General features: G+C 69.3%; 55 protein-coding genes and 1 tRNA gene (2 of these 56 running past the window's edge). 28 read left to right on the forward strand and 28 right to left on the reverse strand.

The features are described 5' to 3' along the window. The 5 genes from EPO51_RS09935 to EPO51_RS09955 all read right to left on the reverse strand — a co-directional run. On the reverse strand, positions 1–637 hold the 5' end (the start) of the coding sequence (locus EPO51_RS09935; RefSeq protein WP_293349442.1) for a sensor histidine kinase. It extends 788 nt beyond the left edge of the window; 637 of the gene's 1,425 nt are visible here — the first part of the coding sequence; it begins with the start codon at positions 635–637; the stop codon falls past the left edge of the window. Further along, positions 634–1,365, reverse strand: a complete 732-nt coding sequence (locus EPO51_RS09940; protein ID WP_293349445.1) for a response regulator — start codon at positions 1,363–1,365, stop codon at positions 634–636. Before EPO51_RS09940 ends, EPO51_RS09935 begins: the two co-directional genes overlap by 4 nt. Positions 1,366–1,434: 69 nt before the next feature. Then, positions 1,435–1,986: a Spy/CpxP family protein refolding chaperone gene (locus EPO51_RS09945; protein ID WP_293349448.1), complete on the reverse strand. Its 552-nt coding sequence runs from the start codon at positions 1,984–1,986 to the stop codon at positions 1,435–1,437. A 126-nt stretch (positions 1,987–2,112) separates the two neighbouring features. Next, the gene (locus tag EPO51_RS09950) at positions 2,113–2,400 is read right to left on the reverse strand and encodes a hypothetical protein (protein ID WP_293349451.1); all 288 of its coding nucleotides are present in this window, start codon (positions 2,398–2,400) and stop codon (positions 2,113–2,115) included. A gap of 78 nt (positions 2,401–2,478) precedes the next feature. Continuing rightward, a complete protein-coding gene (locus EPO51_RS09955; RefSeq protein WP_293349454.1) occupies positions 2,479–2,814 on the reverse strand; it encodes a winged helix-turn-helix transcriptional regulator in 336 nt (111 codons plus the stop codon). 68 nt (positions 2,815–2,882) lie between these two features. On the opposite strand from EPO51_RS09955, the gene EPO51_RS09960 reads away from it, so the two are divergent. Beyond that, a complete protein-coding gene (locus EPO51_RS09960; protein ID WP_293349457.1) occupies positions 2,883–3,422 on the forward strand; it encodes a carboxymuconolactone decarboxylase family protein in 540 nt (179 codons plus the stop codon). Here EPO51_RS09960 and EPO51_RS09965 read toward each other — a convergent pair. Genes EPO51_RS09965 through EPO51_RS09975 form a run of 3 tightly spaced genes read right to left on the reverse strand, consistent with a single transcriptional unit; the run spans position 3,419 to position 5,092 of the window. Next, entirely contained in the window at positions 3,419–3,982 is a 564-nt protein-coding gene (locus tag EPO51_RS09965; protein ID WP_293349460.1) for a demethoxyubiquinone hydroxylase family protein, read from the reverse strand. The two genes, EPO51_RS09960 and EPO51_RS09965, sit on opposite strands and share 4 nt — an antisense overlap. Further along, positions 3,979–4,485: a disulfide bond formation protein B gene (locus EPO51_RS09970; protein WP_293349462.1), complete on the reverse strand. Its 507-nt coding sequence runs from the start codon at positions 4,483–4,485 to the stop codon at positions 3,979–3,981. Before EPO51_RS09970 ends, EPO51_RS09965 begins: the two co-directional genes overlap by 4 nt. Positions 4,486–4,513: 28 nt before the next feature. Continuing rightward, positions 4,514–5,092 (reverse strand): YqaA family protein, encoded by a 579-nt coding sequence (locus EPO51_RS09975; protein WP_293349465.1) that lies wholly within the window; start codon positions 5,090–5,092, stop codon positions 4,514–4,516. A 117-nt stretch (positions 5,093–5,209) separates the two neighbouring features. Between EPO51_RS09975 and hppD the strand changes: the two genes are divergently transcribed. Genes hppD through EPO51_RS10005 form a run of 6 tightly spaced genes read left to right on the forward strand, consistent with a single transcriptional unit; the run spans position 5,210 to position 10,199 of the window. Beyond that, positions 5,210–6,307 carry a 4-hydroxyphenylpyruvate dioxygenase gene (hppD, locus tag EPO51_RS09980; RefSeq protein WP_293349468.1) on the forward strand — a complete coding sequence of 366 codons (1,098 nt, stop codon included), beginning with the start codon at positions 5,210–5,212 and terminating at the stop codon, positions 6,305–6,307. 3 nt (positions 6,308–6,310) lie between these two features. Then, positions 6,311–7,306: an isoaspartyl peptidase/L-asparaginase family protein gene (locus EPO51_RS09985; RefSeq protein WP_293349471.1), complete on the forward strand. Its 996-nt coding sequence runs from the start codon at positions 6,311–6,313 to the stop codon at positions 7,304–7,306. 1 nt (position 7,307) lies between these two features. Then, positions 7,308–8,441 carry a homogentisate 1,2-dioxygenase gene (locus tag EPO51_RS09990; RefSeq protein ID WP_293349474.1) on the forward strand — a complete coding sequence of 378 codons (1,134 nt, stop codon included), beginning with the start codon at positions 7,308–7,310 and terminating at the stop codon, positions 8,439–8,441. Then, positions 8,438–8,713 carry a hypothetical protein gene (locus EPO51_RS09995; RefSeq protein WP_293349477.1) on the forward strand — a complete coding sequence of 92 codons (276 nt, stop codon included), beginning with the start codon at positions 8,438–8,440 and terminating at the stop codon, positions 8,711–8,713. The genes EPO51_RS09990 and EPO51_RS09995 overlap by 4 nt, the downstream gene beginning before the upstream one ends. Beyond that, a complete protein-coding gene (locus tag EPO51_RS10000) occupies positions 8,710–9,714 on the forward strand; it encodes a fumarylacetoacetate hydrolase family protein (RefSeq protein ID WP_293349480.1) in 1,005 nt (334 codons plus the stop codon). The genes EPO51_RS09995 and EPO51_RS10000 overlap by 4 nt, the downstream gene beginning before the upstream one ends. Next, positions 9,711–10,199, forward strand: a complete 489-nt coding sequence (locus EPO51_RS10005; protein WP_293349483.1) for a MarR family winged helix-turn-helix transcriptional regulator — start codon at positions 9,711–9,713, stop codon at positions 10,197–10,199. Before EPO51_RS10000 ends, EPO51_RS10005 begins: the two co-directional genes overlap by 4 nt. Positions 10,200–10,209: 10 nt before the next feature. Here EPO51_RS10005 and EPO51_RS10010 read toward each other — a convergent pair whose 3' ends face one another. From EPO51_RS10010 to EPO51_RS10025, 4 genes are all read right to left on the reverse strand, one after another. Further along, positions 10,210–12,417 carry a hybrid sensor histidine kinase/response regulator gene (locus EPO51_RS10010; protein ID WP_293349486.1) on the reverse strand — a complete coding sequence of 736 codons (2,208 nt, stop codon included), beginning with the start codon at positions 12,415–12,417 and terminating at the stop codon, positions 10,210–10,212. A 233-nt stretch (positions 12,418–12,650) separates the two neighbouring features. Further along, entirely contained in the window at positions 12,651–12,971 is a 321-nt protein-coding gene (locus EPO51_RS10015) for a hypothetical protein (RefSeq protein WP_293349489.1), read from the reverse strand. A 92-nt stretch (positions 12,972–13,063) separates the two neighbouring features. Then, positions 13,064–14,938 (reverse strand): ferrous iron transporter B, encoded by a 1,875-nt coding sequence (gene feoB, locus EPO51_RS10020; RefSeq protein WP_293349492.1) that lies wholly within the window; start codon positions 14,936–14,938, stop codon positions 13,064–13,066. Next, positions 14,935–15,243 (reverse strand): FeoA family protein, encoded by a 309-nt coding sequence (locus EPO51_RS10025; RefSeq protein ID WP_293349495.1) that lies wholly within the window; start codon positions 15,241–15,243, stop codon positions 14,935–14,937. The genes feoB and EPO51_RS10025 overlap by 4 nt, the downstream gene beginning before the upstream one ends. A gap of 212 nt (positions 15,244–15,455) precedes the next feature. Here EPO51_RS10025 and EPO51_RS10030 point away from each other — a divergent pair. Continuing rightward, a tRNA-Leu gene (locus EPO51_RS10030) sits at positions 15,456–15,540 on the forward strand. 287 nt (positions 15,541–15,827) lie between these two features. On the opposite strand, the gene EPO51_RS10035 is transcribed toward EPO51_RS10030, so the two are convergent. From EPO51_RS10035 to EPO51_RS10055, 5 genes are all read right to left on the reverse strand, one after another. Continuing rightward, a complete protein-coding gene (locus EPO51_RS10035) occupies positions 15,828–16,100 on the reverse strand; it encodes a hypothetical protein (RefSeq protein WP_293349498.1) in 273 nt (90 codons plus the stop codon). 29 nt (positions 16,101–16,129) lie between these two features. Then, entirely contained in the window at positions 16,130–16,705 is a 576-nt protein-coding gene (locus EPO51_RS10040; protein WP_293349501.1) for a DUF427 domain-containing protein, read from the reverse strand. Positions 16,706–16,840: 135 nt separating this feature from the next. Continuing rightward, complete coding sequence (locus EPO51_RS10045) at positions 16,841–17,611, reverse strand: sensor histidine kinase (protein WP_293349504.1); 771 nt, start codon at positions 17,609–17,611, stop codon at positions 16,841–16,843. A 150-nt stretch (positions 17,612–17,761) separates the two neighbouring features. Continuing rightward, entirely contained in the window at positions 17,762–18,709 is a 948-nt protein-coding gene (locus tag EPO51_RS10050; RefSeq protein ID WP_293349507.1) for an alpha/beta fold hydrolase, read from the reverse strand. A gap of 404 nt (positions 18,710–19,113) precedes the next feature. Then, the gene (locus EPO51_RS10055; protein WP_293349511.1) at positions 19,114–19,773 is read right to left on the reverse strand and encodes an HD domain-containing protein; all 660 of its coding nucleotides are present in this window, start codon (positions 19,771–19,773) and stop codon (positions 19,114–19,116) included. A 390-nt stretch (positions 19,774–20,163) separates the two neighbouring features. Here EPO51_RS10055 and EPO51_RS10060 point away from each other — a divergent pair, with 390 nt between their 5' ends. Next, a complete protein-coding gene (locus tag EPO51_RS10060) occupies positions 20,164–20,910 on the forward strand; it encodes an SDR family NAD(P)-dependent oxidoreductase (RefSeq protein ID WP_465246601.1) in 747 nt (248 codons plus the stop codon). A 217-nt stretch (positions 20,911–21,127) separates the two neighbouring features. On the opposite strand, the gene EPO51_RS10065 is transcribed toward EPO51_RS10060, so the two are convergent. Both EPO51_RS10065 and EPO51_RS10070 read right to left on the reverse strand, forming a co-directional pair. Beyond that, a complete protein-coding gene (locus EPO51_RS10065) occupies positions 21,128–21,529 on the reverse strand; it encodes a hypothetical protein (protein ID WP_293349516.1) in 402 nt (133 codons plus the stop codon). 149 nt (positions 21,530–21,678) lie between these two features. Beyond that, entirely contained in the window at positions 21,679–22,137 is a 459-nt protein-coding gene (locus EPO51_RS10070; protein WP_293349518.1) for a carboxymuconolactone decarboxylase family protein, read from the reverse strand. A gap of 317 nt (positions 22,138–22,454) precedes the next feature. On the opposite strand from EPO51_RS10070, the gene EPO51_RS10075 reads away from it, so the two are divergent. From EPO51_RS10075 to EPO51_RS10095, 5 genes are all read left to right on the forward strand, one after another. Beyond that, the gene (locus tag EPO51_RS10075; protein WP_293349521.1) at positions 22,455–23,210 is read left to right on the forward strand and encodes an SDR family oxidoreductase; all 756 of its coding nucleotides are present in this window, start codon (positions 22,455–22,457) and stop codon (positions 23,208–23,210) included. A gap of 186 nt (positions 23,211–23,396) precedes the next feature. Next, complete coding sequence (locus EPO51_RS10080; RefSeq protein WP_293349524.1) at positions 23,397–27,215, forward strand: PAS domain-containing protein; 3,819 nt, start codon at positions 23,397–23,399, stop codon at positions 27,213–27,215. Beyond that, on the forward strand, positions 27,212–27,856 hold the full coding sequence (locus EPO51_RS10085; RefSeq protein ID WP_293349527.1) for a response regulator transcription factor: 645 nt from the start codon (positions 27,212–27,214) through the stop codon (positions 27,854–27,856). Before EPO51_RS10080 ends, EPO51_RS10085 begins: the two co-directional genes overlap by 4 nt. Then, positions 27,853–28,224 (forward strand): response regulator transcription factor, encoded by a 372-nt coding sequence (locus EPO51_RS10090; RefSeq protein ID WP_293349530.1) that lies wholly within the window; start codon positions 27,853–27,855, stop codon positions 28,222–28,224. The genes EPO51_RS10085 and EPO51_RS10090 overlap by 4 nt, the downstream gene beginning before the upstream one ends. Before the next feature lie 92 nt (positions 28,225–28,316). Beyond that, positions 28,317–28,931, forward strand: a complete 615-nt coding sequence (locus EPO51_RS10095; RefSeq protein WP_293349532.1) for a response regulator transcription factor — start codon at positions 28,317–28,319, stop codon at positions 28,929–28,931. Positions 28,932–29,512: 581 nt separating this feature from the next. On the opposite strand, the gene EPO51_RS10100 is transcribed toward EPO51_RS10095, so the two are convergent. The 3 genes from EPO51_RS10100 to EPO51_RS10110 all read right to left on the reverse strand — a co-directional run bounded on the left by EPO51_RS10100 (position 29,513) and on the right by EPO51_RS10110 (position 32,152). Next, positions 29,513–30,427 carry an MBL fold metallo-hydrolase gene (locus EPO51_RS10100; RefSeq protein WP_293349535.1) on the reverse strand — a complete coding sequence of 305 codons (915 nt, stop codon included), beginning with the start codon at positions 30,425–30,427 and terminating at the stop codon, positions 29,513–29,515. 229 nt (positions 30,428–30,656) lie between these two features. After that, positions 30,657–31,256 carry a TMEM175 family protein gene (locus EPO51_RS10105; protein WP_293349538.1) on the reverse strand — a complete coding sequence of 200 codons (600 nt, stop codon included), beginning with the start codon at positions 31,254–31,256 and terminating at the stop codon, positions 30,657–30,659. Then, entirely contained in the window at positions 31,253–32,152 is a 900-nt protein-coding gene (locus EPO51_RS10110) for a hypothetical protein (RefSeq protein ID WP_293349541.1), read from the reverse strand. Before EPO51_RS10110 ends, EPO51_RS10105 begins: the two co-directional genes overlap by 4 nt. 558 nt (positions 32,153–32,710) lie before the next feature. On the opposite strand from EPO51_RS10110, the gene EPO51_RS10115 reads away from it, so the two are divergent. Both EPO51_RS10115 and EPO51_RS10120 read left to right on the forward strand, forming a co-directional pair. Then, complete coding sequence (locus tag EPO51_RS10115) at positions 32,711–33,496, forward strand: alpha/beta fold hydrolase (RefSeq protein ID WP_293349544.1); 786 nt, start codon at positions 32,711–32,713, stop codon at positions 33,494–33,496. Between the two features lie 57 nt (positions 33,497–33,553). Continuing rightward, positions 33,554–34,321, forward strand: a complete 768-nt coding sequence (locus EPO51_RS10120) for an SDR family oxidoreductase (RefSeq protein WP_293349547.1) — start codon at positions 33,554–33,556, stop codon at positions 34,319–34,321. 3 nt (positions 34,322–34,324) lie between these two features. On the opposite strand, the gene iolG is transcribed toward EPO51_RS10120, so the two are convergent. Next, positions 34,325–35,314, reverse strand: coding sequence for an inositol 2-dehydrogenase (gene iolG / locus EPO51_RS10125; RefSeq protein ID WP_293349550.1), 990 nt, complete (start codon positions 35,312–35,314; stop codon positions 34,325–34,327). A 135-nt stretch (positions 35,315–35,449) separates the two neighbouring features. Between iolG and EPO51_RS10130 the strand changes: the two genes are divergently transcribed. The 8 genes from EPO51_RS10130 to EPO51_RS10165 all read left to right on the forward strand — a co-directional run bounded on the left by EPO51_RS10130 (position 35,450) and on the right by EPO51_RS10165 (position 44,832). Further along, on the forward strand, positions 35,450–36,325 hold the full coding sequence (locus tag EPO51_RS10130) for a MurR/RpiR family transcriptional regulator (protein WP_293349553.1): 876 nt from the start codon (positions 35,450–35,452) through the stop codon (positions 36,323–36,325). 103 nt (positions 36,326–36,428) lie between these two features. Next, positions 36,429–38,354 carry a bifunctional 5-dehydro-2-deoxygluconokinase/5-dehydro-2-deoxyphosphogluconate aldolase gene (locus EPO51_RS10135; protein ID WP_293349556.1) on the forward strand — a complete coding sequence of 642 codons (1,926 nt, stop codon included), beginning with the start codon at positions 36,429–36,431 and terminating at the stop codon, positions 38,352–38,354. Then, positions 38,351–40,201, forward strand: coding sequence for a 3D-(3,5/4)-trihydroxycyclohexane-1,2-dione acylhydrolase (decyclizing) (gene iolD / locus EPO51_RS10140; RefSeq protein WP_293349559.1), 1,851 nt, complete (start codon positions 38,351–38,353; stop codon positions 40,199–40,201). The genes EPO51_RS10135 and iolD overlap by 4 nt, the downstream gene beginning before the upstream one ends. 2 nt (positions 40,202–40,203) lie before the next feature. Then, entirely contained in the window at positions 40,204–41,103 is a 900-nt protein-coding gene (gene iolE, locus EPO51_RS10145) for a myo-inosose-2 dehydratase (RefSeq protein ID WP_293349562.1), read from the forward strand. Next, positions 41,103–41,909 (forward strand): 5-deoxy-glucuronate isomerase, encoded by an 807-nt coding sequence (gene iolB, locus EPO51_RS10150; protein WP_293349565.1) that lies wholly within the window; start codon positions 41,103–41,105, stop codon positions 41,907–41,909. The genes iolE and iolB overlap by 1 nt, the downstream gene beginning before the upstream one ends. Before the next feature lie 123 nt (positions 41,910–42,032). Further along, positions 42,033–43,049: an ABC transporter permease gene (locus EPO51_RS10155; protein WP_293349568.1), complete on the forward strand. Its 1,017-nt coding sequence runs from the start codon at positions 42,033–42,035 to the stop codon at positions 43,047–43,049. Next, on the forward strand, positions 43,046–43,852 hold the full coding sequence (locus EPO51_RS10160) for an ATP-binding cassette domain-containing protein (RefSeq protein ID WP_293349571.1): 807 nt from the start codon (positions 43,046–43,048) through the stop codon (positions 43,850–43,852). Before EPO51_RS10155 ends, EPO51_RS10160 begins: the two co-directional genes overlap by 4 nt. 5 nt (positions 43,853–43,857) lie before the next feature. Continuing rightward, the gene (locus EPO51_RS10165; RefSeq protein ID WP_293349574.1) at positions 43,858–44,832 is read left to right on the forward strand and encodes a sugar ABC transporter substrate-binding protein; all 975 of its coding nucleotides are present in this window, start codon (positions 43,858–43,860) and stop codon (positions 44,830–44,832) included. A gap of 80 nt (positions 44,833–44,912) precedes the next feature. Here EPO51_RS10165 and EPO51_RS10170 read toward each other — a convergent pair whose 3' ends face one another. After that, positions 44,913–45,119 (reverse strand): FAD-dependent oxidoreductase, encoded by a 207-nt coding sequence (locus EPO51_RS10170; RefSeq protein ID WP_293349577.1) that lies wholly within the window; start codon positions 45,117–45,119, stop codon positions 44,913–44,915. Between the two features lie 33 nt (positions 45,120–45,152). Next, positions 45,153–46,433 carry an aminotransferase class III-fold pyridoxal phosphate-dependent enzyme gene (locus EPO51_RS10175; RefSeq protein ID WP_293349580.1) on the reverse strand — a complete coding sequence of 427 codons (1,281 nt, stop codon included), beginning with the start codon at positions 46,431–46,433 and terminating at the stop codon, positions 45,153–45,155. 78 nt (positions 46,434–46,511) lie between these two features. On the opposite strand from EPO51_RS10175, the gene EPO51_RS10180 reads away from it, so the two are divergent. Genes EPO51_RS10180 through EPO51_RS10190 form a run of 3 tightly spaced genes read left to right on the forward strand, consistent with a single transcriptional unit; the run spans position 46,512 to position 49,275 of the window. Then, positions 46,512–47,456: a carbohydrate kinase family protein gene (locus EPO51_RS10180; RefSeq protein WP_293349583.1), complete on the forward strand. Its 945-nt coding sequence runs from the start codon at positions 46,512–46,514 to the stop codon at positions 47,454–47,456. After that, positions 47,456–48,109 (forward strand): class II aldolase/adducin family protein, encoded by a 654-nt coding sequence (locus tag EPO51_RS10185; protein ID WP_293349586.1) that lies wholly within the window; start codon positions 47,456–47,458, stop codon positions 48,107–48,109. The genes EPO51_RS10180 and EPO51_RS10185 overlap by 1 nt, the downstream gene beginning before the upstream one ends. Next, entirely contained in the window at positions 48,106–49,275 is a 1,170-nt protein-coding gene (locus EPO51_RS10190; protein WP_293349589.1) for an MFS transporter, read from the forward strand. Before EPO51_RS10185 ends, EPO51_RS10190 begins: the two co-directional genes overlap by 4 nt. On the opposite strand, the gene EPO51_RS10195 is transcribed toward EPO51_RS10190, so the two are convergent. After that, entirely contained in the window at positions 49,214–49,909 is a 696-nt protein-coding gene (locus EPO51_RS10195; protein WP_293349592.1) for a TetR/AcrR family transcriptional regulator, read from the reverse strand. The genes EPO51_RS10190 and EPO51_RS10195 overlap by 62 nt on opposite strands. A 117-nt stretch (positions 49,910–50,026) precedes the next feature. Next, on the reverse strand, positions 50,027–52,267 hold the full coding sequence (locus tag EPO51_RS10200; RefSeq protein WP_293349595.1) for a TonB-dependent receptor: 2,241 nt from the start codon (positions 52,265–52,267) through the stop codon (positions 50,027–50,029). A 230-nt stretch (positions 52,268–52,497) separates the two neighbouring features. Here EPO51_RS10200 and EPO51_RS10205 point away from each other — a divergent pair, with 230 nt between their 5' ends. Continuing rightward, on the forward strand, positions 52,498–54,042 hold the full coding sequence (locus tag EPO51_RS10205) for a N,N-dimethylformamidase beta subunit family domain-containing protein (protein WP_293349598.1): 1,545 nt from the start codon (positions 52,498–52,500) through the stop codon (positions 54,040–54,042). A gap of 25 nt (positions 54,043–54,067) precedes the next feature. Here the strand turns inward: EPO51_RS10205 and EPO51_RS10210 are convergent, their stop codons facing one another. After that, positions 54,068–54,346 carry the 3' portion of a class III extradiol dioxygenase subunit beta gene (locus EPO51_RS10210; RefSeq protein ID WP_293349601.1) on the reverse strand. Its footprint extends 561 nt past the window's final position, so the window shows 279 of its 840 coding nt (coding positions 562–840); the start codon falls outside the window, past its right edge; it ends in the stop codon at positions 54,068–54,070.

Below are 54,346 nucleotides of genomic sequence, written 5' to 3' on the forward strand. Positions count from 1 at the left end.
CGGCAGGCGCCACCACCGCGAAGCTGGCCAGCAGCAGCAGGAAGGTGCGCTTCTGCCAGTCGGTGGGGAATGGCTCGGGGCTGGAACGGACGACCACCCACTGGCCGTCGTCGCGGCGCACCGCGGCGGCGAAATCGCCCAGCACCATCTCGCGCGGCCCGCCGCGGAAGCGGAATTCGGGCGGCGTCCCCGGCGGCCCGGGGGGAAGGGGCCCTGGCGGCTTGCCGTCACGTGGGCGGCGATGCTCGTAGATGAGCCGCCGGGCGCCCGCGCGATGGAACATTCGATCGAACAGCGAAGGCGGGATGGGAAAGAACCGTACGTCCTCGCGCGGGCGGCCCAGGGTGACGGCGAGGGCCTCCACGTGCCCGTCGGACCGGCGTAGTTCGCGTTCGCCCGCGGGCTCGGTCGGCGGTTCCGCAGCGACGGTTCGCAGCATCGGCCGTCCGAAGCGCGCGGTCAGCGGCCCGCCCTGCAGGGCTCCCGCAATCTCGGTCAGCCGATAGAGCGGCGGCTGCGGCGGGGGCAGCAGCGTGACCGCGGCGAACACGATCAGGTGGGTCGCGAACAGGCAGGCGACGATCAGGACGACGAGCTGCAGTCCGATCGAGGCGCGAAGCCGCGCCGCCGGCTTCATGGCCGGGTGACCGCCACGTCGAACATGTAGCCGGCGCCCCGCACGGTCTTGATGATCTCGGTGTCGCTGCAGGCATGCAGCTTGCGGCGCAGACGGCTGATCTGCACGTCCACGGCGCGATCGAAGACGTCGGCGTCGTTGCCGCGCGCGATGTCCAGGAGCTGGTCGCGCGACAGGATGCGCTGCGGATGGTCCAGGAACGCGGACAGCAGCGAGAACTCGCCCGAGGTCAGCAGGATCGTCGCGCCGTTGGGGGCGCGGAGCTGGCGGCGCAGCGCGTCCACCACGAAGCCCTGGAACTGGTAGGCCTTGCCCTTGCGAGGCGCGCCGCCGCGCGCCTCCTCAAGCCGGCGGAAGACGGCCCGGACCCGGGCCAGCAGCTCCCGCGGGCTGCAGGGTTTGGGCAGGTAGTCGTCGGCGCCCAACTCCAGGCCCAGCACCCGGTCGATCTCCTCGCCCATGGCGCTGACCATGATGATCGCCGGGCCGCCGTCGGCCGAGAGGCGGCGGCAGATCGACAGCCCGTCCTCGCCCGGCAGCATCAGGTCCAGGACCACGAGGTCGATCGGGGCCTGGGCCAGCATGCGGTCCATGGCGCGCGCGTCCGCGGCGGCGTGCACCTGATAGCCGTGGTCGGCCAGGTAGGCTGTCACCTGCTCGCGCAGCTGGGTGTCGTCCTCCACCACGAGGATGTGGCGCGCGGGCAGCACCGAAGGTTGGGCCATCATGACGGCTCCTCTGGCCTCGAACTGTGGCGCCGTCATCGCGACTTCGCCACAATCCGCGGCGGCGGCCGATCAGCGCGGCGGTTCATGGCCGGGCATCGGACCGTCCGGACCGTCCGGGCCGCCGCGCCGCATCATCATCATCCGCGGTCCCCCGCCGTGGCCGCCGTGCATCATGGGGCCGCCCGGACCCTCGTGCGGCCCCCTCAGGCGCTGGAGGGCGTCGAACACCTTCTGCTGCTCCGGCGACAGCGCGCCATAGAACTTGGCCAGGGCGTCGCGCATGCGCTGATGCTGGGCGGTCATCTGCGCCTCGTGCTTCGACATTTCCTCCAGGCGTTGCGGCGTCGTCAGTGTACCGGGTTCGCGGGGGCCCTTCATCTCGTGGAACTGCGGCTTGTGGGCCTCGACGAAGGCCGCGAGCGCCGGCTCCTGGTCGGGCCGCAGGCGCAGGATGGTCTTCAGATCCTCGAGGTGCTGCTTCTGCATAGCCTCGTGGCGGGTCTTCATCTCGGCGCTGGGCTGGCCGTGCGGGTCCGGCCGCGGACCGGCGGGTTGTGCGTGGGCGAGCGTGGCGAGCGCCAGGGCCGCGGGGGCCAGCACCAGGATCAGGCGGTGTGTCATCGGGTGTTCTTCCTCTTCCCTGAGGTAGAGCACTTTCGCATGGGCGTCGCCGTCGCTGATGGCGTGGGGGGCGACGCCTCTGAAATGTTCGAGAAACGCTGGGCCTGACCCGGCTGTGGGCGGTCCCTACCTGAAGACGTGGATGCCGCCGGCGCCGCCGCCCGGCGCCTCGGCGAGGCCGCGGATCTCCAACTGGGCGCGCCGCGCCCCGCAGGCGCAGCGGAGGCGGTGCTCCAGGTCCTGGAGCGTCTGGCGGCTGAGCCCCTGGGCCAGCCAGGGGCGCGGATCCACCGTCGCCTCGCGTCCGCAGGCGCATCGCGCCCACAGGCTGGAGCGCGCCGCCGTGGCCCAGCCCAGCCGCGCCTCGCCCACGGCCCACTCCCGAACCAGGTGCCTGCTGCTTCCGTCCGCCATGATGCGACTCCTTGTTGTGAACAAAAGCAGAACTTTGCGGACGTGACGACTCCATTCCGGCTGTTTTTTTGAGTCGCCTCAACCCGCCGGAGTTGTGTCGTCCACAGCTCCGGCCCAGCGCTCGGCGAAACCGTAGAGCGGCATGAACGCTTCCAGGAACTCGCGGCCCTGCGCGGTGAGGCCATAGCCCTGTCCGGGGGTGTGGTCGACGAGGGCCGCTGCGCGCAGTTCACCCAGGCGGGCCTGCAGGACGGTGGGCGAGACTTCGTCGCAGGCCGCGCGCAACGCCCGCGCGGTCAGTGGCTCGCCGCGCAGCTCCCACACCACGCGCAGGGTCCAGCGCCGCCCGATCAGGTCGAGCAGCGCCATGATGGGCCGGCCCGTGCGCGAGCCGCGGACGCGCCGGTCAGCCACGGGGATTGACGCGTGTTACGGAAAGTGTAGCGTGCATGTTATCGAAATCGTAGCAAGGAGCCGACCCCATGCCAAGGATCGCGCCGCTGGAGCCGCCCTATGCCGCGGACGTCCAATCCAGCTTCGACGCCATCATGCAGGGCGCCCCGCCCCTGATGCTGTTCCGCACCCTCGCGACGTCGGAGCGGGCCTGGCGGAAATTCCGCGCCGGCGGGTTGCTCGACGCGGGCCCGCTCAGTCTGCGTGAGCGCGAGCTGGTCATCGACCGGACCTGCGCCTTGGCCGGCAACGAGTATGAATGGGGCGTCCACGTCGCCATCTTCGCCGCCCCAGCGAAGCTGACGCCGGAGGAAGTCGCCGCCACCGCGGCGGAGGGATCGGCCGCCCCGCTATGGAGCGATGCGGAACGGACCCTGCTGCAGGCGGCCGAGACGCTGCACCAGCGCGCCGCCCTCAGCGACGCCGAATTTTCGGCGCTGCGTAAGCACTACGACGAGGCCCAGGTGCTGGAGATGCTGCTGCTCTGCGGCTTCTACCGCATGGTCTCGTACGTGGTGGGCGGTCTGGATCTGCCGCTGGAAGCGGGCGCGGCCCGGTTCGCCGCCTAGAGCTTCTCGCTGATCTTGATGGCGGCGCGGCAGCCGGCGCTGATCACCGCCGAGAGCAGGCCATAGCCCGGCGCCTCGCGTGCGCCGCCGGCGATCGCCGAGTCACGATGGGCCAGTTCCTCGTCGCGGAACTTGCTGAGCTCGGCCGCCAGCTCAGGATTGCGCGCGCTCAGCTCGGCGATCTGGTCGGCATAGTGGCCCTCGATCACCGTCTCGACGGCCTCGGTGCAGGCATGCGCCGCCTTCTCTCCCATGAGCGCGGTGCCGGCGCCCAAGGCGAAGCCGGCCAGCCGCCAGACGGGCGCCAGCGCGGTCGGCCGAACGCGGCGCTCGGTCAGCAGCTTGTCGAACCGCGCCAGGTGGACGGCCTCCTGGGCCTCCATCTCGGCGAAGTGACCGGCCAGCCGGGACTGCCCGGGCGACGCCCCCATCACAGCGCGCTGGCCGCGATAGATCTGCACGGCGGCCAGTTCGCCGGCGTGGTCGACCCGCAGGATCTCGGCGAGGCGGGCGGCCTGAGCGCCGCGGCCGGGCCGGGGCGGGATGGGCTTTTCGGTCATCGCTTGGTCCGCTCGCGCAGGGCGGCCAGGACGCTCATTCCCGCGAGGCCCAGGGAGAGCAGCGCGTTCCAGCCGGCCATCGACAGGCCCGCGAACACCCAGGGGGCCTCGTCGCAGGCGGGCGGCTTCACCTTGGCCCCCTCGAGGAAGGCGGAGAGGTCGGCCGCGTTCACGGCTCCGCCGCCCGAGGCGCAGGCCTGCGGCCCGGGCCAGAACTTCCACTCGGCGCCGGCGTGATAGACGGCGAGGCCGCAGCTCACCAGGAAAGCCGCCGCCAGCACCCAGCAGGTGGCTTCGCGCCAGCGGGGTCCGCCCGGCATGCGCACCAGCATCATGAACGCCAGTCCGGTCCCCAGAACCGCCCAGTAGACCTCGCGCTGGCGCAGGCAGAGCGTACAGGGGGCGTAGCCGCCAAAGGTCTCGAAGGCGTGCGCGGTCGCCAGCATCGCGGCGGCGACCAGCACCGCGCAGAGCCGCCAGCGGTCGAGAAAGGGTTTCAACATCGGCCGGGATATGACCCCAAAGCGGCGCCTATAAAAAGACCTTCAGCGCGACGATACCGCCGATCAGCAGGACCAGCAGCAGGATCGAATAGAGGTTCAGGCGCCGTTCGAACTCCTTCAGCATGACCGGGCCCGCATATTTCAGGATCGCCGCGACCGCGAAGAAGCGGAAGCCCCGGGTCAGGATCGAGGCCCAGACGAAGGTGAAAAGGTCGAATCGCGCCAGGCCGGCGGTGATGGTCACCAGCTTGTAGGGGATCGGCGTGGCGCCCTTGATCAGGATCACCCACAGGCCCCACTGGTCGAACCACTTCTGGAACTCGGCCTGGCCCTCGGGGTGGCCGAAGATCCGCAGGATCGTCTGGCCCACCGGTTCCAGCCACACGCCGATCGCATAGCCCAACAGGCCGCCCAGCACCGAGGCGACCGTGCAGATGCCGGCATAGAGGAAAGCCTTGTCGCGGCGCGCCAGCACCATGGGGGCGAGCATCACGTCGGGCGGGATCGGGAAGAACGAGCTTTCGGCGAACGAGATCGCGGCCAGGGACGCGGGCGCGTGACGCGAGCCGGCGAGCCGCATCACCCATTCGTACATCTTTCGGAACATTCGCGATCCCGGCGGCGATTTGGACGTTCCAGCTAGCAGGGGTCGCGCGTCGTGTCTTGGCGCTTCCGCAAACTGGTTTCAGATGATACTAATTGCCGCCGACAGGAGGCCCAGCCCATGAACGTCCAGACCCCCGCCCAGAACCGCGACCTCTTCGAGAATCCCCTCGGCACCGACGGCTTCGAATTCGTCGAGTTCACGTCGCCGGAGCCGGAACGGCTCAAGGACCTGTTCGAGAAAATGGGCTTCACGGCGGTGAGCAAGCACCGCTCGAAGAACGTGCTGCGCTTCCGCCAGGGCGACATCAACTTCATCCTGAACATGGAGCCTCAGGGCCAGGCGGCGGAGTTCCGCCAGGCCCATGGTCCGTCGGCGAACGCCATGGCCTTCCGGGTCCGCGACGCCGCCAAGGCCTTCAAGCTGGCGGTCGAGCGCGGCGCCACGCCGGTGCAGGGGCCAGTCGGTCCGATGGAGCTGAACATCCCGGCCATCCAAGGGATCGGAGGCTCGAACCTCTACCTGGTCGACCGCTACGGCGCGCAGGAGATCTACGACGTCGACTTCCTGCCCATCGAGGGCGCGGCCGAGCAGGTGGACAAGAACGCCGTCGGCCTGACCTATCTCGACCACCTGACCCACAACGTCCATCGCGGCCAGATGAACCATTGGGCGGAGTTCTACGAGCGCATCTTCAACTTCCGCGAAATCCGCTACTTCGACATCGAGGGCAAGCAGACGGCACTGATCTCCAAGGCCATGACCAGCCCGGACGGCAAGATCCGCATCCCGCTGAACGAAAGCCAGGACGAGCACTCGCAGATCGAGGAATTCCTGAAGGATTACAAGGGCGAGGGCATCCAGCACATCGCGCTGGGGACCGGCGACATCTATGAGTCCGTCGAAACGATGCGCGATCGCGGCGTCCGCTTCCAGGACACCATCGACACCTATTTCGAGGGCATCGACGCCCGCGTCCCAGGCCACGGGGAGAACGTCCAGCGCCTGCACGCCGACAAGATCCTGATCGACGGCGCGCCGACCGAGGGCCAGGGCCTGCTGCTGCAGATCTTCACCGAGAACATGATCGGCCCGATCTTCTTCGAGCTGATCCAGCGCAAGGGCAACGAGGGATTCGGCGAAGGCAACTTCAAGGCCTTGTTCGAGTCCATCGAGCTTGATCAGATCAAGCGGGGCGTGCTGCCCGCGAAGGACTGATCCATGGCCGACCAGATCCGCCCGAAGTGGGCCCTCGTGGCGCACGGCGGCGCGGGCGCCATCTCGCGCGGCCAGCTCAGCCCGGAGCAGGAGGTGGCCTACCGCGACGCGATGGCCGTCGCGGCCGACGCCGGCGCGGCTGTGCTGCGCGCCGGCGGCTCGGCGATGGACGCCGTGGAGGCTGCGATCCACCTCCTGGAGGACGACCCGCTGTTCAACGCGGGCCGGGGCGCCGCCTTCACGGCCGAGGGCCGCAACGAACTGGACGCCTCGATCATGGACGGGGCCACGCTCGGCGCCGGGGCCGTGGCGGGCGTGACCACCACGCGCCATCCGATCTCGGCAGCGCGCGCGGTGATCGAGGGCTCGACGCATGTGATGCTGGGCGGCGAGGGCGCCGACGCCTTCGCCCGCAGCCAGGGCCTGGAGCAGGTGGATCCCAGCTACTTCTTCACCGAACGCCGGTGGCTGGCCCTCGAGAAGGGTTTGGCAAGACTGGGCCTGCCGATCCCCGCGCGGCCGACCGGCGCGCCGCAGGACCTGTCCGGCAAAGCGGCCCTGGTCCACGAGGAGGGCAAGTACGGCACCGTGGGCGTCGTCGCCCTCGACGCACACGGCGATGTCGCGGCCGGCACCTCGACCGGCGGCAGCTCGGCCAAGCGCTGGGGCCGGGTCGGCGACAGTCCCATCATCGGCGCCGGGACCTATGCCTCGAACAAGGGCTGCGCGGTGTCCTGCACCGGGGCCGGCGAGTACTTCATCCGGCTGGGCGTCGCGCACGAGATCTGCGCCCTGGTCCGGCACAAGGGCCTGTCGCTGCAGGCGGCGGCGGACCAGGTCATCCAGGGCGAACTGACGGCGCTGGGCGGCGACGGCGGCGTCATCTGCGTGGCCCCCGACGGCCAGATGGCCTGGAGCTTCAACACCCCGGGCATGTACCGCGCCCGCATCGCCGACGGCGAACCGCTGGTCGTCGGCGTCTACAAGGACGAGACTTGAAATGGCCAAGGGTGACTGGATTCCGATCCGCGGGGCGCAGGGAGTCCATTCCCGCCAGGCCCACGCCGACCTTCCGGAGGGCGCCTACGAGCGCGAGATGTCGAAGGAGGGCTTCTTCGGTCCCGCAGCCTTCCTCTACCACCCGCGCCCGCCCACCGGCTGGACCTCGTTCGAGGGGCCGCTTCGCCCGCGGGCCTTCGATCTCGCCCGGCTGAACGCCGCCGAGCCTTCGCCCTGGGCCGCCGGCGTGGTGCTGCACAATGCGGCCACCGAGGTGCGCTTCTGGAAGCTGGCGCAGGCCATGCCCGCCCTGGCGCGCAACGCGGACGGCGACCAGCTGCTCTTCGTCCACCAGGGCGAGGGAGATCTCTTCAGCGACTTCGGCCGGATCGCCTACCGCGCCGGCGACTACCTCTACCTGCCGCGCGGGGCCATGTGGCGGCTGACGCCCCGCCAGGCGACGGCGATCCTGATGATCCAGGCCACCAACACCCACTACAAGCTGCCCGACCGTGGTCTGATGGGGCCGCACGCCCTGTTCGACCCCGCCATTCTGGACACGCCGGTGATGGACGAGGCCTTCCGCGCCCACCAGGCCGAGCCGGGAGATGTGCGGGTCGAGGTCAAGAAGCGCGGCGCCGTCTCGACGGTGACCTATCCCTACAATCCGCTGGACGCCATCGGCTGGCACGGCGAGCTCGCGCCGGTGCGGCTGAACGTGGCCGACATCCGTCCGGTGGTCAGCCACCGCTACCACCTGCCGCCGTCGGTCCACTCAACCTTCGTCTCGGACCGGTTCGTGGTCTGCACGTTCGCGCCCAGGCCTTTCGAGACCGATCCGGGCGCGCTGAAGATTCCATTCTTCCACAACAACGACGACTACGACGAGGTGCTGTTCTACCACGCGGGCGATTTCTTCAGCCGCGACCACATCGAAGCGGGCATGATGACCTTTCACCCGTCGGGCTTCACCCACGGCCCGCATCCGAAGGCGCTGAAGAACATGCTCACCCAGCCCAAGCCGGCCACCGACGAGTACGCCGTGATGATCGACACCCGCGACCCCCTGGACGTGGGCGAGGCCGCCGCCTCGGTCGAGAACCCGGCCTACGTCGACAGCTGGAAGGGCGCGTGAGCCTCCAGGACGACCTGACCGCGGCGGCCGAGGACGAGCTCGACCGGGCCATGACCCTGGGCTGGCCGCAGCTCTCGAAGCACACGCCCTGGGGCGACACCTTCGAAGGCTTTACGCCGGAGGGACGCGAAGTCTGTTTCGACCGCGCCTACATGTGGGAAGGTGACACCGGCGGCGACATCCGGGTGGAGGTCACCGTCTACGAAGCGCGCTCCTATGAAGACGGGGTGCGACTGACAAGAATCATCGCGAAGGACGGGAGTGACGGATGAAGCTGGCTTCGTTGAAGGGGGGCCGGGACGGTCGCCTGGTGGTCGTCTCGAACGACCTCGCCTGGTACTCGCCGGCCGATCGCATCGCCCTCACCCTGCAGGCGGCGCTGGACGACTGGGATCGCTGCGAGCCCGAACTTCGCGGCCTGGCCGAGAGCCTCGAGCACGGCTCGGTGCCCCAGGCCCGGTTCCACGAGCACGATGCGATGAGCCCGCTGCCGCGCGCCTACCAGTGGGCCGATGGCTCCGCCTATGTGAACCACGTCGCCCTGGTCCGACAGGCGCGCGCCGCCGACATGCCCGAGAGCTTCTGGACCGACCCCTTGATCTACCAGGGCGGCTCGGACGGCTTCCTGGGGCCCCGCGACCCGATCCCGCTGAAGGACGAGGCGTGGGGCTGCGACATGGAAGGCGAGATCGCCGTGGTCACCGGCGACGTGCCGCTGGGCGCCAGCCGCGAGGAGGCGCTGAAGGCGATCCGCCTGGTCATGCTGTGCAACGACGTCAGCCTGCGCAACCTGATCCCGGCCGAACTGGCCAAGAACTTCGGCTTCTTCCAGTCCAAGCCCGCCTCGGCGTTCTCGCCGGTCGCGGTGACGCCCGACGCCCTGCCGAATTTCAAGGACGGCAAGCTGCACGGCAAGCTGGAGGTCGAGCTGAACGGCAAGCCGCTGGGCGAGGCCGACGCCGGCGTGGACATGACCTTCGACTTCGGGACCCTGATCGCGCACGCGGCGAAGACCCGTGCGCTGTCGGCGGGAACCATCATCGGCTCCGGCACGGTCTCGAACCGCGGGCCGGACGGCGGGCCCGGCAAGCCCATCGATCAGGGCGGCGTCGGCTATTCCTGCCTGGCCGAGGTGAGGACGGTGGAGACGATCCTGGACGGCAAGCCGTCGACCCCGTTCCTGAAGGCGGGGGATACGGTCCGCATCCAGATGGTCGATGAGAAGCGCCATTCGATCTTCGGCGCCATCGAGCAGGAGGTCGCCGCCGGATGAGCGCCGACGCGGGCGAGGCCGGCCTGAGGCTCGACAGTTATCTGCCCTACCGCCTCTCGGTGGCGTCCAACGCCGTCTCCGGCCTGATCGCCCGCGCCTACGAGGACCGCTTCGGCCTGACGGTGCCGCAGTGGCGGCTGCTGTGCGTCCTGGCCGAAGACGGCAAGTTGAGTCAGGTGCAGATCGTCGCCCGCACGGTGATGGACAAGGTGACGGTCAGCCGGGCGGCGCAGGGGCTGACGAAGCGCCGGCTGGTCGGCCGCTCGCAGAACAAGGCCGACGGGCGGTCCCACGTGCTGGCGCTGACGCCCGAGGGTCGTGGCCTGCACGCCGAGATCGCGCCGCTGGCGCTGGCCTACGAGGCCGCGCTGATCGCCGGACTGGCGCCGGACGAGGTGACGCTGCTGAAGCGCCTGCTGGGACGGCTGCAGTCCGCCGCCGGCCAGCTGGCCGGGGAAGCCCTCCCTTCGCCCAGCCTGCGTTAGCGCGCGGCGTTCAGGCGGCGGCCGCGGCTTCGGCCTTGGCCAGCGCGAATTCGACGCCGGCGGTAAGGCTTTCGGGCGTGATGGGCTTGGCGATGAGGTGATCGGCGCCGGCCGCCGTCGCCTGGTCCCGGTGCTCGCACATGGCGTTGGCGGTCAGCATGGCGATAGGCGTCGGCGTGGCGCCGAGCTCGCGTTCGCGCCGGCGGATTTCGCGCGTCGCCGTCAGGCCGTCCATGACCGGCATCTGCATGTCCATGAGGATCAGGTCGAAGAGGTTCGGCTGGAAGATCTCCACCGCCTCCCGGCCGTTGCTCACGATGGTCAGGTCGACGCCGGATGGCTCGAGGATCAGCTGCACCACGCGCTGGTTGGTGGGGTGGTCTTCCGCCAGCAGGACGCGCAGCTGCCCCATGGAGGCGGCGTCGGCGGACGGCTCGGCGAGTCGCGGGTCGGCCCGCCGCGCATCGTATTCGGCGAGCGGCGTCGTACGGGTCAGGGGGATCTCGACCGTGAAGGTGGAGCCGGTCCCGGGCTCGGACGTTGCGGCGATCTCGCCCTGCATGAGCTCCACCAGCGTCTTGCAGATCGACAGGCCCAGGCCGGTCCCGCCGAACTGACGGGAGATCGAGCCATCAGCCTGGGTGAAGCGGGTGAACAGACGCTTGGCGGCCTCGGGGTCGAAGCCGATCCCCGAGTCGACGACCTTGATCTCGAGCACGCTGGGTTCGTCCAGCCGTTCCGGTTCGCGCGAATTGACCAGGATGCGCACCTCTCCGGAGGCGGTGAACTTGATGGCGTTCGAGGCGAGGTTCGAGACGATCTGGCGAATCCGGATCGCATCGCCGGAGAAGACGCCCCGCGCGGTGTCGGCGTAGACGACGCGGAAGCCGACGCCCTTTTCGTCGGCGCGGGCGCGCATCAGTTCCGCGGCGGTCTCGATCGTGTCGTGCAGGTCGAAGGGTGCGACCAGCAACTCGAACTGCCCGGCCTCGATCTTGGCCTGGTCGAGGATGTCGGACAGCAGGCGGTCCAGCGTCTGGCCGGAGGACTGGATCAGCGCGACCATCTCGCGTTCCTCGACCGCCAGCGGCCGGCGCGCCAGCGCTCCCGCGGTGCCGATCACCCCGTTCAACGGCGTGCGGATCTCGTGGCTCATGTTGGCGAGGAAGACGCCCTTGGCGTGGTTGGCCCCTTCGGCGACGTCACGAGCGGTCTCGAGCTGCTGCTCCAGCGCCTTGCGCGCGGTCAGGTCCATCATGGTGCCGACGATCCGCCCGGGCTTGCCGTCCGCCGTGCGCTCGACCAGCCGTCCGCGGGCGAGCACCCACTTGTACTGCCCGTCCTTGCAGCGCATCCGATGCTCGGAGGTGGTGTGCGGGGTCTCTCCCCGGAAATGGGCGGCATAGTCCGCCTGCAGGGCGGCCACGTCGTCGGGGTGGATTGACGAGCGCCAGTCCTCGGTCAGTTCTGATGGCGCTTCGCCAGGCGCATAGCCCAGGATCGCCAGCCAGGTGGCGCTCACGTGATTGGCGCGGCCCTCCAGGGAGATGTCGAACAGCCCGTCGCCCGAGGCTTCGATGGCCACCGCGAGCTTGCTTTCGACATCGGACAGGGCGAGCTGGCGATCGGCCAGGGTCCGTAGCAGCGTCTGGTGGTCCAGGGCGAACCCGCGCGCGGATATCAGCCCCGCCATGATGAGCGTGCTGATCACCGCGGACTGCAACTGCAGGCCCGAGGCCAGGAAGGGGCCGATCAGCGCCGCGGCGATGCCGGGGCCCAGCACGGCCAGCAGGAGCCGACGGTTGGCGCCGAAGTAGATGAAGTTGCTCATGAACGAGCCGGCGAGCCAGGTGGTGGCGATGGCGACGCCGATCGCCGAACCGCTGGCCAGGCCCAGAAGCGCGATCACCTGGTACAGGCACGACCCGACGAAATTCACCGCCGCATAGGTCTGTTCGGCGCGCGCCGCCGATTGCTTCAGGACGACGCGGTCGAAGACCACGCGCACGCCCAGTTCCCAGACGAAGATCAGCGTGATCCAGACCGCGGGAAAGATCCATGGCTGGATCAGGAGCGAGATGACCGCATAGAGGCTCGCGTAGACCAGCCGGTCGCGGGTGCTCATCAGGGCCAGCTCGACGCTGGTCGCGACGCTGAAGGCCGCGGCCGGCGGCGGCCTCGGGGCGCCTTGCTCGGCCGTCGCGGTCCCGGCCTTCATCCCGAGGGGCCGGTTGCTGCAGGGACGTGGGGCATCGCTGGCTCTCTTTCGAACGAGCGAAGCCTGACGGTCATGGACTAACAGCCGGTTGGCGCCGGCGGCTCGCGTTGATTTGTCGCATGAATCGTCGGGAATCGTTGACGGCGCGGGCCGTCGCGGCTCATGGCGAGCGCAGATCCGGCCCGCCGGTCACGGCGCCCTCCAGGCTGTCGCTCGAATCCGGGATGAGGCCCTCAGGCCGCCATGGCGTCGTTGCGGACGCTCCAGCGGTGCGACCCTTCCCCGAACGGCAGGTGGAAGCCGTAGGCGGCGCGCTTGCGCTCGTCGCGCCAGAACGCCTCGAACGACACGATGACCTGCTGCTGCAGCTCCTCGGGGATGTGGTGGACGTTGTGACCCAGGTTCCGGGCCACTTGCTCGATCACAATCGATCGGTGCGCTTCGCCGCCGAGCGAAAGGAGGGCCTCACGGACGCGCTTGCACAGGGTTTCCTTGACCCGCACCGGCTTTTTGCCGTTCGGAGCGTCGTGGGCGGTTTCGTGCTGGTTCTGCATGACGAGGCGAGCCTGCGCTCCTCTCGTTTATCGATGAGTTAAAGCGCACGGAAAAAGACCAGTTAACGCAACCGACGCGCGAAAACCTCTGGCTAACCTCCGCCCAGCGCCACCGCCGAATGGTAGACCACCAAGGAGGCGAGGTAGGCGAGGGTGGTCATGTAGGCGAACATGACGCCCGTCCAGGCCCAGGAGTTGGTCTCGCGCTTCACCACCCCCAGGGTCGCCGCGCACTGGGGCGCGAAGACGTACCAGGCCAGGAACGAAAGCCCGGTGGCCAGGCTCCAGTGCTGGGCCAGGCGGGCGCCCAGGGCGCCGACGTTGGCCTCGGCGTCGCCCACGGCATAGACCGTGCCCAGGGCGGCCACCGCTACTTCGCGTGCGGCGAAACCCGGGATCAGGGCCACCACCATCTGCCAGTTGAAGCCGATGGGGGCGAAGATCGGCTGGATCGCCTGGCCGATCATGCCGGCGAAGCTGTAGTCGATGGCGGGTTCGGTGGCGCCGGGGGGCGGGCCGGGGAAGGTGGACAGCACCCACACCGCCACCATGAGCGGCAGGATGATGCGGCCGGCGCGGTTCAGGAAGATCTGGGCCCGGAGCAGCAGGTTGCGGAAGACGTTCTCGAAGCTGGGCAGCTTGTAGGTGGGCAGCTCCATCAGGAACGGTTCGACCGCGCCGCGCCAGAACACCTTGCGGATCACGAACGACACGGCCAGCGCGCTGATGATCCCGGCGGCGTAGAGCCCGAACATCACCAGGCCCTGCAGGTTGAGGCCCGGACCCACGATCCGGTTCGGGATGAAGGCCGAGATGATCAGGGTGTAGACCGGGATCCGCGCCGAGCAGGTCATCAGCGGCGCCACCAGAATGGTGGTCATGCGGTCGCGCTTCTGGTCGATCACCCGGGCGGCCATGATCCCCGGGATGGCGCAGGCGAACGACGACAGGAGCGGGATGAAGGCCCGGCCGTGTAGGCCGGCGCCGCCCATGATCTTGTCCATCAGGAACGCGGCCCGGGCCATGTAGCCGAAGTCTTCCAGGAGGATGATGAAGAAGAACAGGATCAGGATCTGCGGCAGGAAGACCAGCACCGAACCCACGCCGGCGATCACCCCGTCGGCGATGAAGTCCTTGATCAGTCCGTTCGGCAGGACCTGGCCGACCATGGCGCCCAGCCAGGCGAAGCCGGCGTCGATGCCGTCCATCAGGGGCGCGGCCCAGGCGAAGACGGCCTGGAACATCACGAACAGCAAGGTGAGCAGGATCGCAAGGCCCGCCACCGGGTGCAGCAGCACCGCGTCGACCTTGCCGGTGAAGGTGTCGGGGTGCTCGGGAGGCCGGACGTAGGCCTTCAGGATGCGCTGGGCCTCCCGGTGGGCGCCGCGGATCTCGGCGGCCGAGGGCTCGTGCCAGACGTTGGCGGTCGAGAGCGCGCCCGAGGCGATCAACTCGTCCACCTTGGCGGTGAGTTCCTGGATGCCGCGCTTGCGGGTGGCGACGGTGGTGACGATCGGGCAGCCCAGCTCGCGCTGCAGGCCCTCCAAGTCGATCCGCAGGCCCTGGCGCTGGGCGATGTCGTACATGTTGAGCGCCAGCACCATCGGCCGGCCGACAGCCTTCAACTCCAGGATCAGGCGCAGCACGAGGCGCAGGTTCGTGGCGTCGGCGACGGCCACGACCACGTCCGGCTCGACCTCGCCGGCCAGGCGGCCCAGCACGGCGTCGCGGGTCACCGCTTCGTCCGGACTGCGCGCGCGCAGGGAATAGGTGCCGGGCAGGTCCAGGATCGAGAGGCTGCGTCCGCCCGGTGTGGTCAGGAAGCCTTCCTTCCGCTCGACGGTGACGCCGGCGTAGTTGGCCACCTTCTGGCGAGCGCCCGTGAGCGCGTTGAAGAGGGCGGTCTTGCCCGTGTTGGGATTGCCGACCAGGGCGACGCGCGCCGGCCGAATCGCGGCCTCGCTCATTTCGCGTCCAACCGCACCCAGACGTCCTCCGCGTCGCGGCGGCGCAGCGCCACACGCATATCGTCGAGCCGCACGGCGATGGGGTCGGCGCCGAACAGGCCCTGGTGGATGATCTCGAAGGCGGCGCCCTCGACGAACCCGAATTCCAGCAGCCGGCGCTCCAGCTCGTGCACGTCCACGCCATGCCCGGTCGCGTGGTCGGCGCGTACGTCGACGATGACGCCGCGGTCCCCTGGCCGGACGTGGCTGAGGCGCGTCAGCCCGGCTTCGACAGCCACCGCCTGGTCCGCGAGCAACTCGTGCATGAACTAAGGGTCCCGACGTTCGCAGATATTGCGAACGATTATCAGGTACGACCTCGGCCGTCGCGGCGCAAGGTCCGCATTCGCCGCAGGCCGGTTGTTGCCCCGGGGCCCCGAGCCCTTATGGCCGGCAGCTGATGCGGGCATGGGGAAGCGCGAAAACGACCGCTTGAGGCGTTGGCGAGGCAGGTGACGGCCGCTATAAGGCCGCTCGGGCCCCTGTGGTGGAATTGGTAGACGCGCCGCACTCAAAATGCGGTACCGCGAGGTGTGTCGGTTCGAGTCCGACCGGGGGCACCAGGCCGTAGCCTTCGCGCGCAAGCGCTGCGGTGAGCGCGCTGACCAGTTCGCCCATCAGCTTCCACGTCTCCGGATCGACGGGTCGCTCACGAATGAACCTCGGACAGCCCGCGAGCTCCAGCGCCGCGGCGAGGCTGCCGAAGCGATGATAGAAGAGCGCGACGGAGGGCTTCTTCAGCGCCCGCAGGGCGGCGAAAGTGACCTCGCCATGGGCCGCGTGACCGATAGCTGATCGCGATGGCCTCGGCCCGGTTGATGGGCGAGTGGCCTGGCGCGGAGCACCTTGCTCAAGGCGCGAAGCCGCCCGCCATCCAGGCCTCGTAGGTTGCGAGCTGCGCGTCGGACCAGGGGTTCCCGGGCGGCATCCGGCCGGCCCGCAACTGCTGGAAGACGCGACGGGCGTTGGCGTGGTCGGGACGGCGCAGGTCGCCGGCCGGGTCGGTCATCCAGGCCGGGTCGCCCAGGCGCACGCCCATGGGATCCATGCAGGCAATGTCCTCAGGACGAAACAGCGGCGCGATGTCGGCCGCGAAGCTCGGGGTCGGGGTTTCGGACGGCATGTCGAAGGCTCCTGCGCGTGATCGGAGTTTCAGGCCTGGACCGGATCGCGGCCCGCGGCCTGCTCCGCGGCGATGTAGGCGGCGTACCAGCGAGGCCAGTCGGGATCGGTCGCTCCGGTGCGCGCTTCGTCGAGGTGGTGGGCCGCGGCGGCGCGTTGCAGCGCGGTCGCCAGGTCGTCGGCGCTCGCGAAGCTGATCGCGTTCGGCGTTTGGGATGGCGCGGGCGCCACGGCTTCCAGCTTCCAGTCCGCCGGCGTCTCGTCGTGGGCCGCGAGTTCGAAATGCACTGGGTGGAAGACAATGTGCCCGGCGATCAACGCGAACGGCGCGGGCGGGTCTTCGAACGACCAGGCGGCGTTCTCGACGACCGTCGCGTCCCGATAGATCGTGAAATGGGTGGAAACGCCCTTCGTCGGGGACAGGGCGTTGAGGCCGGTCCGCGCCAGGATCGTCATCTCCACGTCCTTGCGAGGGAAGTAGAGCGTCGGCTGTTCCCCGGCTTCCCGCACCAGCAGGGCCTGGTCGCTGTCGGCGACGTCGTGTCCCCCGAACAGCACGCGGATCCGACGGGGATCCAGGGTGATCTCAGGTCGTCCGGATGTCATTTTGTCCTCCTTCGGCCGCAACGGTGGGCGATCGACCGCGGTGATGATCCGGGAAGGGCCGGACGAGGGGTACTACGCCTGGGTCTAGGGTTGCGTAGCCCAAGGGCGGGGGCCGTTGCGGGGTCGCCAGACGCCTCATCTCCATCCGAACGGCCTGGCTGCGGCGGGCAAGGTGAGGGTCACGGTCGTGCCGAGGCCGGGCTGGCTCCGGGCCGTCACGCCGCCGCCGACTTCGTGCGTGAAACGCCGCACCATCGCGAGCCCCAGGCCGCTGCCCCGGCCGCTGTCCTTGGTGGTGAAGAACGCCTCGAACGCCCGGGACAGCGTCTTCGCGTCCATGCCTGCGCCGGTGTCCGTGACGCTGATGACCACGTCACCATGCTGCCCGGCCTCGCTCGAGGCCATCGCGTCGATGGTCAGGACGCCGCCTGCCGGCATGGCGTCGCGCGCATTGAGGACAAGGTTGAGGAGGGCGTTCTCGAACTGGCGTCGGCTGCACGAGACCCGGGGGCAGAACGGTGACACCCGCAGGTCGAACCGGATCGACCCCGCCGTGATCCAGCGCAGCAGCCGCTCAAGGCCGGCGAGGCAAAGGGCGACATCCAGGTCCTCCACCTCGCAATCGCCCGCGCGCCCGAACCCCGCGATCAATCCGATCAGGGCGGTGGCGCGTTCCAGCGACTGAACGGCGCTGGCCACGACGGGCTCCAGGCCCTCGGCCGCCCGGACCCCCGGGTGCCGGTTGAGGATGCTCATCGCGCTGGACAGGACCTGGATCATGTTTCCGAGGTCGTGGACGATGCCGGCGGTCATCAGGCCCAGGGCCTCGAGCCGGAGGGTGTCACGTCCCGCACGGAAGGGGTCCGTGGGGATCTCGACGTCCTCCGTTCTGAACTCGGCGTGCATGAGGCGGACTCCTGAGCGGGGTGTTCAGCGTCCCGTTCGGCGAGCGCGGCGGCCTCGCAAGCGGGGAAGCCCGGGGAGAAGGACGGCGGTCCGGAGACGCGCCGTCCTCTGGCGTTGGCCTTGCGCGGCCGGGGCCGGCGACGCGGCCCTCTAGCTGCGGATGAAGGCCAGCAGATCTTGGTTGATGATGTCCGCGTGCGTGGTCGCCATGCCATGGGGCAGGCCGGGATAGACCTTCAGCTTGCCCTTCTTCAGCAGCTTGATGCCGATGAGCGCCGCGTCGGCGACGGGCACGATCTGGTCGTCTTCGCCGTGCATCAGGAACACTGGCACGTCGATCGCCTTCAGGTCGTCCGTGAAGTCGGTCTCCGAGAAGGCCTTGATGCAGTCGTAGTGGGCCTTGGCGCCGCCCATCATCCCCTGGCGCCACCAGTTGTCGACGACCGCCGGGATCGCCTTCGCGCCGGGACGGTTGAAACCGTAGAAGGGGCCGGAGGCGATCTCGTAGTAGTTCAGCGCGCGATTGGCCGCGAGGCCGGCCCGGAAGCCGTCGAACACCGCGAGGGGCAGGCCGCCGGGGTTCTTGTCCGTCTTGACCATGATCGGCGGCACGGCGCCGATCATGACGAGCTTGGCCACCCGGCCAGGCTTCGCCCGCGCGACATAGTGGGCGGCCTCGCCGCCGCCGGTGGAATGGCCGACATGGATGGCGTTCTTCAGGTCGAGGTGATCGACGAGCGTGATCAGGTCGGCGGCGTAGGTGTCCATGTCATTGCCGGTGTCGGTCTGGGTCGAGCGGCCATGCCCGCGCCGATCGTGCGCGATGACCCGGTAGCCCTGGCCCAGGAAGAACAGCATCTGGTTGTCCCAGTCGTCGGCGCTCAAGGGCCAGCCGTGGTGGAACACGATGGGCTGAGCGCCGGATGGGCCCCAGTCCTTGTAGAAGATCTGCGTCCCATCCGCCGTGGTGACGAAGTTGCTTCCGGGGGTCCCGGAGGCGACTTGCGCCGGCCTCCGCGCGGGCGCGGCGGTGGCGGTCGAGGAGGCCATGTCAGCCGCCGCTGCGCCGGCCGCCGCGAGGCCCAGGCCGGCGGCCATCATTCCGCGCCGGGATGTTTGAGTCTGCGAAGTTCTCATTGTGGATTCACCTCTCTGTGGCTTCATGAGCGACTGCCGGAAGCCTGGCCCGAGGCTACGAAGTCGCTCGACCCCCGGCGATCCGGCCTCGGGGACACCCGGACCTATCCCTTGGTCCGAGGTTGCTCGCCGGAAGGTTGGGCCGAGGGCCGGCAAGGCGCTGGGCATGGCTTGATCTCACCGGCCGGGGCGAGGCGCTCCGCGGCCGAACGCTTCCTTGCGCAGCCGCCGCACTCCAGAGGAGACACGTGCGCGTGGCGAAGGCGGCGGCAGGGGCGTGGTAGAGGGCTGTCAGGCGTGGGTCGGCCCTGGGACAGCCGGCTGAACGCACCGATGGTTTCCCGGCTGGCGGCTTGGACGCACGCCTATTCCTCGTAGGGACCGCCAAGCACTTGGTCGACCCAGGATGGCGGAGCGTAGCCGTCGACATAGCGTAGGCCAAAGTCGCGGACGAGATTGTCGTAGGTGGCCTCCGGCCGCGTCTCCGCCTCATGGCGCATGCAGCCGATGAACTGGCGCTTCATGTCCAGGCGGGGCAGGGCGGATACGATCGCCGCGATCTCCGTCGGGTCGAGGGCCGCGAAGTCCGGCCCCCCGAAGTCCAGGGTGATGCCGCGCCCGCAGATCGCCACCTCGAGCTCTTTCAGGAAGCCGATCGAGGGGGTCGCGTGCAGCGCGATGCTGTCCCAGACCAGCTGGGCGCGGCGGTCGTCGAAGCCGAGGTCCCGGACGAAGGCCCGCGCGGCCTCGGCGCCATTCACCTCGAAGCGGTGGGGCCCGGGCGCATGCGGCGTCAGCCCGAGATCGTGGAGCAGTGTCGAGACGGCGACCACCTCGGCGTCGTGCGCCTGGCCGCGCCGGGCCGCGAGCTTCACCGAGAACACCCAGGAACGGGCGACGTGATTGAAGAGGAAGGGCTCGAGTCGCTCTCGCACGTGGTCGAACGCCCGGACGATCACCGGACTTTGCGGAAGGTCGCCGAGGACCGCGGTCAGGTCGGACAAGGACAGGTTCGGAACGGGCATCTGGATCTCCGCTTCCGCAGGCGCGCCGCGTGCAATTGGCGTTGGCGCCTCGCGGCCTCCCTAGACCCTGGATGAGGACGTCGGTCGCGGCGACCTGGCGCGCGGCGCAGGCCGATCCGTCCGAAGGTCGCGGCGAACTCCACCCTTCGGCCAGTCGGTGCGCGTCCAGGCTGACGTGCGTCATCCTCAGAGCCGCGCGCGTCGGTCGATCGTCCGGCCATCGGCGAGGTCGGGCTGCCCCAGGGGCGAGGCCAACCCCGACCGTCGTCCAGCCGGCGTCTGGCCCCTGGCGCCCGCATCTAGGGGCGGGTCGCCGATGGATCACCCCGCAGCGCTCACGCCGCGGTCCGTGACTCCGCTCAGTCGGCAGCGATCCAGGAGAACATCATCATGAGACTATCGGACAAGGTCGCCGTGATCACCGGCGGGAACAGCGGCATTGGGTTCGCAACGGCGCGGGCCTTCGTCGCCGAGGGCGCCCAGGTGGTGTTGGTCGGCCGTCGCGCAGACGCCGTCGAAACGGCCGTCGCCGCGCTCGGCAGGCAGGCGACCGGCGTCGTGGGCGATGTCGCCAGTCTCGGGATTCACGATGCGGTGGCGGCCTACGTGGCGGAACGCTTCGGCGCCGCCGACATCTACGTCGCGAACGCCGGAACGATCCGGATCCAGCACAGCCTCGATGTGAGCCCCGACGATTACGACGGTCAGTTCCTGGCTAATGCCAGGGGCACGTTCTTCGGGGTGCAGAAGATCATCCCTTTGCTCCGGAACGGCGGCACGATCCTGCTCACCAGTTCGATTGCGTCGCGCAAGGTCCTGGACGGTCACGCCGTCTACGCCGGCAGCAAGGCGGCGATCGAGGCCTTCGCCCGCAACTGGGCGCTTGAGCTGAAGGATCGGCGCATCCGGGTCAACGTGCTCAGCCCGGGCCCGACGGACACGCCGATCATTGGCAAGCTTGGCGTCGGTGGTGACGCGCGCCCCGCCTTCGAGGCCGAGATCGCGCGTGCGATCCCGTTCGGCCGGCTCGCCGACGCCGATGAACTCGCCCGGGCGGCGGTCTTCCTGGCCTCGGACGACAGCGCGTTCGTCACCGGCATCAACCTCGCCGTGGATGGTGGCGCGACGCTGGCCTGACGATCGCGAGCCTCGGCTGCGAGAGTTCGGTGAAGCCTTCTGGCCGGTGTTCCTGACCGGTCGGAAGGCCTTTGCCGTTCCTCCTTCACACTCGCGCGACAAGGCCGGGCCGCCGCGAGCCCAACTCGCCGCGTCAATGCGCGTCAGGGTCGGAGGTCAGGCGGCAGGGCGCCAGATCACCATCCCGCGCCGTAGCCGGACGGTAATTTCCTGCGCCTCAGGCGCGACGATCCTGGCCCCACGACCACAAGGCCAGAAAGCCGGTCAGGATGGCCGGAAGGCTCACCGCCGCAAAGTCACGCAGGAGGGCGGACGGCGCGCAGATGCCGACGGCGACCTCCCAGAGGTGGAAGAACGCGTGGCCGCCCAGCCAGGTAGCCGTCGCGGACCAAAGGAGCGTGCGGACCGCCGGTCGCACGACGCCGGTCAGAAGTCCGAGGCCGACCAGCACGAAGATCAGGCCGATATCGCGGATGAAGTGCTGGTTGAACGGGCCGGTCGTGGTGACGCCGGGCACTGCCGCGTACCAGCCGTCCGGCGAGACGAGCATGAACACGCCGTTGGCGCCGGCGCCGAAGGCGAGCAGCAGGGCGAGGCCGAGGCAGGTGGACTTCAGCATGGCGGCGTCCTTCGGATGGGGGTGACGTGAGTTGACCGAAGACGCCTCTCGCGGGTTGGGGGAGAAGGCGAGAGGACGTCTTCGCCGTTCCCGGCCCTGGAATGGGGCCACTGATCGGTTCGGGGAGGGGACCGATCGAGAACGGGTCGTCAGGCGGCCTTGGCCGCCTCGACGGGGTGGGCGACGCGCGAGGCGATCTGCACGCGATTCCAGCTGTTGATCTGGCCGATCAGGATGGTCAGCGAGACGATCTCAATCTCGCTGAACTGGCTCTCCACCAGCTCGTAGTCGGCGTCCGGAGCGTGGGTCTTGGCGATGCGCGTCAGGGACTCCGTCCATGCCAGGGCCGCGCGTTCGCGGTCGCTGAACAGCGAGGATTCCCGCCAGCCATCCAGCATGATCATGCGCAGCTCGGTTTCGCCGTGCGCCCTGGCGTCGGCGACGTGCATGTGAAGGCAGAACGAGCAGCCGTTGATCTGGGACGCCCGCAGACGCACGAGTTCGGCGAGGCCGTGCTCCAGACCGCTCTCGGCCAGAGCGGCCTCGACGCCCATCAGGGCTTTCGTCAGGGTCGGCGCAACTTTGAAGGCGTTGAAGCGGGGGATCATGGGCAGGGCCTCTCGACGCGTTGCTGATGACTTGACGATGCCGGACACGAGGCGATGACCGGCACTGTCTGTGGGTCCTGAGCGCCTACGCCCTTGGTCGGGCCCGCCCACGCCCGACGGCGAGGGTGAGCGGGATGATTGCCGGATCAGCGCGGCCCACCTCGTCGGGCGGGCCTCCCCAGACCCTACCCGGGGCCAGGCGGTTTGGCGCCCTTGGGCCGCCGGCGCCTGTCGCGCCCTAGCCTTTCGGTCGATACGCGCCGAACCCGGCTCCGCCTAGCGTCTCCCGACCCCAAGGCCTCACCAGGAGAAGCAGCATGAAGATCGTCGTGATCGGCGGAACCGGGCGCATCGGCTCGCGCCTCGTCGCCCGCCTGAAGGGGCTGGGCCACGAGGCCATCCCCGCGGCGCCGGAGACCGGCGTCAACACCCTGACCGGCGAGGGCCTGGCTGAGGCTCTTGCAGGGGCGCAGGTCGTGGTGGACCTGGCGAATTCTCCCTCCTTCGCGGACGACGCGGCGATGGCGTTCTTCCAGACCGCGGGCCGCAACCTGCTCGCCGCGGAGGAGGCTGCTGGCGTGAAGCATCACGTCGCGCTGTCGATCGTCGGCGCCGACCGGCTGCCCGCCAGCGGCTATCTGCGCGCCAAGGTGGCGCAGGAGGACCTGATCAAGGCAAGCCCAGTCCCCTACAGCCTGATCCGCTCGACGCAGTTCCTGCCGTTCATCGGAGGGATCATCGACTCGGCGGTGGTCGATGGCCAGGTCCGCCTGTCGCCCGCCCTGATGCAACCCATCCACCCGGACGACGTGGTGGCCGAACTCGTCGCCGTAGCGCCGGGCGAGCCCCTCAACCGGACGATCGAGATCGGCGGACCCGAGGCCCTCCCGATCACCGCCTTCGCGGAGGCCTACCTGAGCGCCAAGTCCGACACCCGGCGCGTGATCGCCGATCCGGCGGCGCCCTATTTCGGGGCCGTGCTGGAAGAGCGCTCTCTGATCCCGGGACCGGGCGCCCGCCTGGGAACCATCACGCTGGCCGACTGGCTGCGCGAGTCGATCCCGGCGGACTGACCCGCCTCTGATCGACGTCGTATCGCCGTTGCCGCCACCCGCGGTCGATCGATGGGTTTCCATAGGATGCCCGAGGCCGCGCGTCGCCCTAGCCTCGTCGGAATGGGAAACGCCTCACCAGAAGGAGTGCTAGGCTGGCGCCAGGGCCGCGAACCCGGGACGCGCCCTCTGGGGGAGGGCTCGCAGATGTTGTCCGATGAAGCAGGCGAGGTCGCGCCGGAGGCGGCGCGCGCGGCGCGGGTCGTGGAAGACGTGGTCGGCAACGCCTGGGCGACGGATGTCGCGGGCCAATTCATCTATGTGACGGAGGGCCAGCTGGCCCTGCTCGGCATCGCGTTAGAGGACCTGAACGCCGGATCCGACGATCCCGCGGCCGGCTGGAAGCACCTTGTGCATCCGGACGACTTCGCGCCGGCCGCAGCCGCATGGCGGGCGAGTCTGGAGACCGGGGTGGCCTATGACGTGACCCATCGCCTGCGCGCCGCCGGCGGGGTCTACCGGTGGGGACGTTGCTCGGGCCGTCCGCTGCGGGACGCGGAAGGGCGCATCCTCGGGTGGTACGGCACGGTCCTGGATCGTGACTCCCTGCCGATCGGACGGGAGCCGGTGACCGTCGAGGCCGAGGCCGGAGCCGCGCGCCCACCATCGGCCTTCGAGATCGTCCATCCTGAGGATCGCCCGGCCGCCATCGACGGCGTCACCCACGCGTTCTGGACCGGGCTGCCGCGACCGATCCCGCTCCGGTTGCAGCAGCCCGACGGGGATTATCGATGGGAGAGCGCCACGGTCGTCCCGCCGCAATACGGACTCGATGGCCGGCTGACCTGGCTGGGCGAGCACGTCGACCTGGAGGCGCCGCCGCCCGCGCCACAGCCTGCCGCCGCGCGGGCCCTGACCACGTCACCGGACACCGAGGCCGAAGCGGCGCGGGCGGTCGCGGTCATCGAGACCCTGTTCGGCAATGCGTGGACGATCGATCCCGACGGGAAGCTGACCTATCTCACGTCCGCATCGCGCAGCAATCTGGAGCAGACGATCGAGGCGCTCAACGCGGCCGTCGACGCCGGCGACACGTCCTGGAAGCCGCACGCCCACCCGGATGATTACGAGGGCCTGGCTGCGGCCTGGCGGCATTGCCTCAGATCCGGCGACAACTTTTACTACGAGCACCGCGTGAAGCTGGTGTCGGGCTATGCCTGGAACCGGAGCGTCGCCTATCCCATCCGCGACGGGCAGGGGCGGATCACCGGCTGGTATGGGACGTCCATCACGACCGATGTCTACAAGCGCAACGAGGAAGCACTGCGCGAACGCGAACGGCAGCTCCAGCAGCTGGTCGACGCCGTTCCTGCGCTGATCTGGAGCACGGCGCCGGACGGGACCTTGGCCTCTATCAACAAGCGGCTGGCGGACACGGTCGGGGTGAATCTGGAAGACCTCTTCGCGCCGGATGGCTCGCGCTCGCTCGTCGACATCCATCCCGAGGACATGCCCGAGGTCGAGACTGCGCTCAGCCACGCCTTCGCGACGGGCGAGGCTTTTCGCATGACCTACCGCCAACGCCGCGCCGATGGCGGATTCCGCTGGACCGAGGGGCGCGCCGAACCCCTGCGAAGCGACGCCGGGGAGATCGTCCATTGGTACGGGGTATGCGTGGACGTCCATGACCGGGTCGTCGCCCAGGAGGCGTTGGAGGCCCGCGAGCGCGAACAGATGCGCCTCTACAGCGACATCGCGGAACGCGAGACCAGGATCCGGCGGCTTGTCGATTCAGACATCATTGGGATCGTCATCTGGGACCTAGACGGGACGCTGATCGACGCCAACGACGCCTTCCTGAACATGGTCCAGTACGACCGGAAGGACGTGGAAGCCGGCATCCGCTGGTTCGACATGACACCGCCGGACTGGCAGGCGGTCCATGCGCAGGAGGAAGCCGAGGAACTCGCGGCGACCGGCAAGATGCAGGCGCGGGAAAAGGAGTACTTCAGGAAGGACGGCACGCGGGTGCCCGTCCTGATCGGGGCCGCTTGTTTCGAGGGGCAATCCCGGCAGGGGGTGGCCTACATTCTCGACCTGACGGAATCCAAGCGCGCGGAGGCGGCCGTCCGCGACCGCGAGCGCGAACTCTCGCAACTCGTCGACCTGGTGCCGAGCCATGTCTGGCGGCTGACGCGGGAGGGCGAGCCGACCTTCTTCAACAGGCGGATGACCGACTATCTCGGGGGCGACGCCGATGATCCCGGCATCCTCTTGTCGAGGGGGCTGGAGGGCATGATCGCGGCCGTCCACCCCGATGACGCATTCGCGTTCCGACGGGTTCTCGGCGACAGCCTGGCGACCGGCGCCCCGTTTGCGATGCGCTACCGGCTGCGACGCGCCGATGGGGTCTGGCACTGGATGTCGAGCCGCGCCGAACCCCTACGTGACCCCGCCGGGCGCATCCTCCAGTGGTATGGAGTCTGCCACGATATCGACGATCAGGTGCGGGCCGAGGCGGCGCTCCAGCTCCGCGAGCAGGAGTTGAAGCGCCTGGTCGACACGGTCCCGGCGATGATCTGGTGCACGACGCCGGAGGGGCGCCCCTCCTACTTCAACCGTCGGATGACCGACGTCGTCGGCGTCAGCGTGGCGGACCTGATCACGCCCGACGGATCGCGGTCGCTGGCGGATATCCACCCCGATCATCGGGCGGAGGTGGACGAGGCCTTGGACCGCGCGTTCGCGACAGGTGCGCCCCTCACCATGACGTTTCGCCAGCGTCGATCCGACGGATCCTACCGTTGGACCGAGGCGCGGGCCGAGCCGCTTCGCGACGACACGGGAGAGATCCGGCAATGGTACGGCGTCTGCGTCGATATCGACGATCGGATGTCCGCAAACGAGACGCTGCGCGAGCGGGAGAAGTTCCTGTGGCACCTGGTCGAGACCCTGCCGGCGATGGTCGACTGCGCCGCGCCGGACGGCGAGCCGATCTACCGCAGCCAGCAACTTCGCGAATTCCTGGGCTATGACCTTGAGAGCCTCGAAGACGGGCCCCGCTCTCGCCTGGCCCAGACCCTGGACGCGGGCGTCCACCCCGACGACCTCGCGTCCGTCAAACGCGACTACGCCCACAGTCTGGCGACGGGCCAGCCCTATGCGCGTCGGCATCGTCTGCGCCGCTTCGACGGGACCTATCGCTGGATGGAGACCCGCGCCGCCCCCATGCGGGACGCGGCAGGCGCCATTGTCCAGTGGAACGTCATCTGCCTCGATATCGATGGTGAAGTGCGCGCCCAGGAGGACCTTCGGCTGGCGCAGGAACGGCTTGCCCGGGCGAGCCAGGCCGCGAGCCTGGCGGAGCTTTCCGCGTCCATCGCCCACGAGGTGAACCAGCCCCTGGCGGCGGTGGTCTGGAACTCGCAGGCGTGCCAGCGGTGGCTCACGGCCGCGCCGCCCAACCTGGATCGCGCGCAGACCACGATCGAACGGATCATCCGGGACGCCAATGCCGCGGCCGATGTGGTGAGCCGCATTCGGGCCCTGTTCAGCCAGGCCGTTGAGGCGCGCCACCCCGCGGCGATCGGAGATGTCATCGCCGAAGTCCGCCGCCTGCTCGCCGACCGCACGTCGCAGGCCCATGTGGAAATCGACGCGCATGTCGCGGCTGATCTGCCCGACATTCCCTTCGACGTCGTCCAGGTTCAGCAGGTGCTGGTCAACCTGATGCGCAATGCGATCGATGCGATCGACGGCCAGGATGCGCCGCGGCTGGTGGTCAGCGCATTCCGCAACGGCGAAATGCTGCAGGTCGAGGTCAGGGACAACGGGCCCGGCGTGCCCAACGGCGAGAAGGTCTTCGACGCGTTCTTCACGACCAAGCCGAGCGGCATGGGGATGGGCCTCGCGATCTGCCGCTCGATCGTCGAATCCCACGGCGGCCGCTTGTGGGTGGAAGCCAATCCCGAGGGGGGCGCGACCTTCGCCTTCACATTGCCCCTCGAGGCGTCGCCACCGTCATGACGCCGCACACACCTATCGTCCTGATCGTCGACGACGACGCCCGCGTCCGGGAAGCGCTCAGCGAACTGCTCGAGGCGCATGGCCTGCGCGTCGCGGCGTACGCCTCGGCTGGGGACTATGCCCGCGCCGCAACACCGACGGGGCCGGCGTGCCTGCTGCTCGATGTCGAGCTCCCGGACATCAATGGGCTCGACCTGCAATCGCAGCTGGCCGGCGCCGATCACCCGCCCATCGTCTTCATCACCGGTCACGGCGACATTCCGTCCTCGGTGCGGGCCATCAAGCACGGCGCCGTGGATTTCCTGACGAAGCCCTTCGGCGAGGACGCGCTGCTGGCCGCGGTGGATGCGGCGCTCGCGCAGGACGACCGGGTCCGGGCCGAGCGGGCGGACCTTGGCGCCCTGCGCAGGCGATACGCGCAGCTGACGCCGCGCGAGCGCGAGGTGCTGCCACTCATCGTCAGCGGTTTGATGAACAAGCAGGCGGCCGCCGAGCTCGGTCTCAGCGAGGTCACGCTGCAGGTCCATCGGCGAAACGTCTTGCGGAAGATGGGCGCTGCGTCCCTCGCCGACCTCGTTCGGGCGGCGGAGCGGCTGCAGGTCCCGGTCACACATTCGCGTCGCGGAGAGAGGGAAGCGTGAGTCATCCCAAACGCATCATTGCCGTTGTCGACGACGACGCGCGGCTCCTGGAGTCGCTGGAGAACCTGTTCGAATCCGCGGGCCATTCGGTGCGGACCTTCGCCTCGGCCGACGCCGTGCTCGTCGCGGGCCTGGGCGACGTCGACTGCCTGATCACCGACATCGGGATGCCTGGAATGGACGGTTTCCAGCTTCGCGACGCCGTCGGCAAGCTTCGCCCGGAACTGCCGGTGTTCCTGGTCACCGGGCGTCACGAGATCGGGACCCAACGCCCGGCCGATGTGGCGGCCGCGTCGGGGCTGTTTCGCAAACCCATCGACGGCCAGCTCCTGCTGGCGGCCGTGGAGAAGATCCTGGACCAACATTGAGCAAGGGAGAGTTGAGCTTGCTACAGAACCTATCCCGGCCGGCGCCCGCGGCTCCGGAGGCGGCCTCCAGCGAGCAGGGCGTTGTCCTGGTCGTGGACGACGATCTGGCGGTTCGCGAGGGCTTGAGCGAACTGCTGCTTTCGGTCGGACTTGTTCCCATCTGTTTCGCATCGACCCGCGACCTGTTGGAGTCGGGGGCTCTAGACCAGCCCGGCTGCCTCATCCTGGACGTGCGCCTCCCCGGGGCGAGTGGGCTCGACCTGCAGCATCGGCTGGCGGCCGGCGGAAACTCGAAACCCATCGTCTTCCTGACCGGGCACGGGGATATTCCGATGACCGTTCAGGCCATGAAGGCCGGCGCGGTGGATTTCCTGACGAAGCCGGTTCGCGATCAGGCGTTGCTGGATGCGATCACCATCGCGCTCGAGCGCGATCGATCGCAGCGCGCGCTTGCGAGGGTGACGCAGCGCAATGCCGAGCTCTTCGAGACCCTCACGCCCCGCGAGCGGGATGTGCTGGCGCGGGTCGTTGGTGGACGTCTCAACAAGCAAGTCGCCTTCGACCTCGGCATCAGCGAAGTGACCGTGAAGCTGCACCGGAGCAACGGACTGCGGAAAATGGAGATCGCCACGATCGGCGGGCTCATCCGGGCCTGGGAAACTCTTCCCGCACACCTGCGCGATGCAGCCACGTCGCCGTCGACGTAGGCTCCATCCCGCACGGTCCGTCGCTCTGGGCCATGGGGGTTTCACATCCCGACGGAGCCAGCGGACTCCTGTCCGCCGCCGTCAGGGGAGAGCAGGGCGCGCGCCCTGCCGGCGCCCCTAGAACCGGCGGACGTAGCTGACGGCCCAGGGCGAAAGGCCGGCCGTCGCCCGGAACAGGGCTGCGACACGCATCCGCGAGAGTCCGGCGGCGCCAGGTCCGCAAGAAGGAGCGGCCTTGCGAGGCGCTCCCCAACAAGCGCCTCGACGCGTGCAGCCGCCAAGGCGCGAGTCCGGAACGGAATTGCGGACAGCGCGCGGCTGAAACGCCAGCGGCCCCGTCCCGCCGCCAGGAGACGTCGCGGTGGCGTCCAGGGGTTGCAGGGACCGTCCCCGGGACCTGGAGCAGATACCTCCGCCGCGTCGGGTCACCGCGACCCCCATGGCGTCTCGGCGTCGCCAGGCTGGCGGGGGTCCGGAGTTCGATGTCAGGCGACTGACGGCGGTGCGTCTTCGAGGCGACCAGGGCGCGACCCCCTAGGCCATGAGGGTGCGCCCTGGTCAGGTCCCAAGTCGGGCTGAGGTTAGTAGTCCCAGACGGCGGGGACCCACCGGAATGCGTCGCCCTCGATCGCCACGCGGCCGACCGAAGGGAAGGGGAGATGGGTGGCCACGAGGATTTCGCGGGTCGCCGCAGCGTCCTGCATGAGGCGGACCCGAACGCGGACCGCCTCCTCCGGATCATGCTCGAAGCCGTTCTGCCAGTCGGGGTGGTCGAAGGCCACGGGGAACAGGGCGTCGCCAGCGAAGGTCAGCCGCTCGCCGCCGGCCGTCACGCGGACGATGCTGTGCCCGGGGGTGTGGCCGCCCGTGCGCTGGACGACGACGCCTGGGGCGACCTCATGCTCCTGCTCGAACGTCTGCAGCCTGTCGCCATACATCTGCGCGAATTCCGTGGCGGTCGAGCGAAGCACCTCCGGGATCGGCGGCGGCATGACGGTCCGGGAAAAATCCGGGGACTTCCAGAAGTCGACTTCGGCGGCGCTGACGTGGATCCGCAGGTCCGGACGCAGCCGGGACTTGACGTCATCCACGAGCAGCCCACCGACATGGTCCATGTGCATATGGGTGATCACCACGTCGGTGACGGACCCGAGGTCGATGCCGGCCGCTTCCAGGCGCTGGGGGAACTGCCCGGCGCGGGGGAAGCCGGGGAACTGCCCGCCCAGGCCGGCATCGACGAGAATGATCTGTTCGCCGCTGCGCACCACCAGCACGTTCAGCGGCCAGTCGAACGCGTCCGGCCCCAGGAACATGTCCTTGAACCAGGCCGTGCGGGCGGCCGGCTCGACGTTGCTGGACATGATCGAGGTGGCCAGGGGAAGGATGCCGTCGCTGATCACCAGCACGTCGATCTCGCCGATCCGCAGCGCGTACCGTGACGGCACCAAGTCCGCGGAGGCCGTTCCGCCTGCGGGTGAGATTTTGTCCAACTTCATGATCCAGGTCCTTTCGGCTACGCCTCAAAGCGGCATCGCCCAGGCTAGGGCCGAGGCCCGGTGGGGATCGACTGGGCGGAGGGGTAGGACGCTTCATCCGGCCGGATAGGTCTCGCACTCGCGTGCGTAAGAGATTGAAGAACCGCGGGTTCGTCCCCGAGCGCGCGGAGGCGCGGCGGAGACCTCGTGCGAGGGGCCTCTTGCCTTGCGCGCGACCGGCGCGCGTGGGCTAGGGGCGCTCCTGGGTGGCGTCACGCGTGGAGACCACGCGACGGATGCGGCGATCGGGGACCAGCCACAGGGACGCGATCGCCGCGTAGATCAGCGCCGCGGCGCTGGGCTGGACCAAGGCCGCCCAGACGCCCAGGAGGTACCCGGCGACGGAGGCCTTGCCCTTCCAATCGCCTCCGACGGCCCGGCGCAGGTCGGACTGCTCGCCCTGTGAGCGGATGATCGTCGTCTGCATCACATGCCAGGCCATGGAGCAGGCCAACAGCGACACGCCGTAGACGGCGGTGGGCCAGGGCCGCAGTTCGTGCTCGCCCATCCAGCTGGTGGTGAACGGGATGAGTGAGAGCCAGAACAGCAGGTGCAGGTTCGCCCACAGGACTGCGCCGTTCACCTTGGGCGCCAGCAGGAAGAAGTGGTGATGGTTGTTCCAGTAGATCGCGATGTAGGCAAAGCTGAGGGCGTAGCTGAGGAACACCGGGAGGACGCCGGCGAGGGCGGCTGGCGTGTCGCCCTCGGGCGGCTTCATCTCCAGGACCATGATGGTGATGACGATCGCCACTACGCCGTCTGTCAGCGCCTTCAGCCGCTCGGAGGTCATGTCTCCGGCCCGGCGTCGCCGCGCGAGCCCGCGAGCCAGGCGGCGACGTTGAGCGCATAGCGGTGCGTGTCGGCCAGCGCCTCGGGACACCGCTGCAGGGCGTCGCCCGGGGGCTCGTCCACGAAACTCGGGCTGCCTGCGCGAGTGTCCCAGTTGTAATCGGCGAAGTGATGGAAGGTGCTCTGGGCGAGACCGGGCCCGCCTCGCTCACCGGGCTCGAAGGCCACGGCGATGTTGAAGGGGGCTCCGGTGACCTGGCTGCGGCCCCGGGCGATGACGCGGGCGCCTTCGCCCTCCGGCGCCCCGATCCCGCCCTCGTGCGGATGCGACGGCAGGAACCGGATCGCACCCGTGGGTGACCGCTCATTGGCGAGGACCGGGTGGGTGGCCCCGACCACCTCGATCTCCTGAAAGTCGCCGTTCGCCCCGGAATGAAAATTCGGCCAGGAGATGTAGGTGGTGAAGGGATCGTCGACCTGCCGCTTCACGGGGTCGGGGTCGGGGTTGGTGCTGTGAAAGTGGTGCGCCGAACCGAGCCCGGCGAGCCTACGCACCGAGGATCCGAGGTCCATGTGGTCGCGGGTCACCAGCAGCCCGCCGCCGCGAGCGCGGAAGCGGGAGATCGCCGCGCAGTCTTCCGGCGCGAGACCGTCGCCGGCGTCTACGGCGAACAGCCACAGCTGGTCGAAGTCGCTGGCATCCAGCGTCGAGAGCACGGGATCCGGCGCACCCAGCGGTCCGCGGTCGCGCTGCGTGACCTCATAGAGCGGTCGGCCCTGCGCATCGCGCTGCGCGGCAAGGAGCGCGCCCAGCTTGCTGAACCGGGCGATCGACCAGTCGTCCTCGGTCACGGGGATCGTCGTCTGGAGTAGAATCCTGACCGGTCGCCTGTCCATGTCCTGCCGTCCTTTTCTGGACCCAAGGCTGTCATCCCGGCCCCTCCATGCTCAATCAGTCCTGCGGTCAGGCGCGGCTGGACCTTTGTCGTGTTGCACATAGCTCGTCGGCGGCGTCTCCCGTCCGGACGACGACGAGCGCAGAAGGTAGTCCGCGAGCAGGAAGCCCGCGAAGGCCGCCAGGATCAGCAGGATCTCGGGAGCCGCCGAACGCCTGGGGCGCCGAGGGGCGGCGCGTACAGGGCGCGGGGCCCGATTGAGCTTCGGGACGCCGGGCGATCGGCGGATGTGGCGGTTCATGGAGGCTCCTCACGACGGGGCGTTGTCGCCTGTCTTCTTTCCGGGGCGGCGCCCGCGGCTCCATCTGGCCGCCGGGTCGGATGTCCTCGCCATCAGGACCGCCGACCCGGTCGCGATCGTGACAGCGACCTATCTGCCGGGCCGGGGCGCGCACCACCTCGGTCGAGGCTGGGCCCGCCTCAGGCCCGATAGGCCCGATAGGGGGGCCGGCTGCATGTTCGTCGCGACAAGCCGCACGGGCCTGATGGAGACGAAGACATGCGACACATCCTTGGAGTCATGGCGATCGCCCTGGCCCTCACGGCAGGCCGCGGCGCGAATGCCGAACCGAGCCGGGCGGACACGAAGCCGACGATCGTCCTCGTGCACGGCGCCTTCGCGGACGCCTCCAGCTGGACCGGCGTGATCACCCGGCTGAGGCGCGACGGGTTCGAGGTGGTCGCGGCCGCCAATCCGCTGCGGGGCGTGGCCAGCGACGCGGCCTCGGTCTCGTCCGTGGTGAAGTCGATCCCTGGCCCGGTGCTGCTGGTGGGGCATTCCTACGGCGGGCCGGTCATCACCTCTGCGGCGAATGGCGCCGCCAATGTGAAGGCGCTGGTCTATGTCGCGGGCTTCCTGCCCGATACCGGCGAATCCAGCCTGTCGCTCTCCGCCAAGTTCCCTGGCAGCACGCTCGGCGACAGCCTGACCACGATCACCCTGCCCGACGGGGACGAAGATCTCTACATCCGTCGCGACAAGTTCCGGGGGCAGTTCGCCGCCGATGTGTCGCCGACGCAGGCGGCGGCGATGGCGGCGACCCAACGCCCCGTCACGCTGTCCGCCCTGGGCGAGCCGTCAGGCCCCGCGGCCTGGAAACGCCTGCCGTCCTACGTGATCTACGGAACCGGCGACCGCAATGTCCCCGCCGCCGTCATGGCCTTCATGGCCGAGCGCGCCCAGGCCCGGAAGACCGTGGCGCTCACCGGCGCCTCGCATGCGCTGATGGTCTCTCATCCCGACCAGGTGGCCGCCTTCATCGAAGACGCCGCCCGGGCGCCCTGAGGTTTCGTCCATCGTCGGACATGCGCCGCCGAGCCGTCGGCGCCCGAGGAGAACACTGTGAAGATCGTGGTCATCGGCGGCAGCGGCCGCATCGGCAGGAAGCTGGTCTTCAACCTGCGCCAGGACGACTACCGCGTGCTGGAGGCGTCCCCGAGTTTCGGCGTCGACGCGATCAGCGGCTTCGGCCTCGACGAAGCGCTGGACGGCGCCGAGGTGATGGTCGACGTGTCCAATTCACCAACACTGGAGGGCGACGCGGCCCTGCGGTTCTTCGAGACCTCGGGACTGCGGCTGACAGCGGCGGCGCGCGCCGCCGGTGTTCGACACCACGTCGGATTGTCGATCGTTGGGACCGACCGCCTGCAGACGAGCGGCTATTTTCGGGCCAAGAAGCGCCAGGAGGACCTGATCAAGGCCTCGGGCCTGCCGTTCAGCATCCTGCGCTCGACACAGTTCTTCGAGTTCATCGCGGGGGTCGTCCAAGACGGGGCGAGGGCCGAGGTGGCGATATCCCCGGCGTGCGTCCAGCCCATCTCGGCCCTGGATGTCGCTGACGCCCTGGCCGACTTGGCGACGGGGGCGCCGCTGAACGACACCGTCGAAGTCGCCGGACCCGAACGCTTCCGGCTCACCGACCTCGCGGCCGAGGTGCTGACCGCCTATGAGGATGTCCGTCGCGTCGTGCCCGATCCTGGCGCCAGCTACTTCGGTGCGATCATCGAGGAGGCATCGCTGCTGCCGGGCCGGAACGCCCGTATCGCGCCGCTGCGCTTCGACGACTGGCTGCGGTCTTCGTTGCAGCCCACTACTCCGGCCTCCCCCTGAGGGTCAGCCGGCGGTGAGCCGTACGGGGGTTCCCGTGCGAAGCGAGGTGGCGGCGGCTTCCGCCAGCGCGAGCGCCGCCACGCCGTCGGCGTAGCCGATTTCGGGTGACACCCTGCCGTCCAGGATGTCGGCGAAATGGGCCATCTCGGCGCGGTAGGCCTGGGCATAGCGGTCCAGGAAGAAATTCTGGAAGCGGTCGGCCTGCGAGCCAGCCTCGGTCCAGACCTGGACCGTGCTCTCCGTGACGTTGTCGGCCCGGATCATGCCGCCCGCCCCATAGGCCTCGACGCGCTGATCGTAGCCGAAGCCGGAACGACGGCTGTTGGCGATGACGCACAGCTTGCCCGACGTCGTCTTCAGCACCGTACGCGCGGTGTCGATGTCACCGGCTTCGCCGATGTCGGGATCCACCAGGCAACTGCCCCACGCGAACACCTCGACAGGCTCCTCGCCCAGGATCCAGCGGGCCATGTCGAAGTCGTGGATCGCCATATCCTTGAAAAGGCCGCCGGAGACCTTCACGTAGCTGACGGGGGGCGGCGACGGATCGTTCGAGGTGATCTGCAGGCTCTCCAGCCCGCCGACCCGCCCGGCGTCGAGCCCCGCCTTCAGCGCCCGGAAGTTGGGGTCGAAGCGGCGGTTGAAGCCGAGGAACAGGCGCGCGCCCCCCAGCCTGTCGGCGGCCGCGCGCGCCCGGGCGAGGTCCATGTCGATCGGCTTCTCGCAGAACACAGCCTTGCCGGCGGCGTGGGCGCGGACGCAGTAGTCCAGATGGGTGTCGGTGGAGCTGGCCACGATCACGCCGGCCACGGACGGGTCCGCGAGAACGGCCTCAAGGTCGGCGATCTGGCCACCCATCTCGCGCGCGACCGCTTCGGCGTTCCCGGCCAAGGGGTCGACGATGTGGCTGAGCGACAGTCTGGGATGGGCGACCACATTGGCGCCGTGGATGCGGCCGATGCGGCCTGCGCCGATCAGGGCGATCTTATGCATGGAGACTCCGTTGCCGCCCGTTCTATGGAACAAGATTTCCGCTCACAAGGGGAATGGAACGGGTCTCGCGCGGGCCGTTTGGCGATCTGTTGCGGAACAGATATTCTAGATCAAGAAAATCCGCTCCGAGGGGCCATGTCCGAAACGCAGTCCGCACCCGCCACCGCCGACGAACTGCGGGCCGCGATCCTGGAGCGCTATGACGGGCTGTCGAAACGCCTGCAGCAGATCGGCCGCTACGTCCTGGACGAGCCTAACGAACTGGCGCTGGAGACCTTGGCGGTCATCGCGGAGCGCAGCGGCGTCCAACCCTCGGCCATCGTGCGTTTCGCCAAGAGCTTCGGCTTCGACGGCGCCAGCCAGATGCAGCGGCTGTTCCGGGACGGCCTGCTCTCGGGCCATGCGGCGCTGGGCTACAGCGAGCGGGTTCGGAGTTTCACGCGCGCCGTCGACGGCAGCGCCGCGTCGGGCGGCGCCAAGCTGCTCGCGGAGTTCGTCGAGGGCAACGCCATGGCCCTGCAAAACCTGCCGCAGACGGTCAGCGACGCGGACCTGACCGCGGCCGTGCGTCTGCTCGAGGCCGCGGAGATCGTCTATGTCGTGGGCTTCCGGCGCGCCTTCCCGATCTCGTCCTATCTCGCCTATTCGCTGCAACAGGCGGGCAAGCGAACCCTGTTCGTGGATGGTGTCGGGGGCCTGGCCCGCCGGCAGGTGCAGAGCCTGACGCCAAGGGACCTGCTGATCGCCGTGAGCTATCATCCCTACGCCGAGGAGACGGTGCATGCCGTCGAGACGGCCGTGGCCGGCGGGGCGCCTGTGCTCTCCATCAGCGACAGCCTGGTCAGCCCGATCGCCAAGCCCGCGACCGTTACGCTGCAGGTTCGTGAATCGGAAATCCGAGCCTTCCGGTCGCTCTCGGCCTCAATGTGCCTGGCCCAGGCGCTGGTGATCGCCTTCGCCTTCGAGACGTCGCGCAAGGAGGAGGCCAGGTCGAAGCGTCGCAAGCGCTGAAACGTCCGTTCCGCGGATGAAATGAACGTTGCAGCCTTAGATCTGGCAGAATACATATTCCATGACGCGTGGCGCTGGACGCGGCAGGGGGACGTTGCACCAGATGGCCGAGGACGAAAAGGCGATCGACCTACTCGCCATCGGCCGGTCCAGCGTCGACCTCTACGGCGAGCAGGTCGGCGGGCGGCTGGAGGACATGGGCTCCTTCGCCAAGTATGTCGGCGGCAGCCCCACCAACACGGCCATCGGCGGTTCACGCCTGGGCCTGCAGACCGCGCTCCTGACGCGGGTGGGCGCCGACCACATGGGGCGGTTCATCCGCGAGCAACTGGTCCGCGAGGGCGTGGACGTCGCCGGCGTCGTCTCCGACCCCGACCGGCTTACAGCCCTGGTGATCCTGGGGATCCGCGACCGCGAGACTTTTCCGCTGATCTTCTATCGGGAGAACTGCGCCGACATGACGATCTCGCCGGACGACGTGGACGAGGCGCAGGTGCGCGGGGCGCGGGGGGTGCTGATCAACGGGACCCATCTCTCCCAGGTCGGGGTTTTCGAGGCGTCGATGAAGGCCGCCAAGCTGGCGCGAGCCTCCGGCGGCAAGGTCGTCTTCGACGTGGACTACCGGCCCGTCCTCTGGGGCCTGACGGCGCGCGACATGGGCGAGGATCGTTTCGTCGCCCACGACGCCGTCACCGAGATCCTGCAGCAGGTGCTGCCGGTCTGCGACCTGATCGTCGGGACCGAGGAGGAGATGCACATCCTCGGCGGCTCCACGGACACCATCGCGGCGCTGCGGGCCGTGCGCGAGCGCACCAGCGCCCTGCTGGTCTGCAAACGTGGGCCGAAGGGCTGTTCGGCGTTTCCGAGCGCTATTCCAGACCGTCTCGAGGCGGGCGTGGTCGGCCCTGGTTTCGAGGTCGAGGTGTTCAACGTCCTGGGCGCCGGCGACGCGTTCATGAGCGGGTTCCTGCGCGGTTGGCTGCGCGACCTGCCGCTGGAGCGGTGCTGCGAGATCGCCAACGCCGCCGGGGCCATCGTGGTCTCGCGCCACGGCTGCGCGCCGGCCATGCCCACCTGGACCGAGATGGAAGCCTTCCTTAGCCGTCGAGACCGCCCGTTCCGCCTGCGCGAGGACGCCGAATTGGAGCACATCCACTGGGCCACCACGCGGACCGGCGTCTACGAGGAGCTGGCGGTGCTGGCCGTGGACCATCGGGTTCAGCTCGAGGAACTGGCGGTCGAGGTCGGCGCCGACGTCGCCCGGGTCCCGGCCTTCAAGCGCCTGGCGCTGGAGGCCCTGCATCAGGTGGCCGGCGGCGATCTGCGCTTCGGCATTCTGCTGGATAGTCGCTTCGGGTTCGACGCCCTGGCCGCCGCAGCCGACCATCCCTACTGGATCGGACGCTGCATCGAGACGCCGCGCTCCCGGCCTGTGGAGTTCGAGTGCTCGGCCGACGTGGCGACCGAGCTGGCGACCTGGCCGCTGAACCATGTGGTCAAGGTTCTGGTCTTCTACCATCCGGACGATGAGCCCGTGTTGCGCGAGCGCCAGGAGCGTCAGGTGCTTCGCCTGTTCGACGCCTGCCGCAAGACCCGCCACGAACTGCTGCTGGAGATCATCGCGCCGCCGGAGAGCGCGGTGGACGCCACCACCATCGCGCGCGCGATCGAGCGGTTCTACGATCTGGGCGTAAAGCCCGACTGGTGGAAGCTGGAGCCTATGGACGACCCGGCGGCATGGCGGAACATCGAGGCGATGATCGCCGCGCGCGACCCGTTCTGCCGGGGCGTGGTGCTGCTGGGCCTGTCGCAGCCTACGGAGACCCTGTTGGCGGCCTTCGAGGCCACGGCGCGCGTGCCGGTGGTGAAGGGCTTCGCGGTGGGGCGGACCATCTTCCACGAGCCGGCCCGCGCCTGGCTGTCGGGGGCGATCGATGACGCCACGGCCGTGCGCCGGCTGGCCGAGACGCTGAGCTATCTGGTGGAGGCCTGGCGCCGGGCCCGGGCCGGCGTAGGACAGGCGGCATGAGCACGCTCCGCCTCACGGCCGCCCAGGCGACGGTGCGCTGGCTGACCCGCCAGTTCGTCGAGGTCGATGGCGTCGAGATTCCGTTCTTCGCCGGGGTCTGGGCGATCTTCGGCCACGGGAATGTGGCGGGCCTGGGCGAGGCGTTGGAAGGCCTGCGGGATACGCTCCCGACCTGGCGGGCGCACAACGAGCAAGGCATGGCTCATGCCGCCGTCGCCTACGCCAAGCAGATGCGCCGCCGGCGCGCCATGGTCTGCACCACCTCGATCGGCCCCGGCGCCACCAATATGGTGACCGCCGCGGCCCTGGCGCACGTGAACCGCCTGCCTGTGCTGTTCCTGCCCGCTGACGTCTACGCGAGCCGCCGGCCCGATCCCGTCCTGCAGCAGGTCGAGGACTTCGGGGACGGTACGGTTAGCGCGAACGATTGCTTCCGGCCGGTGTCGCGCTACTTCGACCGGATCGCCCGGCCGGAGCAGATCCTGTCGGCCCTTCCGCGCGCCATGGCGGTGATGACCGACCCGGCCGATTGCGGCCCGGCGACGCTGGCCTTCTGCCAGGACGTGCAGGCCGAGGCGTTCGACTATCCCAAGGCCTTCTTCGACCGCCGTCTCTGGCGCATCCGGCGGCCTCCGCCGGACAGGCGCGAACTGGACGATCTGGTCGCCGGCCTGAATGGTGCGACGAAGCCGTTGATCGTGGCCGGTGGCGGCGTGCTGTACGCCGGGGCCGAGGGCCGCCTGGCGCGGCTGTCCCAGACGCTGGGCGTGCCGGTGGCCGAGACCCAGGGCGGCAAGGGCGCGCTGGCCTGGGACCACCCGATGAACCTCGGCAGCATCGGCGTCACCGGTTCCAGCGCCGCCAACGCCGCGGCGGCCGAGGCGGACCTGGTGATCGGGGTCGGGACGCGCTTGCAGGATTTCACCAGCGGGTCGCGGGCGCTCTTCGCCAACCCCGGCCGCAGGCTGGTCCAGATCAACGTCGCCGCCTTCGACGCCCACAAGCACGGGGCCGACACGGTGGTCGGCGACGCGGACGTCGTGCTCGAGGCGCTTGAGGCGCGGCTGAACGGATGGCGCGCGCCGCACGCGTGGCGGACCCACGTGTCGGCCGCCGTGAGGGTCTGGACCGTCGCCGCCGATGCGGTGACCGCCGCCCCCGCCGGAAACGCACCGCCATCCGACGCCCAGGTGATCGGCGCGGTACAGCGCGCCACCGGCCCCGACTCGGTGCTGGTCTGCGCCGCCGGCGGCCTCCCGGGCGAGCTGCACAAGCTGTGGCGGACATCCCAGCCCGGTGGCTACCACGTGGAGTACGGCTTCTCCTGCATGGGCTACGAGATCGCCGGAGGCCTGGGCGCGAAGATGGCCGCGCCGGACCGCGACGTTCAGGTCATGGTCGGCGACGGCAGCTATCTGATGCTGAACTCGGAGATCGCCACCTCGGTGATGCTGGGCCGCAAGCTGACCATCACCGTGCTCGACAACCGCGGCTTCGGCTGCATCAACCGGCTGCAGCGGGGGACCGGCGGGGCGCCCTTCAACAACCTGCTGGCTGACACCAACCACGAGACCATGCCCGAGATCGATTTCGCCGCCCATGCGGCGAGCCTCGGCGCGCGCTCGGAGAAGGTGGCGGGGATCGACGAGCTGGAGGCGGCGCTCGGCCGCGCGCGGGCCAGCGAGCGCACCTACGTCATCGTCATCGAAACCGACCCCGCGATCTCGACCGAGGCCGGCGGCGCCTGGTGGGACGTGGCCGTGCCCGAGGTGTCGAGCCGTCCGCAGGTGCGCGCCGCCCGCGCCGCCTACGAAGCCGCCGTCAAAGACCAGCGTATCGGAGACTGAGCATGTCTATTCGTTTCGGCGTCAGTCCGATCGCCTGGGTGAACGACGACATGCCCGAACTCGGCGCCGGCACGGCTTTGGAGACCATCGTGGCCGACGCGCGCGACATCGGCTTCGCGGGTATCGAGCTCGGCGGCGTTTTTCCCCGCGACGCGGCGACCCTGAAGCCGCTGTTGGACGGCTACGGGCTGGACCTGGTGGGTGGCTGGTTCAGCGGGAATCTGCTCGTCCATGACGCGAAGGCCGAGATCGCGGCCGCGCAGGACCATCTGAACCTGCTCAAGGCGATGGGATCGACGGTGTTCGTCCACGCCGAGACCAGCAACGCCATCCATGGCGAGAAGGCCATTCCCCTCAGCAGGACCCCGCGCCTGGACGAGGCTGGCTGGAAGCTGTTCGGCGAGCGGCTGACCCAGTTCGCGGACTACGTCGCGGGCCAGGGGCTGCGCTTCGCCTACCACCACCATCTCGGAACCGTGGTGGAGCGGCCGGAAGACCTTCACGCGTTCCTCAAGGCGACGGGCGAGGTGGTCGGCCTGACGCTGGACACGGGCCACGCGGCGCTGGGCGGGATCGACCCCGTGGCGGCGATCAAGGCGCATCCGAAGCGGATCGCCCACGTTCACTGCAAGGACATCCGCGCCCAGGTGTTCGCCGGGATCCAGGCCCAGGGCCGGAGCTTCCTGGACGGGGTGCTGGCCGGGATGTTCACCGTGCCCGGCGACGGGGGCCTGGACTACGCGGCGGTCATGCGGGCCCTGGCCGAGATCAGCTATTCCGGATGGATCGTGGTGGAGGCCGAGCAGGATCCGGCGATCGCCGACCCGCGCCAGTACGGCGAACTGGGCTTGCGCACGCTGGAGCGCGAGGCCGCCGCCGCCGGACTGAGAAGGGCCGCCTGATGCCCGACCTCCGCGTCCGTCCGCACGCCCCCGACGCCTCCGGCCAGATCCTGGAGGTCAGCCCCGCCAGCGCCGGATGGGAGCACGTCGGCTTCGCGGTCCACAAGCTGGCGGACGGCCAGACCGCGCGCGGCGAGATCGCGGGGCGCGAGACCTGCCTGGTCGTCCTGGCCGGGACAGCCGACATCGAAGCGGGCGGCGAACGCTACGCCGGCGTCGGCGGCCGCGCTTCGGTCTTCGAGGACAAGGCGCCGGCCGCCGCCTACGCGCCCGCCGGAACGCCCTGGTCGGTGACCGCGCGAGGGCCGGTCGAGCTCGCCGTCTGCACGGCCCCCGGCACGGGCGCCGGCAAGCCGCGGTTGATCGATCCCGCGCGCATGAGCCGCGAGGTGCGCGGCAAGGACACCAACACCCGCTATGTCCGCAACATCCTGCCGGAAACGGAAGCCGCCGAGAGCCTGCTGGTGGTCGAGGTGATCACGCCGGGCGGACACTGGTCCAGCTATCCGCCGCACAAGCACGACACGGCCACGCCGGCCGAAGAGACCCAACTCGAGGAGACCTACTATCACCGCCTGGACCCGCCCCAAGGCTTCGCGATCCAGCGCGTCTACACCGACGACCGCAGCCTGGACGAAACGATCTCCGTGGAGGACGGCGATGTCGTGCTGGTGCCGCGGGGCTACCATCCGGTCGGCGCGCCACATGGCTACGACCTCTATTATCTCAACGTCATGGCCGGTCCGAAGCGGCAGTGGATCTTCCGGAACGACCCTGCCCATGACTGGATCGCGAAGAAGGCCTGACTCTTCGCCAGCGGCGAGACGAGGGCGGAAGTGGAAGAATTCTTCCAGAAGTCTAATGGGTGGAATAACGTGACCACGCCAGGGCGACGTCAGTTCGCCCGGCCAGGGGAGTCAGTGAAGTTCGTGGAAAGTCGTGTCGCTTCAAGGCCGCCGCTTTCGCGCCGGATGGCCACGCCGGAGACCGGCGCCCTGGCCGGCGCGGTGCTGGTGTATCTGTTCTTCTTCGCCGTGGCGCCGCCGTTCCGCGACCTCTCGTCCCTCTCGACCGTGCTCTACGTCAGCTCGATCTACGGCATTCCCGCGCTGGCGGTGGCGATGCTGATGATCGGCGGCGAGTTCGACCTGTCGTCGGGGGTGGCGGTGGTCAGCTCTGCCCTGCTGGCCTCGATGGTCAGCTACGAGCTCACCGCCAACGTCTGGGTCGGGGTCGCCTTGTCGCTGGTCGCCGCCCTCGGCATGGGGGCGCTCAACGGCTACCTGGTGATCCGGACGGGCATCCCGAGCTTCCTGGTGACGCTGGGCAGCTTCTTCATGCTGGGCGGCTTGAACCTCGCGGGCACGCGGCTCGTCACGGGCAGTGTCGCAACCCCCTCGATCTCGGACATGGACGGCTTCGCCTCGGCCCAGGCGATCTTCGCGTCGAACCTGGACCTGGGCGGGGTCAGCCTGCGGATCACGGTGCTGTGGTGGCTGCTGTTCGCGGCGCTGGCGACCTGGGCGCTGCGGCGGGCGCCGTTCGGCAACTGGATCTTCGCGGTGGGCGGCGCGCCGCTCAGCGCGCGCGCCGTGGGCGTGCCGGTCCGACGGGTCAAGATCGGCCTGTTCATGACCGTCGGCTTCGCCGCCTGGTTCGTCGGGATGCACCAGCTCTTCGCGTTCGACACGGTGCAGTCGGGCGAGGGCGTGGGGAAGGAATTCTACTACATCATCGCCGCGGTGGTCGGCGGCTGCCTGCTTACCGGTGGCCAGGGGTCGGCCGTCGGCGCGGTCCTGGGCGCGCTGATCTTCGGCATGACCACCCAGGGGATCGTCTACGCCGGCTGGAACCCCGACTGGTTCAAGTTCTTCGTCGGCGCGCTGCTGCTGGGCGTGATCCTCCTGAACGCCGGCGTTCGCCGCTGGCAGGAGGCCCGGGCATGAGCGCGCCGCTGCTGCGCCTGACCGGCGTAGGGAAGACCTACGGCGCCGTGCGCGCCCTGGCCGAAGTCGACCTCGAGGTCGCCGCGGGGGAGATCACGTGCGTCCTGGGCGACAACGGCGCGGGCAAGTCCACGCTTATCAAGATCATCGCCGGCGTGCATGAGAGCGACGAAGGCCAGGTCGAACTCGGTGGCGAAGCCGTGCGGCTGCGCTCGCCCCGCCTGGCGATCGAATGCGGCGTCGCCACGGTCTACCAGGACTTGGCGATCGCCCCGCTGATGCCCGTGTGGGCGAACTTCTTCCTGGGGCGGGAGCTGCTCAAGGGCCGCGGGCCATTCCAGCGGATGGACATCGCGCGCATGCGGGAGATCGCCCGCAGCGAACTGGCCGCGATGGGCATCGACGGCGTTGACGTCGAGCGGCCGATCGGCGGGCTGTCCGGCGGCCAACGCCAGTGCGTGGCCATCGCGCGGGCCATCCACTTCGGCGCCAAGGTGCTGATCCTCGACGAGCCCACCGCCGCCCTGGGCGTCAAGCAGGCGGGCGTGGTGCTGCGCTACGTCCTGGCAGCCCGCGCCCGCGGCCTGGGCGTGGTGTTCATCACCCACAATCCGCATCATGCGTACTCGGTCGGCGACCGGTTCCTGCTGCTGCAGCGCGGGCGGAGCCAGGGCTGCTTCCTGAAGTCGGAGATCACCCTCGAGGACCTGACCCGACGGATGGCGGGCGGCATCGAGCTGGACGAGCTCGCCCATGAACTTGAGAACCGCGGCGCGCCCGCCGCACGCATCGCCGGAGCTTGAGCGACATGGATCGATCGAGGCGTAGCAGTGTCCTGGCGCTCGCCGCTGCCCTGGCCCTGGCGAGCTGCTCGGCCAAGGGCGGCAAGGGCGGCGCGGACGGCGCCGGCCAGGCCGGGCCGGGGATGATGGTGGCGATGATCACCCACCAGGCCCCCGGGGACACCTTCTGGGACATCGTGCGCAAGGGCGCGGAAGCGGCGGCGGCCAAGGACAAGGTCACCCTGCGCTACGCCAACGATCCCGACGGCGGCGCGCAGGCGACGCTGGTCCAGAACGCCATCGACAGCCGCGTCGACGCCATCGCCGTGACCCTGGCCAAGCCCGCCGCCCTGGCGCCTGTCCTGCGCAAGGCGCGGGAGGCCGGTATCCCGGTGGTGGTGCTGAACGCCGGCATCGATCAGTGGAAGGACACCGGGGCGCTGAGCTTCTTCGGGACCGACGATGGCGTGGCGGGGGAGGGCGCCGGCAGGCGCGCGGCGGCCGACGGCGTGAAGCACCTGTTGTGCGTTTCCCACGAGCAGGGGCAAGTGCAGCAGGAAGCCCGGTGCGACGGCCTCCGGCGCGGCTTCGCGCCCGGGCGGTTCGACAAGCTCTACGTCATCGGAACGGACATGCCGTCCGTTCGCTCCACGGTCGCCGCCAAACTGCGCCAGGATCCGTCGATCGACCTGGTGGTGACGTTGGGCGCGCCCTACGGGCTCACCGCCATCGAGGCGGCGAGGGAGGCGGGCAGCCGCGCCAAGATCGCGACCTTCGACAGCAATCCCCAGGTCCCCGCCGCGATCCGCTCCGGCGCCCTGCAATGGGCCCTCGACCAGCAGCCCTACCTGCAGGGCTACCTCGCCGTGGACGCCCTCTGGCTCCAGAAGACCAACGGCCACGTCATCGGCGGCGGGGCGCCCGTGCTCACGGGCCCGTATTTCATTGACCGCTCGAACGTCGACCGGATCGAGGCGTTTGCGAAGGCCGGCATACGCTGACGGCCGCCGCCAGCCGCGGGCGGCGATGGCGATGATCTCGACCTTGTAGTCGGGCGTGGCGGCCAGCCAGATCGTGGCGCTCAGCAGCTTGGACTTGTCGCTTCCGGCGCGGGCCAGGAGAATTTCGATCGAGGCCAGTACTGCGGTGGCGCCAGCAGGCCCGCGGAGTAGCTCCGCCGCGCCAACCCGGCCTGTCGATCGATCAGGGCGCCCTCATAGCCGGCCTTGGCGAGGTAATAGGCCGAGGTGACGCCGACGACCCCTCCGCCGAGAACGGCAACCTTCATCAACGGGTCTCCAAGGGGGCTCGCACCGGGGCGTCAGGCGCCGTCCACCATCTGGTGCAGGAACTGCAGTTTGGCGACCGGTTCCAGTGGACCCGAGGCTTTCACCACCTTGAAGGCGTCGTCCGCCGCGGTGAGGGCGAAGTCGATGTCGGACTCGGTCATGGCGGCGCAGATGAACATGTTGTGCCAGGGGTGGAAGTAGACCCCGCGCTTCAGCAGGGCGTTGTTCCACAGGTAGCCCTTGGCCGAGGTGTCGTCGTCATCGAACATGATGAGCGGCAGCTGGGCCGGACCCGTCTGGCGCAGGCCGAAGCCGTGGCGAGCGGCCGCTTCATCAAGCCCCGCCCGCAGGCGCTCGCCCAGGGCGATGGTGCGTTCCAGATAGTCGGTCCCCGCAATAAGCTTGAGGGTCGCCAGCGAAGCGGCCATCGGCGCGGCTGAGAACCAGTATGATCCCGTCGCATAGATGGTCGCCGCGGCCATGCGGGCGGCGTCCGAGCCGAGCAGGGCCGAGATCGGGTGCCCGTTGGCGATGGCCTTGCCCCAGCTTGACAGGTCCGGCTTCACCCCCACCAGGGCCCAGCTGCAGTCGCGGGCCAGGCGGAAGCCGGCGCGCACGTCGTCGACGATCAGCAGGGCGCCGTGCTCGTCGCACAGTTCGCGGGCCCGGCGGGCGTAGGCGGGATCGGGGAGTTCCTGGTCCACGAAGGTGTCGTGCTTGATCGGCGAGGCGAAGATCGCCGCCAGGTCGCCGCCGGCCTCGCGAACCGCCGCTTCCAGGCTTTCGACGTCGTTGTATTCGTAGAAGATCTGGTTGGCGCGATCGGCCTTGGTGACCCCGTTCTTCAGCGGCGTGCACCAGGGCGCGGCCCCGTGATAGGCGCCCTTGGCCAGGACGACCGTGCTTTTCTTGGTGTGGTTGCGGGCGATCATCAGCGCCATGGTGGTGGCGTCGGTGCCGTTCTTGCAGAACATCGCCCAGTCGGCGTGAGTGACCTGGGCGGTCAGGGCCTCGGCCAGTTCGACCATCGCCTCGCCGGGGCCGGTCATGGTGTCGCCTCGCCGCGCGCGGTCGAAATAGGCCTGGTCGATTCCGGCGTGGCCGTAGCCGAACAGGTTCGGCCCGTAGCCGCACATGAAGTCGAGATACCGGTTGCCGTCCACGTCCCACAGGTAGGCGCCCTCGGCGCGGTCGAAGAACTGCGGATAGTCGTCGGGCAGCAGCATGACCGACTGGTGGCCGTACATCCCCATGGGGATCACCGCTTGCGCGCGCTCGCGCAGGGCGCTGTCCTTGCTGTTCGTCCAAACCATGTCGGTCCTCTAAGATAGTTTTGACTATCATATGCGCGCGGGCCTACTAATCAAGGACGTCAGGGGAGGCGATCGGCGATGAAGACCGGACTGTTGACCATCGGGCTCACGACCCTGGACATCGTGGCCAGTCCTATCGACGCCTTGCCGAAGGGCGAGGGCACGACCCTGATCCGCGGGATCGCCTGCGCGCCGGCCGGGACGGCTGGCGGTGCGGCGATGGTGGCGGCCAGGCTGGGCGTCCCGGTGAAACTGGCCTCCGCCCTGGGTAGCGACCTGACCGGCCGCTTCGTCCGCATGGCCCTGGAAGAGGCCGGCGTCGACACCTCCCTGCTGCCGGTGCTGGACGGCATGCCGACCTCCACGACGGTGCTGGCGGTGGATTCCCAGGGCCGCCGGCCGAACTTCCACGCCCTGGGCGCCGGGATGCTGGCGATGGCCGGCGAGGACGTGGTCGCCGCAGCGAAGCTGACCCGCTTCCTGCACTATGGAGGGGTCGGCGGGCCGAAACTGGACGGTGGCCCCGGTGCTGGTCTGTTGCGGGCGGCCCACGAAGCCGGCGCGGTGGTGACCTGCGACCTGATCTCGCCGCAGGCGTCGGCCCTGGAGGAGCTCAAGCGCCTGCTGCCCTTCGTCGACTACTTCATGCCGAGCGCGGCCGAGGCCCTGGCGCTGACCGGATCGGAAGACCTGGACGCCGCCGCCGACGCCTTCCTCGCCCTGGGGGCCAAGGCCTGCATCATCAAGAACGGGGGCAAGGGTTCCTATGCGGTCCTACCGGAGGGACGTTACAGGCTGCCGGCTCACGTGATCACGCCTGTGGACACCACCAGCTGTGGCGACTCCTATTGCGCGGGCTTCATCGCGGCGCTGTCGCGGGGCCGGGCGACGCTGGACGCCTGCCGCTTCGCCACCGCCACCGCCGCCCTGGTGGCCCAGGGCCTGGCCACGCTGGGCAAACTGGATAGCTTCGAGGCGACAGAGGCGGCCATGCGCGCCATGCCCCTGGCGGAGGCGGCCTGATGGCTCATCCCATGACGGAAGACCAGCTTCGCGACCGCATGGCCCAGGTGATGAAGGCCATGGACGCCCGCGGCCTGAACCGGGGCACCTCCGGCAACGTCTCGGCCCGCTGCGGCGAGGCGATGCTGGTGACCCCCAGCGGCGTTCCCCCCGAACGCCTCACCGGCGAGCAGATGGTGCTGGTCCAGCCGGACGGATCGACGCCCGAGGGCGGGCTCAGGCCCTCCAGCGAGTGGCGCATGCACCAGCAGATCCTGAACCGGCGGGCCGACGCCAACGCGGTCGTCCACTGCCATTCGCGCCACGCCACCATCCTGGCCTGCGCCGGACGCGAGATTCCCTCCGTGCACTACATGGTGGCGGTCGGCGGCGGCTCCAGCGTGCCGGTCGCGCCCTATGCGACGTTCGGATCGGTCGAGCTGGCCGAGGCGGTGGTGGATACGCTGGACGGCCGGGCCGCCGCCCTGATGGCCAATCACGGACAGATCGTCGTGGCCCGGAGCCTGGATGCGGCCCTGGCCATCGCCGAGGAGATCGAGGAGCAGGCCGCCGTCTACTGGGGGACGCTCGCCATCGGCGGCCCCAAGCTGTTGAGCGAGGACGAGATGTACCTGATCCTGCAGCGCTTCCGCAGCTACGGCCAGAAGGCGTGAGCGGCGCACCGCCCGCGGCCCTCGGCCGCCGTGACGCGACGATCGCGCTGGGGGTCGGCGTCACCGCCCTCCTGATCGCCGGCCTGCAGCCCGTCATCCTTGGCGGCCTGGAACGGGAAGGGCGGCTGACCTCTTCGCAGATCGGCCTGGCGGCCACGGTCGAGCTGCTGGCCCTGGGCCTGGCCTGCGGCCTGGCAGCGGCGTTCCTGAAGCCCGATCGCGTCCGGCTGAAGATGACCGCAGTGTGCCTGGCGCACGCGGCGGCCATGTTCGCGACGGCCTGGACCAGCGGCGTCGGCGTCATCGTCATGCGCGGGCTGGCTGGGATCTGCGCGGGGCTGATGCTGTGGATGGCGATCAGCATGATCACGCGCGCCGCGCGGCCGGAGCGCGCCTCCGGCGTCTTCGTCACAGTGCAGACCCTGGCCCAGCTGGTCCTCGCCGCCGCCTTGCCCGCCACGGTGGTTCCCCAGTTCGGGATCAACGGCGCCCTGGCGGTCCTGGGGGGCATCTCCGTGCTGACGGCCGTCGCCGCGGCCCTGGGCCCCGACCGGTTCACGCCCCTGCCGAAGCCGGAAAGAGGTCACGCGAGACTGGGGCTCAGGCCGTTGGCCGGCCTGCTCGCGGCGTTCCTCTTCCTGGCCTTCATCGTGGCGCTTTGGGTCTACCTGGAGCCGCTGGCCGCGCTCTCGGGTCTGACACCGCAGCAGGCCGGGCTCGCGGTGGCCGTGGCGCTCGGGATGCAGGTGCTGGGCGGCGCGGCGGCCACGGCCGTCGGCCGGCGCTGGCGGCCCGCGATTGTGCTCGTGGTCGTGGGCGGGATGAACGCGGCCATCCTCGCGGTGCTCTGGAGTGGTCCCGATCCCGCTCTGTTCATGGGCGCGGTGGCGGTCTTCGGCTTCCTCTGGCTGTTCGCATTACCGTTCCAGACCCTGCTGCTGATCCAGGCGGACCCGACGCGGCGCGCGGCCATGCAGCTGGGGACCGCCCAACTTCTGGGGAGCAGCTTTGGACCCCTCGCGGCGTCCATGGTGGTGGGCGACGGCGATGTGAAGCGTGCGATCGCGCTGTCGGCGGTGCTGCTGATGGCCGCCGTCGGCCTGATCAGCCTTTTGGCAGCGTCCGGCCGGAGCCCCGTTCCGCGAGCTGGTGATAGTACAGGCTGACCATCCAGCTCACTTCCTCGGCCACCATGGCGTCGTCCAGGTCCGGATCCTCCAGGATCATCTCGACCGCCGCATAGGTCATCTGCTCGGACAGCCGCATGGCCGTGCGCAGGTGTTCGTCGCTGACGTTCGGGTAGGCGTCGCGGAGGGCGGTGAACATCCGGTCCAGCACCTTGTTGCGCGACGCGGTCCTCACCTCCTGCAGAACCGGAACGGCGCGGATGGCCCGCAGGATCCAGAGGCCGCCGGGATGGCTTCGGGTGATGGCGATCACCTGCTTCTGCAGGCGCAGGTTCTTCTCGACCGCCTCTTCCAGGCTGCCGGCGGTCGCGCCGCCCTCGTCCATCCAGGCGAACACCGCCTCGTCCTGGGCGTCCATGAGGCGGCGGGCCAGCTCCGAGATCAGGGCGTACTTGTTCGGGAAGTAGCGGTAGAGCGCCGGCGGTGTGAGGCCGGCGCGCTCGCAGACCAGGTTGGTCGTCAGGCGTTCGAAACCCACCTCGGCCAGCAGTTCACCCGCCGTGGCGAGGACGACCTCATAGGTGTTCTTGCCGCGGGCGCGCGTCGGCAGGGACTTGGCGTCGAGGGATGGGGTCGTGACCGTGGCGACCGAGGCCGCATCGCGTTTCGCCATGAGAGTTCCTGGCCGCCGGTCGTCTCGACGGTGAGCCATCTATACCAGCGGGGGAGCACGGCGGAAACGAGTGCGGGGCAAGGGACCCTGGCGCCGTGGGGCGCCAGGGCGCTCAGCCTAGTAGTGGTAGCGCAGGAAGACGCCCAGGCTGCGCGGGCGGTTGAGGGTCACGAGGTCCTCGCCCAGGCTGTCGATGTTCGAGATCGAGACGGTGTAGGTCTCGTTGAACAGGTTGCGCGCGAATACGCCGGCCTCGATGGAGCTGTCCGGCGAGCGCCAGCTGGCCTGGGCGCCCGCGATCCAGACTCCGTCCTGGGACAGGCGCGTGGCGTTGGAGTTGTCGAAGTAGATCTTCGACGAATAGGCCGCGTCCGCATTGGCCACCAGCGAGGCGCCGGAGGCCAGCGGCACGGTGTAGGTCGCCGCCACGTTGAACGTCACCTTCGGCGACTGGGGCAGGCGGTTGTCGCTGTAGTCCTGTCCCTCCGACTGATAGTCGCCATACTTGGCGTCCAGCAGCGACAGGCCGGCGTTGAACTCCAGGTTCCGGGTCGGCCGGGCGGTGATCTCCGCCTCGGCGCCGTAGACCTTGGAGCTGGCGGCGTTGTCGAGCACCAGCACGGTCAGGCCGTTGCGGAGCGCCTGGGCGAAGACCTGCTGGTTCTGGTAGTCGTAGTAGAAGGCCGACAGGTTCAGGCGCACGCGGCGGTCGAACAGCTCGGACTTCAGGCCGACTTCATAGGCGTCCAGGGTCTCGTTGTCGTAGGGCTCGATCTCCTCGGGCGTGGTGGCGATGCCGCCGAAGAAGCCGCCTGACTTATAGCCGCGGTTGTAGGTGGCGTAGACGCTGGCGTCCGGGGTCAGCTCGTAGCGCAGCCCCAGGCGGCCCGACCAGTCCGAGAAGGTCTTGCTCTGCTTGGAGGCCAGGAGGACGATCGAGCCCTCCGCGGTGCTGCGGTAGTCGAAGTCCTTCTCGTCGGCCGACCAGCGCAGGCCGACCGTGGCGACCAGGCGGTCGCTGATCTCGTAGTCGGCCTGGCCGAACACCGCATAGCCCTGGGTCTTCTGGGTGTAGGGGTGGCCGAACACGGCGACGCTGCTGGCGAGGTCGAAGCCCGTCGGATTGGTCGGCGAGACGAAGAGGGGGCGGAGCTCGCGCAGGGTGTCCTGCTGGGTGGCGTCCTTGACCACCTCGTCCATGAAGTAGGCGCCGACCACCCACTTCAGCCGAGCCGTCGCGTCGTTCGACTGCAGCCGAAGTTCCTGGGTGAACTGCTGCTGGCGCGACAGATAGTTGATCTCGATCATCTGCAGCGGGCTGACGTCGGTGTTCTCGAACGCGTTGCGGTGCGCCCACTGCCAGGCCGTCACCGAGACCAGCGAGACCGACCCCAGGTTCCAGGTCGCCTGGAGCGAGGAGCCGAACAGGTCAACCTTGTCCTTGCCCTCCTCGTTGTAGTCGCCGGCGTGCTTGTCGTTGTCGGTGTCGGCGTAGCCGAAGGCGTCGGCGCACTGGCCGCTGCTGTAGAAGCCCGGCGCACAGAAGCCGTCGGGGCCCGTGGCGGCGGCCGTCGCCGGGAACAGGGCGCGGTGCTGCGGCTGGGTCGCGTCGCCGCGGTTCACGAACCGATTGACCTGGGCCAGGACTTCGACGTCGCTGTTGGGGGTGTAGAGCAGGGTGGCCCGGCCGGCCCAGTACTTGGTCGCGTTGACGTCGTGGCCGGTCACGCGGTTGTAGGTGACGCCGTCGTCGGCGACGTATTGGGTGGCCACCCGGAAGGCCAGCTTGTCCTGGATGATCGGGCCGCCGACCGCGGCGGCGGCGTTGATGGCGTTGTAGGTCGCATATTCGACCGAAGCGTCCGCCGTCAGGGTCTGGGTCGGCCGCCGGGTCGTGATGTTGATCGCCCCGCCGTTGGTGTTGCGGCCGTACAGCGTGCCTTGCGGCCCGCGCAGCACCTCGACCTGGGCGAGGTCGAAGAAGCCCGCCATCTGGGCCAGGGGCGAACCGATGTAGACGCCGTCCACATAGACCCCGACGCCGCTGGACGAGTTGGGGTTGAAGTCGCTCAGGCCCACGCCGCGGATGAAGATCTTGGGGTTGGCCGCCGCGTCGCCGCTGCTGACCCGCAGGCCGGGCGCCAGGTTGTTCAGGGCGAGCACGTTGGTCGCGCCCCGGTCGGCGAGGGAGTCGCCGGAAATCGCCGTGACGGCAACCGGCACGTCCTGCAGGTTCTCGGAACGCTTCTGCGCGGTGACGACGATCTCGCCGACCGTCGCGGCGCCTTCGTCCTGAGCGGACGCGGCGCCCGCCGAAAGCGCCAGCGCGGCGCAGCCCATCAACCAGACCGTTTTCATGTCATCCCCGGAGAAGCTTCGATCGCCACTGCGACAGTTGCAATGCGATAGTAAAAACTACCTTAGTGCAACAGGTTCGTCATACTCACCCGGGCCGTCCGCGCGCTTCGCTCGCTTCTGTGGCAATTTCAGCCCACCAGCGGGCGCGTCCGATCCAGGCGCGAAGCGTCAGCTCTTGTCGATAAAGTAATAAAAGCTATCATATCTCGCAAGTGGAGTGAAAGACCCGCATGCTGGCTTGCTACACCGACCGCTTGAGCGTCCGCCCCGCGGAGCGCTTCACGCTTCACGCCAGCGCATCGCACGGCCCCTGCCGGCTGGAGATCGCGCGGATCGGCGCCGAAAGGGTGGTGGTCCTCGCTCGAGACGGCGTGCAGGTCGGTGAGCAACCCGTCCCGTCTCACGCGGACCGCGATGGCTGTGGCTGGCCGGCGACCCTCGAGCTCGAGGTCGGCGAGGCTTGGGCGTCGGGCTACTACGACATCATGCTGACCGACGCCGCCGGCGCCGAGGCCCACCACTTCGTCTGCGTGAAGCCGCCCAAGGGCGCGCCGCAGTCGAGGGCCGCCCTGGTCCTGACGACGAATACCTATCACGCCTACAACTGGTGGGGCGGGGCGAACGCCTACTCCAACGTCACCGGCCTGATGAGCGGCCAAGTTCCCTTCGCTCGTGCGATGGACGAGGCGATCGGCGTGCTCTCGACCGAGAGGCCCTTCGCGCCGCTGATCGTGGCCCCGCCCGCCGACGCTCCGCGGCTGGTCAACGCTCGCAAGCGCGGCTTCAAGGAACGACCCTGGGCCAGCGATCACGCCTGGATGGTCGCCCACAACGCCTCGCCCTACGACGGCTCGGCCGGCTACCTGTACAAGTGGGAGCACGCCTTCGTCGCCTGGGCGGAGGCTCAAGGCTACGTGCTGGACTTCCTCACGGACTACGATCTCGAGGTCGAACCTGATCTGCTGGCCGGGTACGACGCAGCGCTCTTCGTCGGTCACAGCGAGTATTGGTCGGGCGGCGAGCGCGAGCAGGTCGAGCGTTTCGTCGACGCCGGTGGCCGCGTCGGGATCTTCTCCGGCAACACCTGCTTCTGGAAGGTCCGCTGGGAGAACGAGGGCAAGACCCTGGTCTGCCACAAGTGGCGCGGCTTCGAAGCCGAGGACGTACCCGCGGCCCAGGCGACCCACCTGTGGTCGCATCCCGCCTTCGCCAGGCCGGAAGCCGAGCTTACGGGACTGAGCTTCGTCTTCGCCGGCTACCATCGCCTCGGAATGTGCGTCGCCCGCGGGCAGGGCGGGTTCACGATCTACAATGACCGCCACTGGGCGCTTGAAGGCGCAGATCTCTTCTATGGCGACATACTCGGCGGCGACCTGCCGCTGATCGGCTACGAGAGCGACGGCTGCAAGTTCGAGTTCGGCGCGGACGGGCTGCCGGCCGCGACCCCGATGCTGGGCGTGCCGGCCAACCTGGAGATCATCGGCCTCGCGCCCTGCGCTTTCGGCGAGGAGGCCGGCCGCGGCTACAATCCGATCATCCCGCCCGAGAAACTCGATGTGATCGCCCGGATCGTGTTCGGAGACGCCGGCCCCGAGGCCCAGGCGAGCGTCCTGCGGGGCCACGCGGTCCTGGCCAGCTTCAAGCGGGGAGAGGGCGAGGTGTTCAACTCCGGCACGACGGAGTGGGCGCACGGCCTCAAGGCCAAGGACCCATTCGTAGAAACGATCACCCACAATGTCCTTCAGCGCTTCGGCGTAACCCGGCGCGCGCCATAGGCCGAGGTCGGATAGCCGTCCGGGCTCAGCCGTTCTCGAGGATCAGGTGGCCGACCGCGGTGTTCGACGCCGGCACGTGGTAGAATCGGTGCGCGACGCGGACCTTGTCGTCCAGCGCGCCGCGCATGATCAGCCACATCACCAGCTCGATCCCCTCGGAGCCCGCCTCCCGCACATAGTCGATGTGAGGGACCTTGGCCTGTGCGGCCGGGTCGTCGATCAGCCGGTCCAGGAAGGCGTTGTCGAACTCGCGGTTGATCAGTCCGGCGCGCGGCCCCTGGAGCTGGTGGCTCATGCCGCCGGT

It is taken from the genome of Phenylobacterium sp. (assembly GCF_004297125.1).
Taxonomy (GTDB): Bacteria; Pseudomonadota; Alphaproteobacteria; order Caulobacterales; family Caulobacteraceae; genus Phenylobacterium.

Excerpts from the sequence above, each read along its gene's own strand:
- EPO51_RS09940 (WP_293349445.1), bottom strand. The coding sequence starts at position 1,365 with ATGATGGCCCAACCTTCGGTGCTGCCCGCGCGCCACATCCTCGTGGTG.
- EPO51_RS09945 (WP_293349448.1), bottom strand. The coding sequence starts at position 1,986 with ATGACACACCGCCTGATCCTGGTGCTGGCCCCCGCGGCCCTGGCGCTC.
- EPO51_RS09950 (WP_293349451.1), bottom strand. The coding sequence starts at position 2,400 with ATGGCGGACGGAAGCAGCAGGCACCTGGTTCGGGAGTGGGCCGTGGGC.
- EPO51_RS09960 (WP_293349457.1), top strand. The coding sequence starts at position 2,883 with ATGCCAAGGATCGCGCCGCTGGAGCCGCCCTATGCCGCGGACGTCCAA.
- EPO51_RS09965 (WP_293349460.1), bottom strand. The coding sequence starts at position 3,982 with ATGACCGAAAAGCCCATCCCGCCCCGGCCCGGCCGCGGCGCTCAGGCC.
- EPO51_RS09970 (WP_293349462.1), bottom strand. The coding sequence starts at position 4,485 with ATGTTGAAACCCTTTCTCGACCGCTGGCGGCTCTGCGCGGTGCTGGTC.
- EPO51_RS09975 (WP_293349465.1), bottom strand. The coding sequence starts at position 5,092 with ATGTTCCGAAAGATGTACGAATGGGTGATGCGGCTCGCCGGCTCGCGT.
- hppD (WP_293349468.1), top strand. The coding sequence starts at position 5,210 with ATGAACGTCCAGACCCCCGCCCAGAACCGCGACCTCTTCGAGAATCCC.
- EPO51_RS09985 (WP_293349471.1), top strand. The coding sequence starts at position 6,311 with ATGGCCGACCAGATCCGCCCGAAGTGGGCCCTCGTGGCGCACGGCGGC.
- EPO51_RS09990 (WP_293349474.1), top strand. The coding sequence starts at position 7,308 with ATGGCCAAGGGTGACTGGATTCCGATCCGCGGGGCGCAGGGAGTCCAT.
- EPO51_RS10000 (WP_293349480.1), top strand. The coding sequence starts at position 8,710 with ATGAAGCTGGCTTCGTTGAAGGGGGGCCGGGACGGTCGCCTGGTGGTC.
- EPO51_RS10005 (WP_293349483.1), top strand. The coding sequence starts at position 9,711 with ATGAGCGCCGACGCGGGCGAGGCCGGCCTGAGGCTCGACAGTTATCTG.
- EPO51_RS10010 (WP_293349486.1), bottom strand. The coding sequence starts at position 12,417 with ATGAAGGCCGGGACCGCGACGGCCGAGCAAGGCGCCCCGAGGCCGCCG.
- EPO51_RS10015 (WP_293349489.1), bottom strand. The coding sequence starts at position 12,971 with ATGCAGAACCAGCACGAAACCGCCCACGACGCTCCGAACGGCAAAAAG.
- feoB (WP_293349492.1), bottom strand. The coding sequence starts at position 14,938 with ATGAGCGAGGCCGCGATTCGGCCGGCGCGCGTCGCCCTGGTCGGCAAT.
- EPO51_RS10025 (WP_293349495.1), bottom strand. The coding sequence starts at position 15,243 with ATGCACGAGTTGCTCGCGGACCAGGCGGTGGCTGTCGAAGCCGGGCTG.
- EPO51_RS10035 (WP_293349498.1), bottom strand. The coding sequence starts at position 16,100 with ATGCCGTCCGAAACCCCGACCCCGAGCTTCGCGGCCGACATCGCGCCG.
- EPO51_RS10040 (WP_293349501.1), bottom strand. The coding sequence starts at position 16,705 with ATGACATCCGGACGACCTGAGATCACCCTGGATCCCCGTCGGATCCGC.
- EPO51_RS10045 (WP_293349504.1), bottom strand. The coding sequence starts at position 17,611 with ATGCACGCCGAGTTCAGAACGGAGGACGTCGAGATCCCCACGGACCCC.
- EPO51_RS10050 (WP_293349507.1), bottom strand. The coding sequence starts at position 18,709 with ATGGCCGCCGGCCTGGGCCTCGCGGCGGCCGGCGCAGCGGCGGCTGAC.
- EPO51_RS10055 (WP_293349511.1), bottom strand. The coding sequence starts at position 19,773 with ATGCCCGTTCCGAACCTGTCCTTGTCCGACCTGACCGCGGTCCTCGGC.
- EPO51_RS10060 (WP_465246601.1), top strand. The coding sequence starts at position 20,164 with ATGAGACTATCGGACAAGGTCGCCGTGATCACCGGCGGGAACAGCGGC.
- EPO51_RS10065 (WP_293349516.1), bottom strand. The coding sequence starts at position 21,529 with ATGCTGAAGTCCACCTGCCTCGGCCTCGCCCTGCTGCTCGCCTTCGGC.
- EPO51_RS10070 (WP_293349518.1), bottom strand. The coding sequence starts at position 22,137 with ATGATCCCCCGCTTCAACGCCTTCAAAGTTGCGCCGACCCTGACGAAA.
- EPO51_RS10075 (WP_293349521.1), top strand. The coding sequence starts at position 22,455 with ATGAAGATCGTCGTGATCGGCGGAACCGGGCGCATCGGCTCGCGCCTC.
- EPO51_RS10080 (WP_293349524.1), top strand. The coding sequence starts at position 23,397 with ATGTTGTCCGATGAAGCAGGCGAGGTCGCGCCGGAGGCGGCGCGCGCG.
- EPO51_RS10085 (WP_293349527.1), top strand. The coding sequence starts at position 27,212 with ATGACGCCGCACACACCTATCGTCCTGATCGTCGACGACGACGCCCGC.
- EPO51_RS10100 (WP_293349535.1), bottom strand. The coding sequence starts at position 30,427 with ATGAAGTTGGACAAAATCTCACCCGCAGGCGGAACGGCCTCCGCGGAC.
- EPO51_RS10105 (WP_293349538.1), bottom strand. The coding sequence starts at position 31,256 with ATGACCTCCGAGCGGCTGAAGGCGCTGACAGACGGCGTAGTGGCGATC.
- EPO51_RS10110 (WP_293349541.1), bottom strand. The coding sequence starts at position 32,152 with ATGGACAGGCGACCGGTCAGGATTCTACTCCAGACGACGATCCCCGTG.
- EPO51_RS10115 (WP_293349544.1), top strand. The coding sequence starts at position 32,711 with ATGCGACACATCCTTGGAGTCATGGCGATCGCCCTGGCCCTCACGGCA.
- iolG (WP_293349550.1), bottom strand. The coding sequence starts at position 35,314 with ATGCATAAGATCGCCCTGATCGGCGCAGGCCGCATCGGCCGCATCCAC.
- EPO51_RS10130 (WP_293349553.1), top strand. The coding sequence starts at position 35,450 with ATGTCCGAAACGCAGTCCGCACCCGCCACCGCCGACGAACTGCGGGCC.
- EPO51_RS10135 (WP_293349556.1), top strand. The coding sequence starts at position 36,429 with ATGGCCGAGGACGAAAAGGCGATCGACCTACTCGCCATCGGCCGGTCC.
- iolD (WP_293349559.1), top strand. The coding sequence starts at position 38,351 with ATGAGCACGCTCCGCCTCACGGCCGCCCAGGCGACGGTGCGCTGGCTG.
- iolE (WP_293349562.1), top strand. The coding sequence starts at position 40,204 with ATGTCTATTCGTTTCGGCGTCAGTCCGATCGCCTGGGTGAACGACGAC.
- iolB (WP_293349565.1), top strand. The coding sequence starts at position 41,103 with ATGCCCGACCTCCGCGTCCGTCCGCACGCCCCCGACGCCTCCGGCCAG.
- EPO51_RS10160 (WP_293349571.1), top strand. The coding sequence starts at position 43,046 with ATGAGCGCGCCGCTGCTGCGCCTGACCGGCGTAGGGAAGACCTACGGC.
- EPO51_RS10165 (WP_293349574.1), top strand. The coding sequence starts at position 43,858 with ATGGATCGATCGAGGCGTAGCAGTGTCCTGGCGCTCGCCGCTGCCCTG.
- EPO51_RS10170 (WP_293349577.1), bottom strand. The coding sequence starts at position 45,119 with ATGAAGGTTGCCGTTCTCGGCGGAGGGGTCGTCGGCGTCACCTCGGCC.
- EPO51_RS10175 (WP_293349580.1), bottom strand. The coding sequence starts at position 46,433 with ATGGTTTGGACGAACAGCAAGGACAGCGCCCTGCGCGAGCGCGCGCAA.
- EPO51_RS10180 (WP_293349583.1), top strand. The coding sequence starts at position 46,512 with ATGAAGACCGGACTGTTGACCATCGGGCTCACGACCCTGGACATCGTG.
- EPO51_RS10185 (WP_293349586.1), top strand. The coding sequence starts at position 47,456 with ATGGCTCATCCCATGACGGAAGACCAGCTTCGCGACCGCATGGCCCAG.
- EPO51_RS10195 (WP_293349592.1), bottom strand. The coding sequence starts at position 49,909 with ATGGCGAAACGCGATGCGGCCTCGGTCGCCACGGTCACGACCCCATCC.
- EPO51_RS10200 (WP_293349595.1), bottom strand. The coding sequence starts at position 52,267 with ATGAAAACGGTCTGGTTGATGGGCTGCGCCGCGCTGGCGCTTTCGGCG.
- EPO51_RS10205 (WP_293349598.1), top strand. The coding sequence starts at position 52,498 with ATGCTGGCTTGCTACACCGACCGCTTGAGCGTCCGCCCCGCGGAGCGC.